The 57,671-nt window shown below is 41.5% G+C and carries 52 protein-coding genes, 1 tRNA gene and 1 pseudogene (1 of these 54 running past the window's edge); 35 read left to right on the top strand and 19 right to left on the bottom strand.

What is annotated here, in order from left to right:
• Together proB and V7783_RS10965 are read left to right on the top strand one after the other, a co-directional pair.
• Positions 1–1,095, top strand: partial view of a glutamate 5-kinase gene (gene proB, locus V7783_RS10970; RefSeq protein ID WP_335678747.1) — the 3' portion only. It extends 12 nt beyond the left edge of the window; only the last 1,095 of its 1,107 coding nucleotides appear in the window; its start codon lies off the left edge, out of view; its stop codon occupies positions 1,093–1,095.
• Positions 1,092–2,339: a glutamate-5-semialdehyde dehydrogenase gene (locus V7783_RS10965; RefSeq protein WP_335678746.1), complete on the top strand. Its 1,248-nt coding sequence runs from the start codon at positions 1,092–1,094 to the stop codon at positions 2,337–2,339. Before proB ends, V7783_RS10965 begins: the two co-directional genes overlap by 4 nt.
• 277 nt (positions 2,340–2,616) lie before the next feature.
• Here V7783_RS10965 and V7783_RS10960 read toward each other — a convergent pair.
• Positions 2,617–2,692, bottom strand: a tRNA-Ala gene (locus tag V7783_RS10960).
• Positions 2,693–2,866: 174 nt separating this feature from the next.
• Here V7783_RS10960 and V7783_RS10955 point away from each other — a divergent pair.
• Positions 2,867–3,253, top strand: a complete 387-nt coding sequence (locus V7783_RS10955; protein ID WP_335678745.1) for a hypothetical protein — start codon at positions 2,867–2,869, stop codon at positions 3,251–3,253.
• Entirely contained in the window at positions 3,254–3,754 is a 501-nt protein-coding gene (locus V7783_RS10950) for a prolyl-tRNA synthetase associated domain-containing protein (RefSeq protein WP_335678744.1), read from the top strand.
• Here V7783_RS10950 and V7783_RS10945 read toward each other — a convergent pair.
• Positions 3,721–4,863: an MFS transporter gene (locus tag V7783_RS10945; protein ID WP_335678743.1), complete on the bottom strand. Its 1,143-nt coding sequence runs from the start codon at positions 4,861–4,863 to the stop codon at positions 3,721–3,723. The genes V7783_RS10950 and V7783_RS10945 overlap by 34 nt on opposite strands.
• 214 nt (positions 4,864–5,077) lie before the next feature.
• Here V7783_RS10945 and V7783_RS10940 point away from each other — a divergent pair, with 214 nt between their 5' ends.
• The 4 genes from V7783_RS10940 to V7783_RS10925 all read left to right on the top strand — a co-directional run bounded on the left by V7783_RS10940 (position 5,078) and on the right by V7783_RS10925 (position 8,207).
• Positions 5,078–5,617, top strand: coding sequence for a DUF2058 domain-containing protein (locus V7783_RS10940; RefSeq protein ID WP_335678742.1), 540 nt, complete (start codon positions 5,078–5,080; stop codon positions 5,615–5,617).
• Positions 5,618–5,759: 142 nt separating this feature from the next.
• Positions 5,760–6,083 carry a c-type cytochrome gene (locus V7783_RS10935; protein WP_335678741.1) on the top strand — a complete coding sequence of 108 codons (324 nt, stop codon included), beginning with the start codon at positions 5,760–5,762 and terminating at the stop codon, positions 6,081–6,083.
• Between the two features lie 154 nt (positions 6,084–6,237).
• On the top strand, positions 6,238–7,005 hold the full coding sequence (locus V7783_RS10930; RefSeq protein ID WP_335678740.1) for a class II aldolase/adducin family protein: 768 nt from the start codon (positions 6,238–6,240) through the stop codon (positions 7,003–7,005).
• Positions 7,006–7,031: 26 nt separating this feature from the next.
• Positions 7,032–8,207, top strand: a complete 1,176-nt coding sequence (locus V7783_RS10925) for a mandelate racemase/muconate lactonizing enzyme family protein (RefSeq protein ID WP_335678739.1) — start codon at positions 7,032–7,034, stop codon at positions 8,205–8,207.
• Positions 8,208–8,330: 123 nt separating this feature from the next.
• On the opposite strand, the gene V7783_RS10920 is transcribed toward V7783_RS10925, so the two are convergent.
• The 9 genes from V7783_RS10920 to zapB all read right to left on the bottom strand — a co-directional run bounded on the left by V7783_RS10920 (position 8,331) and on the right by zapB (position 15,677).
• Complete coding sequence (locus V7783_RS10920) at positions 8,331–8,711, bottom strand: hypothetical protein (RefSeq protein ID WP_335678738.1); 381 nt, start codon at positions 8,709–8,711, stop codon at positions 8,331–8,333.
• Between the two features lie 21 nt (positions 8,712–8,732).
• A complete protein-coding gene (locus V7783_RS10915; protein WP_335678737.1) occupies positions 8,733–10,289 on the bottom strand; it encodes a S41 family peptidase in 1,557 nt (518 codons plus the stop codon).
• Positions 10,290–10,338: 49 nt separating this feature from the next.
• Positions 10,339–11,181, bottom strand: coding sequence for an amidohydrolase family protein (locus V7783_RS10910; protein WP_335678736.1), 843 nt, complete (start codon positions 11,179–11,181; stop codon positions 10,339–10,341).
• Entirely contained in the window at positions 11,178–11,906 is a 729-nt protein-coding gene (locus tag V7783_RS10905; protein WP_335678735.1) for an SDR family NAD(P)-dependent oxidoreductase, read from the bottom strand. Before V7783_RS10905 ends, V7783_RS10910 begins: the two co-directional genes overlap by 4 nt.
• Before the next feature lie 9 nt (positions 11,907–11,915).
• A complete protein-coding gene (locus V7783_RS10900) occupies positions 11,916–12,404 on the bottom strand; it encodes an FKBP-type peptidyl-prolyl cis-trans isomerase (protein WP_335678734.1) in 489 nt (162 codons plus the stop codon).
• A gap of 71 nt (positions 12,405–12,475) precedes the next feature.
• A complete protein-coding gene (locus V7783_RS10895) occupies positions 12,476–13,966 on the bottom strand; it encodes a LysM peptidoglycan-binding domain-containing protein (RefSeq protein ID WP_335678733.1) in 1,491 nt (496 codons plus the stop codon).
• 54 nt (positions 13,967–14,020) lie between these two features.
• Positions 14,021–15,040 (bottom strand): MBL fold metallo-hydrolase, encoded by a 1,020-nt coding sequence (locus V7783_RS10890; protein WP_335678732.1) that lies wholly within the window; start codon positions 15,038–15,040, stop codon positions 14,021–14,023.
• Positions 15,041–15,147: 107 nt separating this feature from the next.
• Positions 15,148–15,447: a cell division protein ZapA gene (locus V7783_RS10885; protein ID WP_335678731.1), complete on the bottom strand. Its 300-nt coding sequence runs from the start codon at positions 15,445–15,447 to the stop codon at positions 15,148–15,150.
• A complete protein-coding gene (gene zapB / locus V7783_RS10880; protein WP_064668174.1) occupies positions 15,447–15,677 on the bottom strand; it encodes a cell division protein ZapB in 231 nt (76 codons plus the stop codon). The genes V7783_RS10885 and zapB overlap by 1 nt, the downstream gene beginning before the upstream one ends.
• Before the next feature lie 261 nt (positions 15,678–15,938).
• On the opposite strand from zapB, the gene V7783_RS10875 reads away from it, so the two are divergent.
• On the top strand, positions 15,939–16,778 hold the full coding sequence (locus V7783_RS10875) for a 23S rRNA (adenine(2030)-N(6))-methyltransferase RlmJ (protein ID WP_335678730.1): 840 nt from the start codon (positions 15,939–15,941) through the stop codon (positions 16,776–16,778).
• Between the two features lie 57 nt (positions 16,779–16,835).
• On the opposite strand, the gene V7783_RS10870 is transcribed toward V7783_RS10875, so the two are convergent.
• Positions 16,836–17,648 (bottom strand): META domain-containing protein, encoded by an 813-nt coding sequence (locus V7783_RS10870; protein WP_335678729.1) that lies wholly within the window; start codon positions 17,646–17,648, stop codon positions 16,836–16,838.
• 144 nt (positions 17,649–17,792) lie between these two features.
• The gene (locus V7783_RS10865) at positions 17,793–18,359 is read right to left on the bottom strand and encodes a PhnA domain-containing protein (RefSeq protein WP_192541662.1); all 567 of its coding nucleotides are present in this window, start codon (positions 18,357–18,359) and stop codon (positions 17,793–17,795) included.
• A 259-nt stretch (positions 18,360–18,618) separates the two neighbouring features.
• Here V7783_RS10865 and V7783_RS10860 point away from each other — a divergent pair.
• The 7 genes and pseudogenes from V7783_RS10860 to V7783_RS10830 all read left to right on the top strand — a co-directional run bounded on the left by V7783_RS10860 (position 18,619) and on the right by V7783_RS10830 (position 27,948).
• Positions 18,619–19,890, top strand: a pseudogene (locus V7783_RS10860) (EAL and HDOD domain-containing protein).
• A 48-nt stretch (positions 19,891–19,938) separates the two neighbouring features.
• Positions 19,939–20,547, top strand: coding sequence for a paraquat-inducible protein A (locus V7783_RS10855; RefSeq protein WP_335678728.1), 609 nt, complete (start codon positions 19,939–19,941; stop codon positions 20,545–20,547).
• A gap of 135 nt (positions 20,548–20,682) precedes the next feature.
• Entirely contained in the window at positions 20,683–21,051 is a 369-nt protein-coding gene (locus tag V7783_RS10850) for a hypothetical protein (protein ID WP_335678727.1), read from the top strand.
• A 99-nt stretch (positions 21,052–21,150) separates the two neighbouring features.
• A complete protein-coding gene (locus V7783_RS10845) occupies positions 21,151–22,476 on the top strand; it encodes a TolC family protein (protein ID WP_192542348.1) in 1,326 nt (441 codons plus the stop codon).
• Entirely contained in the window at positions 22,466–24,187 is a 1,722-nt protein-coding gene (locus V7783_RS10840) for an efflux RND transporter periplasmic adaptor subunit (RefSeq protein WP_335678726.1), read from the top strand. Before V7783_RS10845 ends, V7783_RS10840 begins: the two co-directional genes overlap by 11 nt.
• Before the next feature lie 8 nt (positions 24,188–24,195).
• On the top strand, positions 24,196–27,315 hold the full coding sequence (locus V7783_RS10835) for an efflux RND transporter permease subunit (RefSeq protein WP_335678725.1): 3,120 nt from the start codon (positions 24,196–24,198) through the stop codon (positions 27,313–27,315).
• 177 nt (positions 27,316–27,492) lie between these two features.
• Positions 27,493–27,948, top strand: coding sequence for a hypothetical protein (locus V7783_RS10830; RefSeq protein ID WP_335678724.1), 456 nt, complete (start codon positions 27,493–27,495; stop codon positions 27,946–27,948).
• 60 nt (positions 27,949–28,008) lie between these two features.
• On the opposite strand, the gene V7783_RS10825 is transcribed toward V7783_RS10830, so the two are convergent.
• The 3 genes from V7783_RS10825 to V7783_RS10815 form a co-directional block, all read right to left on the bottom strand.
• The gene (locus tag V7783_RS10825; RefSeq protein WP_335678723.1) at positions 28,009–29,496 is read right to left on the bottom strand and encodes a Ppx/GppA phosphatase family protein; all 1,488 of its coding nucleotides are present in this window, start codon (positions 29,494–29,496) and stop codon (positions 28,009–28,011) included.
• Positions 29,489–31,576, bottom strand: a complete 2,088-nt coding sequence (gene ppk1 / locus V7783_RS10820; RefSeq protein WP_335678722.1) for a polyphosphate kinase 1 — start codon at positions 31,574–31,576, stop codon at positions 29,489–29,491. The genes V7783_RS10825 and ppk1 overlap by 8 nt, the downstream gene beginning before the upstream one ends.
• Positions 31,577–31,694: 118 nt before the next feature.
• The gene (locus V7783_RS10815) at positions 31,695–32,201 is read right to left on the bottom strand and encodes a glycine cleavage system protein R (protein WP_335678721.1); all 507 of its coding nucleotides are present in this window, start codon (positions 32,199–32,201) and stop codon (positions 31,695–31,697) included.
• A gap of 383 nt (positions 32,202–32,584) precedes the next feature.
• Between V7783_RS10815 and V7783_RS10810 the strand changes: the two genes are divergently transcribed.
• The 10 genes from V7783_RS10810 (at position 32,585) to V7783_RS10765 (ending at position 43,436) form a co-directional block, all read left to right on the top strand.
• Positions 32,585–34,822, top strand: a complete 2,238-nt coding sequence (locus V7783_RS10810) for an ABC transporter permease subunit (RefSeq protein ID WP_335678720.1) — start codon at positions 32,585–32,587, stop codon at positions 34,820–34,822.
• 14 nt (positions 34,823–34,836) lie between these two features.
• A complete protein-coding gene (gene pstA / locus V7783_RS10805; protein ID WP_335678719.1) occupies positions 34,837–36,486 on the top strand; it encodes a phosphate ABC transporter permease PstA in 1,650 nt (549 codons plus the stop codon).
• A gap of 27 nt (positions 36,487–36,513) precedes the next feature.
• Positions 36,514–37,341 carry a phosphate ABC transporter ATP-binding protein PstB gene (gene pstB / locus V7783_RS10800; protein ID WP_064668158.1) on the top strand — a complete coding sequence of 276 codons (828 nt, stop codon included), beginning with the start codon at positions 36,514–36,516 and terminating at the stop codon, positions 37,339–37,341.
• 54 nt (positions 37,342–37,395) lie between these two features.
• Positions 37,396–38,097 carry a phosphate signaling complex protein PhoU gene (phoU, locus tag V7783_RS10795; RefSeq protein WP_335678718.1) on the top strand — a complete coding sequence of 234 codons (702 nt, stop codon included), beginning with the start codon at positions 37,396–37,398 and terminating at the stop codon, positions 38,095–38,097.
• Between the two features lie 171 nt (positions 38,098–38,268).
• Positions 38,269–38,946 carry a TIGR00153 family protein gene (locus V7783_RS10790; RefSeq protein ID WP_335678717.1) on the top strand — a complete coding sequence of 226 codons (678 nt, stop codon included), beginning with the start codon at positions 38,269–38,271 and terminating at the stop codon, positions 38,944–38,946.
• A 39-nt stretch (positions 38,947–38,985) separates the two neighbouring features.
• A complete protein-coding gene (locus V7783_RS10785; RefSeq protein ID WP_335678716.1) occupies positions 38,986–40,254 on the top strand; it encodes an inorganic phosphate transporter in 1,269 nt (422 codons plus the stop codon).
• A 92-nt stretch (positions 40,255–40,346) separates the two neighbouring features.
• Positions 40,347–41,267, top strand: coding sequence for a hydrogen peroxide-inducible genes activator (locus V7783_RS10780; protein ID WP_335678715.1), 921 nt, complete (start codon positions 40,347–40,349; stop codon positions 41,265–41,267).
• A gap of 111 nt (positions 41,268–41,378) precedes the next feature.
• Positions 41,379–41,921, top strand: coding sequence for an RNA polymerase sigma factor (locus V7783_RS10775; RefSeq protein WP_335678714.1), 543 nt, complete (start codon positions 41,379–41,381; stop codon positions 41,919–41,921).
• Positions 41,914–42,504: a hypothetical protein gene (locus tag V7783_RS10770; protein WP_335678713.1), complete on the top strand. Its 591-nt coding sequence runs from the start codon at positions 41,914–41,916 to the stop codon at positions 42,502–42,504. The genes V7783_RS10775 and V7783_RS10770 overlap by 8 nt, the downstream gene beginning before the upstream one ends.
• 11 nt (positions 42,505–42,515) lie before the next feature.
• Positions 42,516–43,436, top strand: a complete 921-nt coding sequence (locus tag V7783_RS10765; RefSeq protein WP_335678712.1) for a hypothetical protein — start codon at positions 42,516–42,518, stop codon at positions 43,434–43,436.
• A gap of 38 nt (positions 43,437–43,474) precedes the next feature.
• On the opposite strand, the gene V7783_RS10760 is transcribed toward V7783_RS10765, so the two are convergent.
• Complete coding sequence (locus V7783_RS10760; RefSeq protein WP_335678711.1) at positions 43,475–43,699, bottom strand: hypothetical protein; 225 nt, start codon at positions 43,697–43,699, stop codon at positions 43,475–43,477.
• Between the two features lie 203 nt (positions 43,700–43,902).
• Positions 43,903–46,428 (bottom strand): EAL domain-containing protein, encoded by a 2,526-nt coding sequence (locus V7783_RS10755; RefSeq protein ID WP_335678710.1) that lies wholly within the window; start codon positions 46,426–46,428, stop codon positions 43,903–43,905.
• A 168-nt stretch (positions 46,429–46,596) separates the two neighbouring features.
• Here V7783_RS10755 and queA point away from each other — a divergent pair, with 168 nt between their 5' ends.
• The 8 genes from queA to V7783_RS10715 all read left to right on the top strand — a co-directional run bounded on the left by queA (position 46,597) and on the right by V7783_RS10715 (position 56,166).
• A complete protein-coding gene (gene queA / locus V7783_RS10750) occupies positions 46,597–47,628 on the top strand; it encodes a tRNA preQ1(34) S-adenosylmethionine ribosyltransferase-isomerase QueA (protein WP_335678709.1) in 1,032 nt (343 codons plus the stop codon).
• A gap of 159 nt (positions 47,629–47,787) precedes the next feature.
• Positions 47,788–48,915: a tRNA guanosine(34) transglycosylase Tgt gene (gene tgt / locus V7783_RS10745; RefSeq protein ID WP_335678708.1), complete on the top strand. Its 1,128-nt coding sequence runs from the start codon at positions 47,788–47,790 to the stop codon at positions 48,913–48,915.
• Positions 48,916–48,941: 26 nt separating this feature from the next.
• A complete protein-coding gene (gene yajC, locus V7783_RS10740; RefSeq protein ID WP_016709184.1) occupies positions 48,942–49,280 on the top strand; it encodes a preprotein translocase subunit YajC in 339 nt (112 codons plus the stop codon).
• 22 nt (positions 49,281–49,302) lie between these two features.
• Positions 49,303–51,162, top strand: coding sequence for a protein translocase subunit SecD (gene secD, locus V7783_RS10735; protein WP_335678707.1), 1,860 nt, complete (start codon positions 49,303–49,305; stop codon positions 51,160–51,162).
• Positions 51,163–51,171: 9 nt separating this feature from the next.
• Positions 51,172–52,119, top strand: coding sequence for a protein translocase subunit SecF (secF, locus tag V7783_RS10730; RefSeq protein WP_335678706.1), 948 nt, complete (start codon positions 51,172–51,174; stop codon positions 52,117–52,119).
• Between the two features lie 703 nt (positions 52,120–52,822).
• Positions 52,823–53,353 carry a hypothetical protein gene (locus V7783_RS10725; protein ID WP_335678705.1) on the top strand — a complete coding sequence of 177 codons (531 nt, stop codon included), beginning with the start codon at positions 52,823–52,825 and terminating at the stop codon, positions 53,351–53,353.
• A 91-nt stretch (positions 53,354–53,444) separates the two neighbouring features.
• Positions 53,445–55,235 carry a GGDEF domain-containing protein gene (locus tag V7783_RS10720; protein WP_442961364.1) on the top strand — a complete coding sequence of 597 codons (1,791 nt, stop codon included), beginning with the start codon at positions 53,445–53,447 and terminating at the stop codon, positions 55,233–55,235.
• 103 nt (positions 55,236–55,338) lie between these two features.
• Positions 55,339–56,166, top strand: coding sequence for a substrate-binding periplasmic protein (locus V7783_RS10715; RefSeq protein ID WP_335678703.1), 828 nt, complete (start codon positions 55,339–55,341; stop codon positions 56,164–56,166).
• A 44-nt stretch (positions 56,167–56,210) separates the two neighbouring features.
• Here the strand turns inward: V7783_RS10715 and suhB are convergent, their stop codons facing one another.
• Positions 56,211–57,014, bottom strand: a complete 804-nt coding sequence (gene suhB / locus V7783_RS10710; protein WP_210798474.1) for an inositol-1-monophosphatase — start codon at positions 57,012–57,014, stop codon at positions 56,211–56,213.
• Between the two features lie 275 nt (positions 57,015–57,289).
• Here suhB and V7783_RS10705 point away from each other — a divergent pair, with 275 nt between their 5' ends.
• Positions 57,290–57,637, top strand: coding sequence for a four helix bundle protein (locus V7783_RS10705; RefSeq protein ID WP_335678702.1), 348 nt, complete (start codon positions 57,290–57,292; stop codon positions 57,635–57,637).
• Positions 57,638–57,671 lie beyond the last annotated feature (34 nt).

Genomic DNA, 57,671 nt, shown 5'->3' with positions numbered 1-57,671 from the left:
AATTGGCGACGTATCGTATTAAAAGTAGGTAGCGCATTAATTGCACCCGATCAAGATGGCTGCCGCTCACGCTATTTATTAACCATCGCTCAGTTTATTGTTCGTTGTCGTAGTCAAGGCATTGAAGTGATTTTAGTTTCGTCAGGTTCAGTGGCTGCTGGCGCGCATTTATTTCCGAAGACACAGGAACGAACTGTGACAATGAAAAAAGCCATGGCTGCGGCAGGCCAAACAGAAATGATGGCAATGTGGGACCGCTTTTTTGATTTCCCATCGGCACAAATTTTATTAACTCATGGTGATTTACGTGACCGTGAGCGTTACGAAAGTATTCGAGAAACCGTATTTACCTTACTTGACCATGGTGTGCTACCTATCATGAACGAAAATGATACGGTGACCACTGATGATTTAAAAGTGGGTGATAACGATAATTTATCAGCAATGGTGGCAGCGGCTGCAGATGCTGATGCATTAATGATTTTTTCAGACGTAGATGGGCTTTATGATAAGAACCCTAATCTACATGATGATGCCGTGTTACTGCCTGAAATTAAATCAATTGATGATTCAATCTATGCTATGGCAGGATGTGCTACCAGTGCAGTTGGCACCGGTGGTATGAAAACGAAAATAGAAGCGGCAGAAAAAGCCACTTCACATGGTATCACTACTTATATTATTAATGGTTTTAAAGAGCAGACGTTTACAAAACTGCTCGAGGGTGAAAACCCAGGTACTATTTTCTTACCGTATGAAAAACCAATGCAAGAAGCTGTTCATTGGATGACACATACTGCAAGTGAGCAAGGTGAAGTCGTTGTAGCTGGTTCATACGATGAATCTTTAGAGGGCGAAACGGGTTGTATCCGTGGTGATGAAATTGTTGCCGTACATGGTGAATTTGCCGTTGGTGATACTATTTTAGTCCGCAGCAACGACGGCACTCGATTAGCCAAAGCAACGGCAAATTACAGTAGCTGTTTATTGAATTTTATAGCTGATAACGAACAAAGCGAATTTAGCGACAAAATGCAAGATTCGATCGGTCCCGTTATTTCAGAGAAAGATATCGCATTATTGGAGAAGTCATGAGTTTAATTACAGATATTTCACGTCAAGCAGCCAAAGCTGCACACCAGTTAGCCTTACTCGATACCGAGACCAAAAATCAGGTGCTACTGGATATGGCGGCAGCATTACGCCAGCAAAAAGCATTTATTATTAAAGAAAACGAAAGTGACTTAGCTGCTGCACGCGATAATAATTTAGCAGCGTCGATGATAGACCGTTTAACGCTAAATGATGAGCGTATTGAAGCGATGGCCGAAGGCATTGAAGTGATTGTCAGTCTTGACGATCCAGTGGGTCAATTACGTGACATCACAGAGCGCCCAAATGGTATTAAAATTCGTAAAATGCGCGTACCGCTAGGTGTGGTGTGCATGATTTATGAAGCGCGTCCAAATGTAACCGCTGACGCTGGCGCCTTGTGTTTTAAATCAGGTAACGGTGTGATTTTACGTGGCGGTAAAGAAGCATTAAAAAGCTCACAAGCCATCGCAAGTGTCATGCATCAAGTGTTAGAGCAGCATAATCTACCAGCAGCGCTTATTTCAGTGATCCCAGATCCTGACCGTGCATTGTTAATGGAGCTAATGCAGCAACGCGACAGTATTGATTTAATCATTCCACGTGGTGGCGAAGGTTTAATTAATTTTGTAACGGACAACAGTACCATACCTGTGATCCAACACTTTAAAGGCGTGTGCCATTTGTATGTGGATAAAGACGCTGATTTAGAAGTAGCGATTAATTTATTACTCAATGGTAAAACTCAGCGTACTGGCGTTTGTAATGCACTAGAAGGTTTAGTAGTACACCAAGATATTGCAGATGAGTTTTTAAACTTGTGTGCCGTTGTATTACGCCAAGAAGGTGTAAAAATTAACGCCGATAGCCAAGCCGCACAATATTTTGATGAAGCAACAGTGCTTACACCAGAGCAGTTTGGTGAAGAGTACCTTGATTTAGAAATTGCCATTCGTGTAGTGCCAGACTTTGCTGGTGCCATTGAGCATATCGCACAATTTGGTTCAAATCATACCGAAGTTATTTGTACTAAAAATGACGCAGCGGCAAAGTTGTTCCAACGCAGTGTAGATGCCTCAGTAGTGATGGTTAATGCGTCATCACGCTTCTCAGATGGCTCGCAGTTGGGCTTAGGTGCAGAGATTGGTATCGCAACATCAAAATTACACGCTTACGGTCCAATGGGCTTAGAGTCACTAACAACTGAAAAGTACTTAGTGAACGGCGAAGGTCAAATTCGCGAATAATACTCTGTAATACTAATCGTGTTAAGTTACTGACCATTTTAGCTCGCTAGAATGGTTAAATATTTAAGCCGATTGGTATAAAGCGTTGAAATATAAGATTTATAAAATTAGTCGGTTCTAGCATATGTTAGAGCCGATTTTTTATGTCTGGCTATAAGTAGAGTAAGCTTTCACTTAGCTAACTAACAAGCTGCAAATAAAAAGATATTAATAAAGATTTAAGTTATTTTATCAGAGTAGATAATAGAGGGTATGTTTGTGTGAAAAGTTAGGAAAGTGGTGGAGCTAAGCAGGATCGAACTGCTGACCTCCTGCGTGCAAGGCAGGCGCTCTCCCAGCTGAGCTATAGCCCCACATTCCTAAAGTTACGAATTTCGTAACCCACTTGAGATTCCCTTTCAAGCGGGACGAACTTTAATGAGATTTCTAAATTTGGTCAAGCATTTTTTATATATTTTGCGAATTTTTACGCAAGTAACGTATTTTTGATAGACTAGCTGTCACTGGATAGCAAAAAGACCTTAAAAATGAAAAAATACGCATTGATCCTGCTCGTTATGCTTTGCGGATGCGCAAGTCAAAATGATGAGCCGCCTTTTGAAATTAATAACAAGCAATTACATACTAAGTTAGATGACCAAGGTAATAAAATTTTTGCCTATGTAGTGTCGGTTAAAGCGAATAGTCGAAAAAGTTTAAACCTAGATCGACCACTCACTCGCAGTGAGTTTAAAAACTTTGCAGAACAAGAGTATTTTGAAGAATCGAATAGCTTAAAGCTAGAGTTAGAAGACCAAGCCGTAGAATTATTGCAACAAGAGCTAAAAACAACGCAATACTGTAACGACAAGTACGAAATAAACGATGTTGTATGGCGAGATCTAAGCGTGCAATTAAGGGGGCATTGCTTATAAATGTTGGCGGATAAAACTAAGTTAACAGCGTTGTTAGCGCATTTACAGATTAGCTATGATGTGATTGAGCACCCTGCATTACATGGCAGTCTTACTGCTGATGAATTAATGATAGAGCGCCCAGGTACGCGGCTGAAAAATTTATTTCTGCGTGACAACGAAGGAAAAAACCATTTTTTAGTGATCACAGCCCATGACAAGCAGTTAGATTTAAAAGCATTGGCAAAATACCAAGGGTTATCACGATTAGGCTTTGCCTCAAATGAGCGTTTAGCGCGATTTTTAAAAGTCGCGCCTGGGTGTGTCTCGATGCTGGCATTAATGAACGACAAGCAAAACAATGTCACCCTATGGTTAGATCAAGATATTTGGTTTGGGGATTTATTCCATTGTCACCCGTTCGAAAACACTGCAACCTGGCTATTACAAAAAGCGGATTTAGAGCGCTTTTTTATAGCAACAGGGCATCAGCCTAAGGTCGTTTTTTTACCCGCTAAATAACCCGCAGTAACTAAAACTAAGCCACATAAACACACCAATAACAATGAGGCCATAAATGCGACATGGCCATATTGTTGGTAAACCAAGCCCGGTATAAACGAACCTAACGCGCCGCCACTGTAATAAAACGACACATAAGCGCCATTGGTCACGCTGGCCGGGGCGATACTGATTTTATTAACCAGCGGTGCCGCTGTTGAATGAATGATAAACATCGCTCCACAAAAGCCCGTGAACGCCAGTAGAAATATTATCAATTGCGAACTCATTAAAAATACCAGTGTAGTGCTATAAAAAATAAATATCGCTGACAATAAATGCCATGGCGAAATACTTTTTCTTAATAACCAAGGGGTGGCAATAGAGGCGAGCGCGCCGATTAAATAGCCACTATAAACTAAGCCGATATCGCGAGTATTAGTAATTAAAAAGGTATCGCGCAAAATAAATGGCAAATAATTTAATAACGCAGCAAAGCAAAAAAACATACAAAACACAGCGCCATATAATTTCAACACCGTAGCATTTGCAAGTTGCTTTAAATAATTGAGCGGTGAAAGCGTATTACTAACAATAGCGACTTGGTGGCGTGGAATACATACAGCAGAGCTTATCAAACCAGCAGCAATCAAGAAATAAAAGCTTTGCCAGGTCCATAAATCTGCAAATATTGCGGCGAGTACACGGCCAAAGTAACCCCCAGCTATGGTGCTACCTATGTAGAAAGTCATATTTTTTTGCAATTGATCAGCTTGATAAGTACTGCCAATATAAGTGGTCATCGCGGTAAGTGCCGCAGGTAAGGTTAAACCTTGTAAAAACCGCAGTAACAGTAATAACTCAAAACTGGGTGCATAGGCAAAAGCATTGCAGGTAACAGCAAGTAATATCATGGCGTAACGAAGAATACTCAGTGGATTGCGTTTCGCTAGTAATAAACCATATACCAAAGGAGCCACGGCTAATGGGATCATCGTTGCCGTCATCAAGCTACCTGCGGTGGCAGGACTGACCGAAAATTGCTCCGCAAATAAGCCAAGCAATGGCTGTGGTGCATACAGCACAAAAAAAATAAACAGTGAGCAAACTAATAAATGACCCAAGCGCATACTATTGGCCCTACTACAAAAACCACAGCTTAACCTGATTGCTAGTAAATTCAATCAAGTTAAATTTTTTCTTTGTAAATCATCATTTATTGCGCTAAATCAGCTTTGTAATCACAACACTTTGCTAGATTAATGGCCACAGCACTATGATTTGTTTTAATTGGTGGTTTGGGTATAAAATAAAGCTAATATCAGTTTTTAATGGAACAAAGCCATGGGTTCATTACAAGACCAATTGCTACAAGCAGGATTAACCACATCACATAAAGCTAAAGTTGCTAAAAGTGAAAAACGCAAGCAACAAAAAAAGCCAAAGAAAGGGGCAACGAGTAACCCTAGTGATCTGCAAAAGCATATCCAGCAAACAAAGCTTGAGCAGCAGAAAAAAGCTGAAGAGTTAAACCAAACACGCCAAGCTGAGTTAAAACAGCGTGAACAGGTCGCTCGTGTTAAGCAAATATTAGAGCATCATAATCAAGATTCTATTCGTGGGGAGCGTACTTTTAATTTTACTTATGAAAATAAAGTAAAAGAGTTAGACGTAAACGAAAAAACCCAAAAGGCTTTATCAGGTGGCCGGCTCGCTATTTGTGTTTTAGAAGGGCAGTTTTTTGTACTTGAAGATGAACCCGCACGTAAAGTGGCAGAAGTTGATGAAAAGTACATAGTGTTTCATGTTGAACCTGAAGATAAAGGCAAAGATGACGATGATCCTTATGCCGATTTTGAAGTACCAGATGATTTAGTTTGGTAGCCTAACAGCTAATTTGAACAGTGTGTTTGGTGATCTACCCGGTGTATAAATAACGTACATTAGTTATGTGCAAAGATCTGTCATTATGGTCTACAATTAGAGCAATAATTTTTATAAACCGTCAAAAAGAAGAGAGAATACAATGAGCAAGATAACAAAATTACTCTTAGGTGCAAGTCTCACTATGGCTGCAAGTGTGTCATTTAATAGCTTAGCTGCTGATGGCGCTGCGCTTTACACTGCAAAACTATGCCAGACTTGTCACGGTCCTGAAGGTAAAGCACCGATCATGGCAATGTATCCAAAATTAAACGGTCAGAACAAAGACTACTTAGTAGCGCAAATGAAAGACATTAAGTCAGGCGCGCGCAGTAATGGTATGGCAGCTGCGATGAAAGCGATGGTTGCGAATGTAACTGAAGAAGAAATGGTCGCAATTGCAGATTATTTAGCAAACGTAAAATAATTTTGCTAAACGCGAGTTACCTACTTAACTCGCAGTAAACAGCCACACCATTTGGTGTGGCTGTTTTATTTTAAAGATTGATCATCCTCGCACACTACTTTAGACTTCTATCCATCTATTTCGTGTTAATGGCACGTATGTAAAAGGCATTGCAATGTTTGAATTACCACAGCTTGATTTAAAAAATAAAGTATCAGCCCAAGAATGGCAGTTGCGGGTTGATTTAGCCGCCTGCTATCGGTTGGTTGAGCATTTTCGTTGGGGTGATTTGATATACACACATTTATCAGCGCGTTTACCGGGTACGGATCATTATTTAGTTAATGCGTTTGGTCTCACTTTTGATGAAGTAACCGCCTCTAATTTAGTGAAAGTGGATTTAGACGGTAATATTTTAGATGACACGCCATTTGCGATTAACCCCGCGGGGTTCACAATTCATAGTGCAATTCATGAAGTGCGTGAAGACGCCCATTGCGTCATCCATTTGCATACTAAAGAAACCATAGCCGTTGCGACGCAGCAAAATGGTTTGCTGCCATTGAGCCAATATTCAATGTTCTCGCTACCGTCGTTGTCTTATCATGGCTATGAGGGTTTAGCGGTCAATAATGATGAAAAAAAACGTCTGCAAGATGACTTAGCTAATACCAATCATATGTTATTGGTCAATCATGGTGGCTTAACTGTTGGGCCCACGGTTGGCGATGCGTTTATGCGTTTTTATGATTTGCAGCGTGCCTGTGAAATTCAGCTTGCTCTGCAAGCCAGTGGCCAAGCAGTTACACCGGTACCACAAGCGATAATAGATAATATTTATAATCAAGCGAACGTAGTGCACAGTGGCAGCACCGGCGGGCAACTAGCCTGGCCTGCAATGCTGCGTAAAGCGTATCGACTTGATGCTAATTTTGCAAAATAACCAAGCTCTGGTTAATAAGGAATTTTATGAAAGTTAATCGCGTTGAAGTGTTTGATATCCATTGTCCAGACAGACCAGCTTGGACACCGGTATTTGTTCGTATTCATACTGACGAAGGTATTAGCGGCGTTGGCGAAGCAGGCCTTGCGTATGATTTAGGTCACAGCGCAGCAGCTGCTATGATCAAAGAAATGGCTGACGCTTTTTTAATTGGTCACGACCCATTCCAAACAGAAAAGTTATGGTCGCGTATGCTACGTGAAAGCTTTTGGGGCTTAGGCGGCGGTCCGGTGGTTTATGCTGCAATGAGTGCGATTGATACTGCTCTGTGGGATATTAAAGGTAAATCATTGGGTTTACCGGTGTATCAGTTACTTGGTGGTAAAGTAAACGACAAGCTACGTACTTATGCATCACAACTACAGTTTGACTGGGACAGTGAGTTCAAAGCGCTTGTTCATCCACAAGAGTACGCAGAAGCGGCATTAAAAGCCGTGGCTGAAGGCTACGATGCCGTTAAAGTTGATCCGATCCAGTACGATAAAGATGGCAATACTTATTACGACCGCACAAATATTATTTCTCGCGCGGAAATGAAATTATACCGTGCGCGCATGCAAGCTATTCGTGAGGCGGTGGGTGATGAAGTCGATATTATTTTCGAATGTCACAGCTTACCGGGTGTGACATCAGCAATTCAAATTGGTGAAATTGCCAAAGAGTTCGATTGCATGTTCTATGAAGAGCCAGTGAACTATTTAAATCATTCACTGCATGCCAAAGTAGCTGACAAAGTAGCAGTGCCTATTGCTGGTGGTGAGCGTTTATATAATCGTTGGGGTGTACGCCCTTATTTAGAAGATCAAAGCATTAATGTGCTACAACCAGATATTGGTTTATGTGGTGGCTTTACTGAAACCAAAAAAGTCTGTGATTATGCCGATATTTTTGACGTGCGTATTCAGGCTCACGTATGTGGTGGTCCAGTGGCAACGGCAGCGTCATTACATTTAGAAACCGCTATTCCTAACTTCTTAATTCATGAGCATCACACTTATGCGATTAAAAAGTGGAACCGTGAGTTATGCCTGCAAGATCCACAACCTAAAAATGGCTTCTTTGAAGTATCAGAAGAGCCAGGTATTGGTATTGAGCTGAACGACGAAATAGTGATGCGCTCGCAACGTGTAGAAATAAAATAAACGAGTCGCGAGCTATGAGTAGCGAGCTAAATTTAGCTCGCTACTCATAGCGATGATTTACTTTGACCTTTAACAAGCTTAAAGTTTTCCTAGAACCTAGAACCTAGAACCTAAAACTAGAACCTAGTTATAATTCACCTTACATTTCACATCCGGTAATGGCTCTGTGGCCTTACTGTCTAAATGCCTAACAAAACATAGATCATTTTTAATAAGTAGTTCATAACGGTCTGGCATATTGAGTTGCTTGCCCATAATTGGGTTACCAAGTTCATCAGTTTTAGTTACGTTATCGACCACCATTAAACTACGTTGCATAAATACGTCATCAGCGACTGCAATATTCTCAGTACGCATCAGGCGAACAATGCCCTGTGCAATAAGTTCACTTTGCGGTTTTGTAAGCAGCGCATGTTGTAACTTTGGGGTTGCCGTTTCTGCTGTTGTACAGCCATATAGCAGCAATAATGATGCGACCATAAAGAATACTTTTTTGTTTAGCATTGTAGTGACCATAATAGCTTATTACCTTGGTAATATTTTGTTCTGTTCAGCCAATGCAGCTGCACGCGTATCTTGTACGGCTGGCGTGTCGCTAAAGCGGGCGGGTGCAAAACCTTGCTTACTCGCAATTGAGCTGGCAACAGGGCAGCTACCGCTTTGACGATAATCTAATGCCGCTTTAAGCATGGCTTCTTCAGGGTCACCTAGCTGGTGGCTAAAGTCATCAGCTACCGCACAGCCATCAATGAGCACTGGTTGACGAGGAGTATTATTAGTGTTTTGTGGTGCGAAACCATCTGCATATTCGCCAAAACCCTTATTGTTTTCGCCAGTAAATTGAATGCTAAAGTACGTGGTATCACAGTTATCTGTGGCGTAAAATCCATAAGGTTTGCCACAAGTGCCAGCGCCAATTTGAATAACTTCAATATCAGCGCCGCGTAGGCCGTTCATAATCGCTTCACTGGCTGAGCAGGTACTAGCAGTGGTTAATAAATAAACGCGCTCTAAATTAAGGCTTGGTAATGGTGTACCTGGTATTAATGCCGGGTTATCGGCAAAGCCAACAAATTCATCAGTGAACATCACAGGCTCCAAACGCTGCCCAGTAACAGGGTTAAAGGTTGGGTGTTGGTCGTTGAAAATAGTTTTTTCAAAAATTTTGCCATTGGTATTCGCAGACCCTGCGATCATGTAAGCAACTTGGCTTGCCATTTGTAAAAAACCACCGCCGTTGTAACGAATATCAATAATTAAATCAGTGACATTACTGGCTTTTAGATTATTGAAGGCATCAAAAAGTGGCTTTTCAGCAATCGCATTGTGGCTGTTAAATTGAAAATAACCCACAGCCCCATCGGCCAGTGTTTTTACGTTTGTGACAGGCTGTGAGGTGATTGTTTGCGAGTTTAAGGTTACCTCACGGGTTTCATCGGTATTAATGTCTTTGAACAAAAAAGTGGTGCTTTTACCCGTTTGACTTGGAAATAAACCTGCGTTGAGGGTATCGACTTCTGCTTGGGTTGACGCATTGATAAAATCAACGCCGTCGACTTCTAAAATCTCAAAGCCACGAGCAAGGTTTTGGTTGCTAGCTGGGGAGTTCGGCTCTGTGTAACTGATCACCCCTTGACGTGGCGCTGATGCGCTTATCAATTTTATTTTAAAGCCATAACCAAAGGTCACTCCTGATTGGCTTTGTGCTTCCCATTCTGCAGTAGGTAGGCTGGAATGAAAGTTATCTTTTTTTGCACCAGAATCGGTAATTTGTTCTGTTTTTAGTAAAGCAAAGTATTCACTAACAGTCGGTGTGAGTGCTGGATCGCGATCAATAATTTCGTCATACCAAAGATACGTTTCGTTACTCCAAGAACGCAGCCAATGTTTTTCGTTTAATGCTTGGCATTGTTGATCAAAGTTGCCTGATGGTTGAAATACACCTTGAGTCCAGCTGATGCTAGTTCCTGTATCCGTGTTGTTATCTGTCATCGAGCTACCGCCACCACAGCCGACGAGCAGTGCTAGTAATGAGAGATTAACAACTCCTAACGCAAATTTATTTGTTGATGAAATAGCCATATTGATACTTTATTTTTATACAACATGGCTTAAATATAGCGGGTTTTAATTAAACTTGATAGCAGTACAATGCGTTTTTGTAGCTTAGTTGTGACCACATGTTATCGCTCGTGCAACGTTTGAAATGGCTTTGCCAACATTGTTGGTAACGTGTATTGATTTGGCACACTGGGAAGTTACTGGCAAACATTACTCGCTGTATTCCAAAGTGTTTAATAATAAAATCAAAGCACTGTTGTTGCTGGGTTTGAGTCAGTGCTGGGAATAATTCAAATCCTGAAAATTTGATCCTGCAATTGGCTATTTGTGCTAGTTGGCTAATGCCTTGTTGCCAAAGCTGTAAGTCACTCGGCAAGCCCGCATGGTTGATCACAATCTGCAGATGTGGAAGTTGGCGGCAATAATTCACAATTTGCTGTGTAATTACGAGGTTTTCAATTGCAAATTGTGCTTCAAAAATTAATTGATGAGCGCTTAATTGCGCTAAATTTTCTAGGCAATAAGAATTACTTAAGCGCATGGCATCAGTGCCTTCGGTTATGTCTCTAATGCCTACTAAACTTGGATGCGATAATGCAATAATTGCATTATTAAAATCGTTGGGATGGCTGTCAATATTGGCATAGCTGACGGCTTTATAATTTTGCCCAGCTAAGTGTTCAGCTAACCAATGCAATTCATTGACTGGCTGTTGATTATCATAGCCCGCCTCAATATGTACCAGGCCTGCAAGCTCAAACTGAGTTTGTTGCTGGAGCTGAGCTGGAGTTATGGGGGCTTTAATTGTCGCTAAGTTTGGCCAGCTGACCGGGTTGCTCCCTTGTAACCAATCATATTGCCCCTGTGCTAAATTAAAAAAGTGTACATGGGGGTCTATAATTCGTGCACTCATTGCGCTGTGTAGCCACCGTCAATAGTTTGCAAACTGCCGGTGATAAAACTGGCATCGTCACTGGCTAAAAAGTTAACAAGGGCAGCTACTTCATCAGCTTGGCCGAGTCGACCTAACGGTTGTAAAGCACCTTCTTCGGCTACGATGCTTGCTTTATCTGCGCCACTGCGTGCGCAATATGCGTCTATCGCATTATGAAATAGCGGTGTTTCTATGGTGCCTGGGCAAACAGCATTAGCACGAATATTGTATTGCGCGTAATCAAGTGCGGTGGTTTTTGCCATTGATGCGAGGGCATGTTTGGTTAAGTTGTAGGCAAAGGAATTGGTTTTGCCAATAATGGCTTGATCAGAGGCAATTAAAATAATCGCCCCATGTTGTTGCGCTTTCATGCTCGGTAATACGCTTTGGATTGCTGCGTAAGCACCTTTTACATTAAGTGCAAATAAGCTATCAAAGGTTGCTTCATCGGTATTCTCAATGGTAGCGCTTAAATGACGACCGGCATTCGATACCAACACATCGATGCGTTTTGAATGACTGGCAATGTCGGCAATAACTTGCTTTACAGCATTAACATTACTGACATCACAGTGGTGCCAAATGCCTAAATCAGCAGCTTCAAGATCCAGATTATGCACTTGATAGCCGTTATTTAAAAAACGCTCAACAACAGCACGGCCGATGCCTTTACTGCCGCCTGTTACGATTGCAACCTTTGACATGCTAATTCCTTAGTGGTTGTGGCCACAGCCGCCTTCGCTATGTACATGACCATGAGATAGTTCTTCGCTGGTTGCTTCACGTACGCTGAGTACTTGCACATCAAAAGTCAGAGTTCGACCAGCAAATGGGTGATTTAAATCACAATCAGCATTAAAACGACCTACTTTTACAATCGTTACTTGATGGCGACCTTGGTTAGAGCTCACCATCGCAGTCATGCCTGGTTTCCACACTTTAGTGTCACCTTGGAGGTGTTTAAGTGGAATGCGTTGGATTAGATCATCAACTCGTTCACCGTAAGATTCACTTGGCTCAAGCGTAACGCTGAAACTATCGCCTGGGGCTTTACCTTCAAGCGCAGTTTCAAGGCCAGGAAGCATGCCTGCTAGGCCATGAATGTAGGTTAGTGGCTCGCTGCCTGTACTTGTTTCTAGTTGCTCGCCTGCTTCACTTAATGTGTAGTGAAATTCAACCGCCGAGTTTTTGCTAATTTGCATGCTGATCTCTTTAATTTAACTAAAATGAAAAGCTAATTTTACGCTAAATACAGATGATGTGAAACTGCTGGTTAGTGTGGTTGCTTTAAGGTTTTTTCAAGTTCAGAAAGTAAACCGTCATTGTGTATTTGGGAAACTGCTTTTGTTGCTTGTGGTAAATGTAATACCAGTTGCGTACCAGGTGTTAAAATACTTGAGGCAGTGAGTTTATTCCACTGCGCTAAATCACTGTGTGGCACATCATAAAGCTGGCTAATTCCCCAGATAGTATCCCCTGGTTTTACTTGATATTGAATCGCAACAGTGGGGATCGCCACTTCGTTTTGTTCCAGATAAGGACTGATCCGATAATCAACCGTTAATGAATCTGGCATGGTGCGAGGTTGCCCAACCAGCAGAGTTTCGCCAATGCCGATTAGATTGGAGCGTTTATTATTAATAGTTTTAAGCTTTTTGACCGATAAACCAAAGCGTCGAGCTATCGAATATAAGGTATCATTTTTTTTCACTGTATATTCGCCAGTAAAATTATTCTTAAAAAATTGGCTACTCAATAAACTTTTCTGCTGTAGTGGTAATAATAAAGTGTGTGGACCATTGGGAGAGCTTTGGTTTTTTAAATAACCAGGGTTTAGTTTATGCAAATAGCTGCGACCAATCCCAGATAAGTTTGCGATCACTGAAAAATCAAATTGTTGGCCAACATTAAGCTCTGTGGTAAGGGCTTTATTTGCTAATTTAGGACGGATCAATCCACGCTTTGGGTGTTGTACTAAATAGCTTAACGCCATTAATTTTGGTACATATTCAGAGGTTTCTTTAGGTAATTTTAACGACCAGTAATCGGTGCTTTTACCGCGTTTTTTGTTTTCGGCAATGGCGCGTTTTACTCGTCCTTCACCGCTATTGTATGCCGCTAATGCATGTAACCAATTACCATCAAAACGTTTATGTAAGTATGCTAAATAGTCCAGTGCGGCATCGGTTGATGCTAAAACATCTCTGCGACCGTCATACCATTGATCTGATTTAATACCAAAGTGATGGGCTGTAGCTCCAACGAGTTGCCACACACCAACTGCTTGCTCTGATGAGCTGATAGTTGGCCGAAAATCACTTTCCACAAAAGGTAGCAAGGCCAATTCCATAGGTAACTTACGTTGCTCAATTTTACTAACAATATGATAAAGATAAGGGGCGGCCCGAGTACTGACAATCTGCAAGTATTTAGGTTGCTTGGTATACCATGCAATCCGCTTATTGAGGGCTTTATTGAGGTAGACCTCAATCGTTAAGTTATTAGCAATGTGTTGCCATAGATCTTGGCTGCGATTGTTTGCTTGCGATGCTTTTGTCGTTTGTTGCGATGGTGCTAATAATTGTATTTTTTGTTTTTTCTGTTCGGTGTCAGTGATTGCTATTGAGGTATTCGCAGTTGGCTTAAAGTGATTAAAAATAATTGGAGCTTGCGCTGTATCACTTGGCTCTTTTGGTTGCTCAGTTGTCTGGCAACCAGATAGGAAAACTAATGTCATTAATAGGACTAAGAGATAACTGCGCATAAAAATCACTAAATAAATATCCTTGTAAAAGTTTAGCACATCCGCGTGCGGCCGCTATTTTGACTGTTTCGCTTGTTTAAGTCCAGCCTGTAGGAACAGCGGATAAGCTTTTTGACTGATCGCATCGATTTGATAGTCTTTCGCAAACTGCGGATTAAAACTTTGTTCTAATTGCAATAAATCTTGTTGCGGGTGAGCCTTTACATGAGCCTGAATCGCCTGTAAGAAACTTAAAGGTTGGCGTAAATCATTGCTTTTAAGGGGGCTGCCGTGGCCAGGTAGGATGACTTTAACACGTTGATCATTGTGTAATTGCGTGAGTACTTTTAACCAATTATCAAAGTTACCATGACCAGGATATGGCAGCCAATCAACGATATCTGCGCCAACTAAAATAGTATTGTTTTCGGCGCTGAGAGTTAGGTCACCATTGGTATGGGCTTGATAGGCGTTAATGGTGACAGGGTAATTACCAAGCTCCAGCGTGAGTGGCTGTAAGACAAGTATATTAGGGTCTTGCAGTTGGTATTGGCGCCAACGTAGTAGCCTTTGTTTCGCTAAGTTTAGTTTGTCGCGCCATTGTTGCTGTTGCGCTTCAGGTTGTTGTGATAAACGTTGAAAGCTCAGTTCAATGCTTTTCTCATAACTATCAAGCTTACCTGTATAGGTTTTTTGCAGTGTTTTAAACTCAGTAGCAAGCTGTTGGTGGACAATCAATTGAGCGTCAGGGTAGTGATGCTGCAAAATAGCCATCCCCAGTAAATGATCATCATGAGAGTGACTAGCAACTAAGTAGCATAAAGGGGTTTTTAAGGTGCTCTTTAGCTGTTCAATGGTGGCTTCAACTGCGGCAAAATCGCCACTGGCATCAAACATTAATGCGCATTTATCGCCTTGAACAAGCACTTGGTTTGAATCATAAAAGCGCAGTGCGCTCGATTGCTCTAAAAATTTTACGTGAGGAGAAATACTGTGCCATTGTGTTGCGGCAACACTGGTTTTGGCTGCAATAGCAAAATAACTTAACAGTAAAAACGCAGTTAACTTTACGGGAGTATAAAAATAATGGGTCATAGTTACAGAGCCTAAGTTGCCAACAATAAAAGAGGCAAGTTAGCTGATTTTGTTTGTAATTGATACCGCAATTAAATAGATAATAAAAAAGCGCAACGTGCGCTTTTTTATTTAGTTGATGATTGTCCTAAGTAAGCACTTAGTTTATCAATGAGCTGGTCTTGTTGTTGTTGTTCAACATTTTGCTGGGTTTTTGCTTCAAGTAACTCGTGGCTAATGTTCAAAGCTGCCATTAGTAAGGCTTTTTGATCATTGCGCACTGTTGAGCGTTGCTTCATTTGTTCAACCAAATCGTTTAGGTATTTGGCCGATGCAATGAGGGCATCTTCTTGTCCAGCAGGGCAAGCAAATTGCTGCTCTTTACCAAGCAACTCAACGGTGACTCGCTGGTTTTGCAGCTCAGACATTAGCTAGCCTGTTGGACGCTTTGTAGCTTCTCAAGTAAACCAGTTAGAGTTGTGCTGGTGTCTTTTTGTTTTTCTTCACTTTCAAGCACTTCAAGTTGAAGAATTTCATTTTCATCGATTAGCTTACTATTTTTATCTTTAAGCTCACTAACCTGAGTTTGTAGCTGTGAATTTTGACCAATTAATTGGTCGATCAATTGTTCTAGTTGAGAAAGGGTATCGTTATTCATTAAGGCGCTCATAAAACTGTGATTATTGTCATGCAAATGTAAAGCAAAGTTGCTTTATATGCCAGCATTTACGTGTGTTTTAGCTGATTTTTATTTAATGTTAATGGGCTGTTCAGGCTGGCGGCTGATTTGTTCATAAGTGATTCACTTAATACTTGAATTCAAGGACCAGCAATTTATGACCCTTGGTGTTTTATGTTGTAGAATATAGCTAACTTCAATGGGTTTATTTAAATAAACCATTAATAGCGAAATAACATTATGCTTAGTTATAGACACTCATTTCATGCTGGAAACCCAGCCGATGTGGTTAAACATTTGGTACTGGCTCAGGTATTAAGCTACCAGACACTCAAAGATAAGCCATTGGATTATATCGATACTCATTCAGGGGCTGGCTTTTTCGAGTTAGCAGGCGCAGATGCGCAAAAGACCCAGGAATATCTTGATGGTATTGCTAAGCTTTATCACCACAATAGTGAACATCAAGAACTAAACGATTATATCGCGCTGATTAAGTCATTTAATGACACCGAGCAATTGGCTTTTTACCCTGGTTCGCCAAAAATTGCCGAGCACTTTTTACGTCGCCAAGACAAGGGTTGGTTTTTTGAATTACATCCGCGAGATTTAGCGTTATTGCAAGAAAACATGAGTGGAAAACGCTCTATTCGTGTTCGTGGTGAAAATGGCTTTGCAGGTTTAGTTGGTTTATTGCCCCCAGCTTCGCGCCGTGCCTGTGTATTAATTGATCCTCCTTATGAAATTAAAGACGACTACGATACCGTTGTTAAAACGCTAACCAAGGCTTATCAGCGTTTTGCTACTGGCACTTATATGATTTGGTACCCAGTGGTTGATAGAGAGCGAATTGAGCGGATGGAAGAGGGCTTAATAGCTTCAGGAATGCGTAATATTCAACTATTTGAACTGGCAACTGCAGCGGATACTGACGTGCACGGTATGACTGCATCGGGAATGATTGTAATTAACCCGCCGTGGAAGTTAAAACAGACCATGGATAAAATATTACCTGAACTGGTAAGCCTGTTAAGTGACTCGTCTGGTTTTTATCGTAGTGAACAGCTAGTAGAAGAGTAAAAATAAACTAAAACGCCCAGCAGCGCTGGGCGTTTTATTAATACCTAAGAGCTTTATTTAAAAGTATGTTGCTTTAAAAGTAGCCAGTTCGTTGCCTTGCTGATCTTTTAAGCTGAGTGATTCACCTTTAATTTCCCACTTGGCAGTATTTTGTAATACTGCTGACATTGCCGCTTCTTGTTCCATACCTTTAAAACACATTTTCTTTGTACTGGCTTGCGGGCTAAATGTAAGTGATTGCTGATTTACCTGATAGCTGCCAGTAAAGTTATTGCAGCCTAAAAAGCCATGGCTTTTGTTGTCAGCGCTAAACTGAATAAATGGTTCTTTAGTTGCTACCGTTACTTTCTCGCCATTTAAAGTAATGGCTTTAAAATATGTATTTACTAAATCAACATCTGGTTTTTGCGGTGCAACCTTTGACACGACTACTTCATAAGGGGCTGCTTGTGTTGATTGTTCAAATGGATTGTTATAAGTAGTGCTCACATAGAGTAACTGGTCTTGATTGGTGATGCGTGCCATTACACTGTATCGATGGCGTTTATCCATTTTACTCGCGTCATAACTCAGTTCTACTGTGTATGGTGGTGCACCATTAATATCGACAGTTTGCTGGCTGATCACTTCAGCTTTAGCATCCATTTTTGATACATCAGCAAGAGTCACTGTAAGTTGTGAACCTGGGCGTAGCATACTGCGATCAAGGTAGGTAACTTGTGTTGTTAAAGTGGCCATAGCTGCATCTTCAGTAGTTTGTTCAGTTGCTTCAGGTTGAGTTTGGCATCCTGAAAGCACAACAGCACTGCTGGCTAATAGACTAATACCAACAATCGATTTTAACATTGTATGTGGTTTATGTAATAGCATGGCCTATTCCTTGATGTGAATTAAATCGGTGGACTTTTAATTGCTACAAGTTTACGGCGTAGTTACTTAATCATAGCTTAATTAGCTTAGCTATTAGAACAGTATAAAAGGTGCTTTTAGGCACCTTTCAATACAAATATTCGCTTATTTCTTTACAAACTTTGTTAAAATAACAATGCGCTGACCATCAACACGCCCTTCGATATGTTCAGGGTTGCTGGTTAAACCAATGTTACGAACAGCAGTACCTCGTTTAGCGGTTAAGCTACTACCTTTAACATCTAAATCTTTAATTAGCGTGACGGTATCGCCAGCTTGTAGCACTACGCCATTGCTATCAATATGTTTGATATCATCATTTTCAGCAAGTGCTTTTTTAGCCCATGCTAATGTATCTTCTTCAAGATAGATCATATCAAGAGCATCTTGTGCCCAGCCATTATCAACAGCTAAACGGGTTAGCATTCTATAAGCAACCACTTGCACAGCAGGTGTTTGACTCCACATGCTGTCGTTTAAACAATGCCAATGAGTTGGCGTAATATCCGTGTTGCTTTCAACTTGGTCTTTACAGATTTGGCAGGTATAAATGCATTTATCTGAATGAGCTTCAGTGACCGGTGGCACTTCGTATACAGAAAGGTTTTCAGTAGCAGCGCATAACTCACATTGGTTATTACTGCGTTCAACTAAGGCTTGTTCTATGCTCATATCTGGCTCTATTTGGGAGGTAAACTCAAAGGTAAGCCGCTATTATACTCAATTGTAGAGCAAATTAGAACATATCCATTATTTATGTGTGGGTATATCGGTTATTTTAGATGAAGGTGATTTTACTCGATTTAGAAAAATGGGCTTTATTGCTTCAAGTTTAAGTTTAGGCAAGCTGAAAAAATTTAACTATACTGAGTCGATATAATAACAACCATTTAGCTGGCATGAGTCGCTAAAATTATTAGCAGGATATAATATGCTAAATACGCAGGTTACAGCCAATGTGCCAGACCTTGTAACTCAATATATAGCAAGGCAGCCTATTTTTAATGCTGAAACAGGCGTTTATGCGTACGAATTGCTTTATCGAGATTCGATTAATAACGTATTCCCTGTTGGCACAACGGATGGTCAAGCTACAGGGCGATTGTTTTTAACGCTTTAATGCTTATTGGTATCGATAAACTTACCGCTAATCAATGTGCCTTTATCAATCTTTCTTCAGATGCGTTATTAGAAGATTTTCCTAAATTATTGCAACCAAACAGTGCCGTAATTGAAATTGTGGAAAGAGCCGATAACATAGAGGAAGTAACAAGGCGTGTACGCGCATTAAAAAGAGGGCTACATTTTTGCTCTTGATGATTACGATGGCGATGAAAAGTGGGAGCCATTATTAAGCCTAGTTGACTATATTAAGCTTGAAGTTGAAGAGCCAATCATTAAAACCAATATGCTATTAAAAAAGCTAAAGCGTCGTTTTCCTGATGTAAAAATTATAGTTGAACGTATTGAAACCCATGAACAATTCATGATTTTAAAAAACGCAAGCTGCGATTACTTTCAAGGCTTCTTTTTTGCACGACCTGAAATGCTCAGCTATCACAATGTTGAACCATCAAAATTAGCTGTTTTTGATCTATTACGTTGTACATCTCGCCCGGATTTGAATTTTGACGAAGTACATCAACGTGTTGCAAAGGATGTAGGATTAACTGCTCGTATTCTTAAGCTGGTTAATGCTCGTTCTAAAAACCCAGACTTCGTTATTAGCTCTATTTCCCAAGCAGTTATTTACTTAGGTGAAAATACCATCCGTCAATTTGTGCGAGTACTCGCGTTGAGTGAGCTAGGTGTTGATAAACCCAGTGAATTGACTAAATTAGGTTTAATTCGTGCGCAATTTATGCTGTTGATGCTAGAACCTGGTGGTAAGGAAATGGCTGAGCGAGGCTATTTAGTTGGTTTAATGTCGGTGCTCGATGCCATTTTAAATATGGGGCTTGATGTTATCGCAAAAGAGTTTTGCTTAGGGGATGATTTATCCAGCGCACTGCTTAACTTTAACGGCATGCTAGGTGCTACGTTACAACTAGCTCGAGCAGTGGAAGAAGATAACTGGCCGTTAGCGATTAAATTATTAGAGACCATTCGTCCTGCTTCTGAAATTGATATCGTCTATAACGCTATGTTTGCAGCGCGTCAGTATGGAGATGACGTTTTAGCCTCAATTATTGAACAAGCGTAATAGCTTGAGTATGATGCGCCATCAGCCATATTATTTTAAAGATTTATTATGCGTTTAGTACTGCCTATCATCACAATTTTAATTGCGCTTGCGCTATTGTTACCTGGGGTTACCCAGCCAGTGTTAACTTTAGAAGGTAAAATAGATAAATCAAAACTAGCACAAACAGGCATTGAAATGCTGGCAGATGAAGGTGACCGTAATACCCGCAATATGCTGATGATGGCATCTAGTATGTTGGGGCTTGATAAATTGGAAGGTGAAATTAGCGCTTACGAAAAAACGAGGAGTATTTGGGGTACGGTTAATGAACTGGCTGATAACAAAAATTACTTAGTCGCAGCATTAGTGGCATTTTTCTCGATCGTGATACCAACCTTAAAACTATTGATGCAATTGCTCTATATTTTTTTACCGGTGAATAAATTTAAGCACATGCTCGGTCAAGTAATACAAGGTGTAACTAAGTGGAGCATGGTAGATGTATTTGTGATTGCCTTAATTGTGGTTTATCTTGCGGGTAATGCCGATGGCCAAATGGGGGAATTGATCAACATGCACGCTGAACTGGGTGTTGGTTTTTGGTATTTCACCGGCTATTGTTTATTTGCCATCGCCGCCAGCAGCTTAATAAAAACAGATATAAAAAGTAGCTAAACGTTTGTATTAGCGTGTAAGTTACCATAAACTTCGCTAGAACCTAGAACCTAGAACCTAGAACCTAGAACCTAGAACCTAGAACCTAGAACCTAGAACCTAGAACCTAGAACCTAATTTACAAAAGGCATTTTTTTGCAACGTATTTACCTTAGTTTATTGACCGTCGTGTTGTTACTCACTTTAGTGGGTCAAGCTGTCGCGTCTGTAACTATGTCGTGCGAAATGCCTCATATGAGCCAATCTCAGTCACAACCAACTGACATTGATGATATGCATCATGGCATGTCGGCAGGTATGATGAATATGGATTGTTGCGATGACGACGCAACAAACAACCAAGAGTGCGCTTGCCCAATGAGCGCCTGTAGTACGCACTCTATGTTGAGTATGGGCAGTTTATTTACAGCAGTGCTACTCAGTGCCGAAAAAGTACAACTCTATACCCCACAAAATCAAATCTACATAGCCAACTCGTTATATCGCCCTCCTATGTCTGCCTAATTGCAGCATAGGTGCGTCTGAAATTTACTAAACTTTATTAAAAATCGCCTATTGCTGCCTCTAAATTAATCATTTTTTTAATTTTTAGTGGAGTAAGTGATGAATCACTTCGTAGTACTTAAAAGCAGTTTTTTAGCGCTAATGCTAACAACAGCAAGCTCAGTATACAGTAACGAATTAAGCCTTGCACAAGCGCTCGATTATGCTCTTGATAATGAACCTTGGCTCACAGCGAATAAATATCAGCAAGCTGCTGTGCAAGCACAAAGCTTAGCCGCAGGTACATTACCTGATCCGGTATTAAGCTTAGGGCTGATGAATTTACCTACCGATGGCTTTGCTTTCGATCAAGAGGGTATGACCCAATTAAAAGTGGGTGTAAGCCAGATGTTTAGCCGTGGCGACAGCCTAGAACTCAAACAGCAAGCTTTAGCGCAATCAGCGCAGCAATACCCATGGCTGCGTGCCGATAGGCTTGCTCAGGTTAAAACCATTGTTATTGAATCTTGGCTCAACGCTTATCGTGCGCAGCAGAGTATTGCGCTGATTGAGCAGGATAAAGCCTTGTTCACGCAATTAATTGATATTACTGAGTCAAGTTATGCCAGCTCTGTTGGTAAAACTCGCCAGCAAGATATTATTCGCGCCCAGTTAGAATTAACCCGCCTTGAAGACAAACTGGTGATGCTAGAACAGCAGTTTGAAAGTGCTAAAAAACGCATGTCACAATGGCTACCGATGAGTATGTTAACTCAACCTGTCAGCGCTAAGCGCAATGATATTAGCCCATTAGTTGACTTTGCGGCGCTTAAATTTGAACAGCTAATGCCGCTGTTAATAGCGCATCCTGCAATCGTTGCCATAGAGCAAAGCGTTGCTGCCAAGCAAACCGAAATTGCCGTGGCTAAACAAAGCTACAAACCGCAATTTGGTGTGAATATGGGATATGGCTACCGTGATGACACGCTGATGGGTGACTCTCGTGCCGATTTATTTTCAGTCGGGATTAGTATCGATTTACCGCTGTTTACCGACAATCGCCAAGACCAACAAGTCAATGCTGCTATTGCCATGGCGGAGTCAGCGAAAACAGAGAAGTTGATCGCACTGCAAAAGCTAAAAGGCATGTATTTTAAAGAGTTTAGCCAGCTTTCACGACTGCAACAACGTGACGCCTTGTATCAAACAAAGTTACTGCCACAAATGGCCGAACAAGCGCAAGCTACCCTAAATGCTTATACCCGCGATGATGGTGATTTTTCAGAAGTAATGCGTGCTCGTATCAGCGAACTGAACGCCAAAATTGATGCGTTAAATATAGAGATTGATCAACAAATTATTATTGCTCGCTTGAATTATTACGCCAGTAGCAAAGATGCTGCTGTGATGGCTGAGCTAGTAGCAGGAGAGCACAATGAACACTAATTTAAAATTGCTTATCGCAGCATTAGTAGGCGCAGGAATTGCGGCAACTGGCTTTACTTTAATGAATGAACCAGCTGAATCGGCACATGCTAGTACAGAGCAAAAGCCACTGTACTGGGTTGCGCCTATGGATAGTAATTATCGCCGCGATGAACCAGGGCTTTCACCAATGGGCATGGATTTAGTGCCTGTGTATGCAGAGGATGAAGGCAATAATCAAGATGGCCCCGGTGCGGTTACAATCTCCCCTGCAGTCGTTAATAACTTAGGGGTTAGAACGGCTAAAGTGCAGCTCAAGGCACTGCAAAGTGAAGTAAAAACCGTTGGCTACGTGCAATACAATCAAGATCAGTTAGTGCACATACACCCGCGTGTAGAAGGCTGGATAGAAACGTTGTACGTTAAAGCCGCCGGAGATCAGGTAAAACAAGGGGAGCCGCTATATACCTTATATTCACCACAATTGGTGAATGCACAGGAAGAGTTTGTACTGGCTGTAAACCGTAATAACCCCGTGCTTATTCGTGCGGCAAAAGCCCGCTTAAAGGCGTTAAATGTCTCGGATGGTTTTGTCGAGCGCTTACAAGCTAATAAAAAGGTGATGCAAAACATTACTTTTTACGCGCGCCAAAGTGGGGTGGTGGATGAGCTTAATGTGCGCGAAGGTTTTTATGTCAAACCGGGCACCTCGATGATGAGTATCGCTCAATTGGATGAAGTGTGGGTAGAAGCCGAAGTGTTTGAACGCCAAGTCGAACTTATTAAAGTGGGCTTACCAGTTACCATGACGCTTGATTACATTACCGGGCAAAGCTGGCGCGGTAAGGTTGATTATATTTACCCAACACTGGATGCAAAAAACCGTACTTTGCGGGTGCGCCTACGCTTTAATAACCAAGACCATCAGTTAAAACCGAATATGTTCGCACAAGTGAGCATTCATGCCAAAGCAGCTGAGCAACAACTTATAGTACCAAAAGAAGCGGTGATCCGCACAGGCAGCCAAGATCGCGTTGTAGTTGCGTTAGGTGAAGGTCGATTTAAATCGGTGGCAGTCGAGCTTGGCCGTAGCGATAGTCAGGATGCCGTTATTTTAGCGGGCGTTAAAGCCGATGATGAAGTGGTGACGTCAGCACAATTCTTATTGGATTCTGAATCCAGCAAAAGCTCTGATTTTAAGCGCATGCAAACACCAGCTGCGGTCACTAGTGTGTGGGGTAAAGGGGTGGTTAATAGTGTAATGGCAGATCAGCGTAAGGTGAATATCAGCCACGACCCTATTGAAGAGCTGGATTGGCCCAGCATGACCATGGACTTTACGGTTGCCGAGAGCGTTGATTTTAAAGCGCTACAAGCCGAGCAAACACTGCATTTTGAGCTAACTAAAAATGCTGATGGCAGTTACACGATAAGCGGCATTCATATAATGGATTCCACCCATATGATGAATGAAGCTGACAACATGGCGACCGTAATAGGCACTATTAATAGTATTGATAAAGCCCAGCGCACAGCCAATATTAGTCGTGGTGCAATTGAAAAATGGAACCGAGATCCGGCCACTATGGACTTTATGTTTGCTGAAAATGTTGATTTAAGCCCTCTTGCGGCGCAGCAACAGCTGACATTTACCTTTAGTGTGCAAAACGGTGAATTCGTGATCCAGCGTATTGATGCTGCATCAAGCATGCAATCACACAGTGGTCACTAGGGGGCATTATGATAGCAGCAGTTATTCGATGGTCCGTTACTAATCGCTTTTTTGTATTATTGCTCACTGCAATACTCATTGGCAGTGGTTTATTTGCGGTAAAAAATACCCCAGTTGATGCTTTACCTGATTTATCCGATGTACAAGTGATTGTAAAAACCTCATACCCAGGGCAAGCGCCACAGGTGGTGCAAGATCAGGTGACCTTCCCGCTTACCACCGCGATGCTCTCAGTACCAGGGGCACAAACGGTACGCGGTTTTTCATTTTTTGGTGATTCCTACGTATATATCATTTTTGATGAGAACACTGATCTCTACTGGGCGCGTAGTCGAGTGCAAGAGTATTTAAGCCAAGTAGCGAGTCGCTTGCCCGACACCGCAACCGCAGAGCTTGGCCCAGATGCCACTGGTGTGGGTTGGATTTATTTATATGCGCTGGTGGATAAAACCAATCAACACGACATTAGCCAATTACGCAGCTTGCAAGACTGGTTTTTAAAGTTTGAATTGCAAACCGTACCAGGGGTGTCAGAAGTGGCCTCAGTGGGCGGGATGGTGAAGCAATATCAAGTCAATGTAGAGCCAGATAAACTGCGTGCCTATGGCATTCCGCTGAGTTTAATTCAAACCGCGATTAAACAAGGCAACCAAGAAATGGGGGCCTCGGTGGTCGAAATGGCCGAAGCCGAATACATGGTCACCAGTACCGGTTATATAAAAAGTGTCGCCGATTTAGAGGCAATTTCACTGGGGGTGAACGCCAATGGCACAGCACTGCAATTACGTGATGTAGCCGATATTCGCCTTGGTCCACAAATGCGCCGTGGCATTGCCGAACTCAATGGTGAAGGTGAAGTAGCTGGTGGTGTGGTGGTGATGCGCTTTGGCGAAAACGCACAAAAAACCATTGAGTTGGTGAAGGAAAAACTCGAATCACTGAAAAAAGGCCTGCCTGATGGCGTTGAAATAGTGCCTGTGTATGACCGCTCTAATTTGATCAAAAACGCAGTTGATAACCTCACCAGTAAACTGCTCGAAGAGTTAGCGGTGGTGGCGCTGATCTGCGTGGTATTTTTGTTCCATGTGCGCTCATCACTGGTGGCTATTATCACTCTACCGCTGGGAATTTTAACGGCGTTTATTATCATGTATTGGCAAGGCATTAACGCTAATATTATGTCGCTTGGTGGCATAGCCATTGCCATTGGCGCGATGACCGATGGTGCGATTGTAATGATCGAAAATATGCATAAACACATGGAAAAAACCCCATTAACCGATGAAAACCGTTGGCAAATTGTCATCGATGCCGCCAGTGAAGTAGGCCCTGCATTATTCTTTAGCTTAATGATTATTACCGTGAGCTTTATGCCGGTGTTTATTCTAGAGGCGCAAGAGGGCCGTATGTTTGCCCCACTGGCGTACACCAAAACCTATGCTATGGCGGCATCTGCAGGCTTAGCAATCACCTTAGTGCCAGTGTTAATGGGTTACTTTATTCGCGGTAAAGTTATTTCAGAGCAGAAAAACCCCGTTAACCGTTTACTAGTCAACGCATATAAACCTTTACTTAATCTAGTTCTGCGCTTCCCTAAAATGACCTTAGTGTTAGCACTGGTAGTCGCAATTATTGGTTTCTATCCGGTGAATAAAATTGGCAGTGAATTTATTCCACCGTTGGATGAAGGCGATTTAATGTATATGCCAACCACTTACCCAGGCTTGTCGATAGGTAAAGCGCGAGAGATTTTACAACAAACCGATAAGCTCATCGCCACAGTACCCGAGGTGTTAACCGTGTTTGGTAAAGTAGGCCGTGCAGAAACTGCCACCGATCCTGCGCCACTGACCATGATCGAGACCTTTATTCAGCTCAAGCCAAAAGATCAATGGCGCGCAGGCATGACCTTAGACAAGTTGAAAAAAGAGCTCGATGGCTTAGTGAAGTTTCCAGGCCTGACCAATGCGTGGGTGATGCCAATAAAAACTCGGATTGATATGCTAGCAACGGGAATTAAAACCCCTGTCGGCATTAAGGTTGCGGGGCCTAATTTGAGCGAAATTCAAAAAATTGGTCAGCAGATTGAAGTGTTACTTAAAGATGTGCCCGGTACTGCTTCCGTTTACTCTGAGCGGGTAGCGGGTGGGCGTTATATCAAGGTCGATATCAACCGTGAAAAAGCCGCCCGTTATAGTTTAAATATTGCCGATGTGCAGCAAGTGGTTGCCACTGCCATTGGCGGCATGAATGTCACGCAAACGGTCGAAGGGCAAGAGCGTTATCCGGTGAACTTGCGTTACCCGCAAGATTACCGCGATTCGCCCGAAGAACTGATGCTATTGCCAATAGTCACCCCTGCAGGACAACGCATTGCTCTTGCCGATGTGGCTGACGTATATATTGAAGATGGCCCGCCGGGAATAAAAAGCGAAAATGCCCGCTTAAACGGCTGGAGCTTTATTGATATTGATGGCATTGATATTGGCAGTTATGTAGACAATGCGCGCCAAGTGCTTGACGAAAAGCTAGTGCTTCCCGCTGGCTATTCAATAACCTGGGCTGGGCAATATGAATACATGGAGCGTGCTAAAGATAAGCTTGCCTATGTATTACCACTGACCTTAGCGATTATAATTGTGTTGTTGTACCTCAACTTTCGAAGCTTTGTTGAAGTAGCCATAATAATGGCCACCTTACCGCTGGCAATGATAGGTGGTATCTGGCTTATGTATTTAGAAGGTTTTAACTTCTCAGTTGCCGTGGGAGTGGGCTTTATTGCCCTTGCTGGGGTCGCGGTTGAAATTGGGGTGATCATGCTGGTGTACTTAAACCAAGCCTACAATGAAAAATGCGCGCAAGCACAACAAGCAGGTACAGCGCTAAGCTTTGTCGAACTTAAGCAAGCCATAGTCGAAGGCGCAGGCCTGCGAGTACGCCCAGTGATGATGACAGTCGCCACTATTATTATCGGCTTACTCCCTGTGCTATACGGCACCGGCACCGGCAGTGAAGTAATGAGCCGCATCGCCGCGCCGATGGTCGGCGGTATGTTCAGCGCGATTGTATTAACCTTGCTCGTATTACCCGCGGTGTATTTGCTATGGCGCAAGCGGGGTATTAATTAGTGAATATCACCCTATAAAAATTACCCTGTTACTTGTAACTTATACGAGTTTAAGTAACAGGTTTTTAATACTCACTTGTTTTTACTTAACTTTTTAATGGCACGTTTTTAGCTTTATTCTTATAACACGTCTTTAGCTATAGCCTTATCTCTAGGCATAATTAAGTAAGGAACACACATGCAAGTTAAAACAATACAAGAAGTGTACGATTGGACTGTACTATTTCATACGCAAATGGCTGCAAACTTTTTTAGTCTTCGAGATGGTTTAGCTGAGCATAATAGAATGCTTGCGGACTATTTTGTTGAGTACGAAAAAAAGCTGGCTGAGGATATGGTTGGTTTTAAAGCCATCACCGAAATAAATACATTAGATACGTATTGCTATGAGTACTTCGCTGAAAATCCAGAGTTGATCAACTTCACCGATTTAGATCGTGATATCCGTGTTGATGAGCAAGTGATGCAGGGTTACTTATCTGAGCAGCATAAAAAAGTGATTAACCTTTATGAATACTTACTTAGTCGTGCAGAAACCCCTGCTGGAAAAGAGAAGTTATCGCAGTTGCTAGAGCTTGAGCAGCAAGGCTTAAAGCAGATGATACAAAGTGCTAATCGCCATATGGATATGTAATAGATAAAATAAATCGAATTTGGATAGCCAGCGCTATCCAAATTTAGTTATGTTTATAAATCACACAAAGTCGATTAAAAAACCCACCTTTTTTAAGTACTTTTGCTCTTGCTGTAAGTCTGCATGCAGTAGGGTTTGCTCGCTGAGCCATCCTAGTGGAAACTGCAACAGCATACTGTTACCTTTAACAGAAACGGCTAACTCTTGATGTTGATCGTTAAGGCGCTTTTGATTTAATAATACCGCTAACCTGAGCAATACAATTAATTGCAGAATTTGAAAGTGCGGCACGGATAATAGCGTTGGAAACTCTTCTAAGCGAACTTTTTTACGGTAAAAACGTATCATACAGCTTAGCAGCGTTTGCTGCTGTTGCGTAAACCCCGGTAACTGGCTATTTTCAACCACATAAGCACTGTGCTTATGTAAGCCCGATGAGTTAATACCTAAACCAATTTCATGCAACTGTGCGGCCCATACTAGAAGCTGGTGATTATCTAACGAGTCGAGCTGCCATTCTTTTTGTACTTGTAAAAATAGCCAATCTGCGGTGTTCGCAACACGCTGAGCATGAATTTTATCAATCGTGTTTCTTTCACTTAAGTTCGCTATGGTATTGCTGCGTATATCTTTAAGTGCCAGTTTTTGCTGCATTTCATGCAGTAAGCCTTCGCGTAGTGAAAAGTCACTGTAATCCATTTCGGTAATATTAAACAGCTGAAAAATCGCGAGTAAAATAGCTAAGCCACCGCAAATACTTACTTGACGCTCAGGGCTTAAACCTTCAATTAATAAGTTATCAATGGTTTTTGCAGCAATAAATTGGGTTTTTAGCTCAAGTAACCGCTCTAGTGTGATATTTTTTTGCTCAGGATCATTTGCGCTGATCATCGCTAAAACTGACTTTATCGTACCTGAAGTGCCAACCACAGATTGCCAGCCAGCACTAATGTAATTGGCAAAAATAACTTCAAGTTCTTGCTCGGCTTTTATTTGTGCTTTGTTAAAACGTTTGTCGTTAATAATACCATCGGCAAAAAATTGCTTGGTATAGCTTACGCAGCCCATATTGCGACTTGAGAGCAGCTTATGTTTAAAATGCTTGCCAATAATTAGCTCGGTACTACCGCCGCCAATATCAATCACTAAACGGTTGTCATCATGGTGAATGTAATGAGCTACACCTTGATAAATTAAACGCGCTTCTTCTTGACCTGAAATCACATCAATATGATAGGGGAAAACGTTACTTGCTTGAGTTAAAAATGAATTAATATTTTTTGCGCGTCTAAGTGTATAAGTTGCGGCTATTTTTACATTGCTTGCTGGGAAGTCTTGCAGTGTGGTGGCAAATTGCTTCAAAATCGCAAGCGCTCTATCCATGGCAACCTGACTTAATTGGTTTTTGTCGTCTAAACCATCCGCCAAGAAAACCCGTTGCTTTTCTTTGTGGAGAATTTGCAGCGAGCCATCAACCTCTCTTGCGACCACTAAATGAAAGCTGTTTGAGCCTAAGTCAACCGCAGCTATTGAGGGATAATCATTCATTATTGTAATTGCCTTCCCATTTTTTTAAGTGATCGTAAATCGCGATTTGCGAACGTATTTTTTTGCGATTGCCGCGTCTTACATAATGATTTTTTTGTTCACTATCAATAATCCGCGCTTTAGTGCGATCTTTAAATTGTAGCTCAAGTACATCGATGATCAGTTGCTTAAGCTTCTCATCATAAATAGGCACACCCACTTCAACCCGATGATCAAGGTTACGAGTCATCCAATCAGCAGATGAAATATAGACCTTTTCGTCACCATTATTAGCAAACACCATCACTCGCGGGTGCTCTAAAAAGCGGTCAACAATACTAATAACGCGAATGTTGTCGCTAAAATTATTGAGCCCTGGGACCAGTGAGCACATGCCCCGTACAATTATGCGAATTTTAACCCCGCTACGAGCGGCTAAATACAAGCTATCAACCAGCTCTTTATCGACTAAGTTATTTATTTTTAGTGTTATTTTACCTGTTTTACCATTTTCAACGTGTGCAATTTCCTGCTCAATCAAACCAAGTAGCAGTTGTCGCGCATTGACTGGGGATATCATTAAGTGATCGAACACGAAGGGCTTATAACTACTTTCAATAAACTTAAATACGCTATCGCTTTCATCACAAATACCTTGATGTTTAGTGAACAAACTAAAGTCAGTGTAAATTTTAGCAGTTTTTTCGTGGAAATTACCGGTGCCGATATGCGCGTATTTAACAATGTGGCCTTTCTCTTTGCGATGCACAATACATAATTTACTGTGTACTTTAAGTGCAGGAATACCAAAAATAACTTTAATCCCAGCAGCGCTCAGAACTTTAGCCCAGCCAATATTATTTTGCTCGTCAAAGCGGGCTTTTAGCTCAACCATTACCGTCACTTTTTTGCCATTTTTAGCCGCATTAATAAGTGATGAAATTAGCCGAGACTTACTCGCAACACGATATATATTGACCTTAATTTGCGTAACATTAGGGTCAAATGCTGCTTGGCGAACATATTCCAATAAGTGATTAAAGGTATGATAAGGATAGTAAAGTAGAATATCTTGCTGGCTAATTGCTGCAAAGACACTGGCGTGATTGTTAAAGGCGGTGCTTTGCAAGGCAGGGAGCGGTTTGTTTTCTAAATATTGACGACCAACATTTGGAAAACCAATAAAGTCTCTAAAATTACGGTAACGGCCGCCGGGGATCAATGCATCATGATGGGTAACACCTAAGCGTTTTTTCATTACTTTAAGCATCGGTTCTGGCATGGCTTGATCGTAAACTAACCGTACGGGTTCCGCATAAATACGTTGCTTGAGGCCTTTTGACATTTTATCAAGAATGCCTTCTTCTAGTTCATCATCAAGGTTATATTCGGCGTCCCGAGTTAATTTTATGGCGTAACCTTGGATGTTATCAAAGTCAAAAAAGCTACTAAAAACATCACTTAAAAAGAAAGTAATGACATCATCTAGCATCACAATAGTTTTATGACGACGAGTTTTTTCTGGGGGTAAAATAATGAACCTAGGCACTCGATCGGTCGGTACTTCTAGCATGGCGTAATGGCTTTTTTCATTATTCATTTCAACAAACATATAGGTCATAGTGTCGTTGATTTGATCTGAGTAATCTTTGTTTTCATCTAATAAAATAGGGGATATATGCTGTAATACATTATCGTGAAAGAAGTTTTTTAACCAGTTTATGTGAAACTCGTTAAGCTGCTCAGGACGGTCGACATGAATATTATGGTCAATCAGATCTTTTAGAATTTGCTCATGGATCAGGTTAAACTTTTTGCCAAGCTGAAGCACTTTTTGCTGAATTTGGGTAAATAAAATTTCGTCTTCATCAAAGTTGGTATCGGGGAGCTTGTTTAATAAAATACGCCGTTTCACGTCGGCAACCCGCACCCTGAAAAACTCATCCATGTTATTTGAAAAAATCCCCAAAAAACGAATGCGCTCAATAATTGGGTTATTCTTGTCTTTCGCTTCTTGTAAAACACGGTCGTTAAAAGATAGCCAACTCAACTCTGGGGCAAAATAATTTATCGTTTGAGACACATCAGCGCAGGCGTTCATTTTCTATTCCTTGGATAGCAACTGAACAAAATATAAAGTACTTAGATGACACAAAAATGACAAGCGTGTCACTTTTATGACACGCTTGTTGGTACTGGAGGTTGAAGCCTTGAGTGGTTTAAGCGTCTTCGATATCAACAATTAAATCAGAGGTAATTGCTTCAAGTGCCGCGACTACTTCATCTTTATTCATGCCTGAAGGTAGCGCAACCGTAGCAACAGCACTAAAAATAGGCACTCCCCAGTTCGGTGCACTTTGCTGCTTGGAGTTCAGGTGAGTGATGTTTGCACCTTTATGGCGTAATACGCCGGCAAGCTCTTGAATAATTCCAGGGCGGTCATTACCGGTGATCACAAAGTTAAGCTGTTCAGCTGGCGCGTCAGGAAGTTCATCGCTACCCGTTTCAATGCGTACTTCTAGTTGCGGTAGACTATGTAATGAATCTTGCAATTCTTGCAAGTGTTCAGCTGGTACTGCAACTTCAATAATGCCGGCAAAATGACCCGCTAAATGGCTTAAATTACTGGTCAGCCAGTTGCCATGATGATTCAAAATAGCAGAGGAAATATCCTCCACAAGTCCAGGACGATCTTGTCCCAAAATAGTTATAACTAATTGCTTCATAAAGTAAACCCTTTAAGTGCCATGATTGAATAATAAATGCCCAGGCATGAAATTGTTGAATGATTATTATATTTAGTAATGAACCGCATTGAGTATTGACTCAGTCCCCAAATTTGTCCAATTTTTTTGCCATTAGTTCAATAGAAAAACCGTAATATAGTGTGGGTTTAGCCGTTAAACTCTCTAAACTGATGTTATTCAATAATAAATTACTAAATTGAAAGATTTTCAATATGTTGTTTTTTTAACTCATTGAATATAAACACAGTTTAACTAGTTGTTATGGATATAACCACAAAGCCTAAGCAATTATGACGGTTGTAACAATACTGTCATCTTGGTGAAATATAATCTACTCAACGTTAAGATTTATAGGTGTTTTGATGACTTCCAATCCGAATAAACCGTCTTTTAATACGGATAGAAGCCGTCTATTTAAAGATCGGTTTGCCAAATTTAGCATTACCGCTGGCGGTATAATGGTATTAATAGCTTTGCTATTGATATTCTTCTATTTATTGTATGTTGTGCAACCTATTTTCGAATCAGCGAAAGTAGAAACTCGTGATAGCTTTGCCGTTAGTAATGCAGATCAAGTTGTTGGTTTAGGTGTTGAAGAACAAACCGAAGTGGCTTTTTTACTAAGTAAGCAAGGTAATGTTGATTTCTATAGTGTTGAAAAACAAGGTTTTGGCAAGAAACTTAAAAGCTTAGCAGTACCACTTGATAGCGACGTGAGTAGTTTTGCAGTCAGTGCGCCTTTTCAAGGGCAGTATGCATATGGACTTGAAAACGGCTCAGTGGTGTTGGTTGCGCCTAAATTCTTAGTTACCTTTCCTAATAACGAGCGTAAATTAACACCGCGCTTAGGTTATCCATTGGGCGAAGACTTACCATTACAAGTTGATGCACAAGGCGCAGCAATTAAACAATTTGCCTTTAGTCACTATGAAGATAAAACCGCGGTTGTGGCACAAACTGAAGATAAACGCGTTATTTTCAGCAGTTTTGTAGCAGAAGAGAATATGTTCAGCGGCGAAGTTGAATGGGTTGTTGAGCGTACTGAACTCGATATTGAGGGGCGTGTAGACCAGTTATTAATGTCACCAGATACCACCCGCACTTTTGTTCGTTCAGCCAATCAAATTTATGTTTATGATACGCGTTACCCAAGCGAAGTTGAATTAATTCAAATGCTAGCGGCTAACGAAGAAAATGCCAACCTAGTAGCTGCACAATTATTAGCTGGTGCGAACTCATTGATGCTGGCTAATGATAATGGCGAAGTCTCACAATGGTTTGAAGTAAACACTGATACAGGCCGTGAATATCAAAAAATTCGTGCCTTTGAAACGTCAAAGCAACCTAAGTTAGATATATTTACTGAGTTTTATCGTCGTACCTTCTTCACTACCAGCAGCAATGGCGAGCTTGGTGTGTATTACACCACCAGTGAAGCTAAATTATGGCAAGGTAAAATCAGTGACGGTCCGATTGAAAACTTTGCCATTGCGCCTCGCTCAAACGCAGCGCTTATCTTAGCCGATAATAAACTTACTGTGCTTGAAATCCACAATGAGCACCCGGAAGTAACTTGGTCAGCGTTATGGCAAGAAGTATGGTACGAAGGTTATCCAGAGCCGGGTTATATTTGGCAGTCAACATCTGCAGGCGATGACTTTGAATCGAAGTTCTCTTTAGTGCCAATTTCGTTCGGTACTATTAAAGCCGCTTTATATGCGATGTTATTTGCTGTGCCAATCGCACTTTCTGCGGCAATCTATACCGCTTATTTTATGTCTGGTTCATTACGTAAAGTTGTTAAACCCACTGTTGAAATCATGGAAGCTTTACCTACTGTAATCTTAGGGTTTTTAGCGGGTTTGTGGCTTGCACCATTAATTGAAGAACACTTACCGGCAATTGTAGGCTTACTGTTTATGCTACCGCTGGGTATTTTATTGACCGCATTTGCGTGGACTAAGCTACCTGAAAGCATTCGTCATCGCGTTCCTGACGGTGCTCATTCAATTTTACTTATTCCAGTGTTGTTGTTAATTGGCTGGTTGGCGTTTGCCATGAGTGGCGCCATCGAACTTTGGATGTTTGACGGTAATGTGCGTCAATATTTAACTAACGAATTAGGGATGACGTTCGATCAACGTAACTCTCTTGTGGTTGGTATTGCGATGGGGTTTGCGGTTATTCCAACTATTTTCTCAATCGCTGAAGATGCCGTATTTAGTGTTCCTAAACATTTATCAAACGGCTCATTAGCACTGGGTGCAACGCAGTGGCAAACATTGGTAAGTGTTGTGCTATTAACTGCCAGCCCAGGTATTTTCTCTGCCGTGATGATGGGACTCGGTCGCGCCGTAGGTGAAACCATGATCGTACTAATGGCAACTGGTAACACACCAATAATGGATTGGAGTATTTTCCAAGGTATGCGTACTTTAGCAGCTAATATCGCAGTAGAAATGCCAGAATCAGAAGTGGGTAGTTCGCACTATCGAATTCTGTTCTTAGCCGCATTTGTATTATTCATATTCACCTTTATTTTCAACACGATTGCTGAGTTTGTTCGTCAGCAGTTGCGTGATAAATACAGCTCGATGTAAGTAGGAGACACGACATGATGAAGCAGTGGTTTAAGTCAGGTTCTCCTTGGATATGGATGACAGGTGGTGCAGTTAGTATCAGTTTGATATCCGTATTAGGGTTATTAGCCATGATCGCCTGGAAAGGACTTAGTTTCTTCTGGCCATCACAGGTTGTGCAATTAGAGCTACAAGGCTCTGTTGCGCAGCAAACGGTAATCGGTGAAATTTACGACCGCGAAATGGTGCCTAAATCGCGCCTTGAAGCAACGGGTGTTGATCTATCTGGCTTTGGCAAAGAGCAGTTAGAGCGCTTTTTGATCAAAACCGGTAACCGTGAATATGTCGATTTAGATTTTCGTTGGGTGCTTGAAACCGACATAAAATCAAATACAAAACCTGCCGCTATCGCCGTATTTGAGCGTAGTAAAAACGGTAACTTTTATGGTTATGTAGAAAATGTAATACAAGACGGTCAAGTTATTACTGACAATAAAAATGCAGTGCTTGAAGATCTAGTTGACCGAGCTGTTGAGTTAAACGAGCAAGCGCTTGATTTACAAAACGGCGATATTGGTCATATTAACTATCAGTTAGAACGCCTGCGTTTAAAAGAAAAGGCATACTTGCTTGATGATGCCTTGACCGATGAGCGTGTTGCAGAACTTGCACAACAGCGTGCTGATTTAAGAGCTGAATACGGCGAGTTGGAAAAGCAATTATTTGCGCTGCGTAAACAGGCCAAGCGTGACCAAGTCACAGTCAAAGATATGCGCGGTGAAATTGTTACTTTACCGTTATACCAAGTACTGGATTTTTGGTTTCCAAATGACATGGGCTTTTTTGCAAAGCTAGGTCACTATTTTGTACAGTTAGGTAAATTTGTTGCGGATGACCCGCGTGAAGCAAATACCGAAGGTGGCGTATTTCCTGCTATATTCGGTACTGTGTTTATGGTTATGTTAATGGCCGTGATTGTTACCCCATTTGGTGTTGTTGCAGCGATTTACTTACATGAATACGCCGCTAAAAATGCGGTTACTAAGATGATCCGTATTGCGGTGATCAACTTAGCGGGTGTGCCATCAATTGTGTATGGCGTATTTGGCTTAGGGTTTTTTGTTTATGTGTTAGGTGGCAGCTTAGATCAGTTATTCTACCCTGAAGCATCACCTAGCCCAGTATTTGGCACGCCAGGGGTAATGTGGTCAGCATTGACGTTGGCAATTTTAACCTTACCGGTAGTGATTGTTTCAACCGAGGAAGGTTTATCACGTATTCCAAGTACGGTTCGTCATGGTTCTTTAGCGCTGGGCGCAACGCAAGCAGAAACGTTATGGCGTATTATTGTGCCAATGGCAAGCCCTGCGATTATGACTGGTTTAATATTAGCGGTTGCTCGTGCTGCCGGTGAAGTAGCGCCATTGATGTTAGTAGGTGTTGTTAAGATGGCACCAACACTGCCGCTAGATGGTAACTTCCCGTATTTTCACTTAGATCGCAAATTCATGCACTTAGGCTTTCATATATACGACGTAGGTTTTCAAAGCCCGAATGTTGAAGCGGCTCGTCCGTTGGTTTATGCCACCGCATTCTTGCTGGTATCAGTGATTATTACCCTGAATATTACCGCAATCGGCATACGTAACCATTTACGTGAAAAGTTTAGATCGCTTGATCAATAATTAGTAAAGATTTTATAGGTAACAAATATGATTACAGTCGCTCCACAAGTAAACCAAGCAAACGGCAGTTTGAAATTGGATTTAGAAAATTTAAGCACTGAACAAACAGCGCTCGAGATCAAAAACTTAGATCTTTACTATGGTGAAAAACAAGCGCTTAGCTCAGTGAGTATGAGTATCCCTAAAGGTCAAGTAACCGCGTTTATCGGGCCATCTGGTTGTGGTAAATCAACATTACTACGCTGCATTAATCGCATGAACGATTTAGTTGATAGCTGCCGTATTGAAGGTGAGATATTACTTCATGGGCAAAATATCTATGATAAAAGCGTAGATGTTGCAGCACTGCGCCGTAATGTCGGTATGGTGTTTCAGCGCCCAAATCCATTTCCTAAATCAATCTACGAAAATGTAGTTTATGGCCTACGCTTACAAGGCATCAAAGAAAAACGTAAATTAGATGAAGTTGTTGAACAATCGTTACGTGGTGCAGCATTATGGGATGAAGTAAAAGACCGTCTTCACGATAGTGCGTTTGGTTTATCTGGTGGTCAGCAGCAACGTTTAGTTATTGCTCGCTCTATTGCCATAGAGCCAGAAGTGTTATTACTTGATGAACCAACATCAGCATTGGATCCTATTTCAACACTGGTAATTGAAGAACTCATCAACGATTTAAAAAATAAGTTTACCGTTGTTATTGTTACCCACAACATGCAACAAGCTGCAAGGGTTTCTGATCAAACGGCCTTTATGTACATGGGTGAATTAATTGAGTACTCAAATACCAATACGTTATTTACCACCCCAGCGAAAAAGAAAACCGAAGACTATATTACCGGCCGCTACGGTTAGTGAGTAGTTATCGTATTTCGGGTGATGTGAACGATTTTGATAAGAAGGTAGACAATGGAACACAATATTAATAAGCATATTTCTGGCCGCTTTAACCAAGAGCTAGAAAACGTCCGTAATCATGTACTCAGCATGGGTGGTTTAGTTGAACAGCAACTAAATAGTGCGCTTGATGCAGTTAGCAATGGCGATGCTGAATTAGCGCGAAAAGTGCGTGAAAACGATTATAAAGTCAATGCCATGGAAGTGAGCATTGATGAAGAATGTACGCGTATTATTGCGCGTCGTCAGCCGGCAGCTAGCGATTTACGCTTAGTGGTAGCGATAGCTAAAACTATTGCCGATTTAGAGCGTATTGGTGATGAAGCAGAGCGCATTGCTAAAGTAGCGTTAGATTCATTTACTAAAGATCAGCAAGATTTATTGGTCAATATTGAAAATATGGGTCGCCAAGTTTCTAAAATGCTGCATGATGTACTGGATGCTTTCGCGCGTATGGATGTGCAAAAAGCATTTGAAGTGCATAAAGAAGATGCCAAGGTTGACCGCGAATACGAAGCAATTACTCGCCAAATTATGACCTATATGATGGAAGACCCACGTTCAATTCCAAAAATTATGGATTTAGTGTGGTCAGTACGTTCATTAGAGCGGATTGGTGATCGTTGTCAGAATATCTCTGAGTACATTATTTATTTTGTTAATGGCAAAGATATTCGCCATACATCTCAAGAAGATATCGAAAAATCGTTATAAATTATTCGTTATCCTCCTTTTTTATTAAAGCGGCTAATGGCCGCTTTTCATGTTAACACTATAATTAATATGCCGCTCAAGCGCGAGGGATGTAATAAAAGCATTCACAATCGCGGTGAATGCTGTAAAATTCACGCCGCAAAGCATACTAATTTGATTTAAGGGTCAGTTATGCCTACAAACGCATTTTTAGGGGTATTCGCAAAATCTCCTATAAAGCCAATGGAAGATCACATCAAGAAGGTACATCAAGCAAGTAAAGCTTTGATCCCTTTTTTCAATCATGTATTTAAAGAAGAGTGGCAACAAGCAGAAGAGATTCGCTTGAACATTCGTAATTTAGAACGTGAAGCCGACGACATGAAAAGAAATATACGTTTACAACTGCCGCGTGGTTTATTCATGCCAGTAGAGCGTACAGATCTGCTCGAGCTCGTCACCCAGCAAGACAAAATTGCTAATAAAGCAAAAGATATTGCTGGTCGTGTAATTGGTCGTGAGATGACCATACCAAAAGAAATTCAAGCTGATTTTCTAGCTTATGTAACTCGTTGTGTTGATGCCACTAAACAAGCATCAAATGCAATTAACGAGTTAGATGAGTTACTAGAGACTGGTTTTAAAGGTCGCGAAGTGACCTTAGTCGAAAAAATGCTCGTTGAATTGGATGCAATTGAACAAGACACGGATGATATGCAAATCATAATACGTCGCCAGTTACGCGCCGTAGAAGATGGACTAAACCCGGTAGATGTAATGTTTTTATACAAAATCATCGAATGGGTCGGCGAACTGGCAGATATTGCAGAGCGCGTAGGTTCACGTCTTGAGCTGATGTTAGCTCGTTAATTTATACTCAGTTCAATAACGAAAGATTAGGGTTACACAATGGATATCATTGCATCTTATGGCACGGTATTAATTTTAATTGCCGCAGCAGTCGGTTTTTTTATGGCTTATGGTATTGGCGCGAATGACGTTGCTAATGCGATGGGCACATCAGTAGGTTCAAAAGCACTCACCATTAAACAAGCAATTTTTATTGCGATGATTTTTGAATTTGCAGGCGCCTACTTAGCTGGCGGTGAAGTAACATCGACAATTCGTAAAGGTATTATCGATTCAACACCATTTTTACAGCTTCCCGAATTAATGGTCTTGGGTATGATCTCGGCATTATTTGCAGCCGGTAGTTGGTTGTTAATTGCATCCTTCTTAGGGTGGCCGGTATCAACAACACACTCAATTATTGGCGCTATTATTGGTTTTGCATTAGTTGCTGTTGGCAGCGAAGCAATCCAATGGGATAAAGTAGCGGGTATTGTTGGCAGTTGGATAGTTACCCCTGCAATTTCAGGCTTTATTGCGTATTTGATCTTCATGAGTGCGCAAAAACTAATTTTTGATACCGATGCACCACTTAAAAATGCCAAACGTTATGTGCCTATTTATATGGGTTTAGCGGGCTTTATTATGTCTTTGGTTACTATCAAAAAAGGCTTAAAGCACATTGGTGTTAATATCGGTGCTGTTGAAGGTTATTTATTAGCAGTCGGTATTGCTGTGATTGTGGCCATTATTGGTAAGATTGTTATCTCGCGCTTAAAGATTGATCCAAAAGCCGATAAGAAAATGCAATTTAATAACGTTGAGAAAGTATTCGCTATCTTAATGGTATTAACGGCATGTTGTATGGCCTTTGCGCATGGTTCGAATGACGTTGCTAACGCCATTGGTCCACTAGCGGCAGTTGTAAACATTGTTGAAAACAATGGTGAAATAGCTAAACAAGCGTCAATCGCATGGTGGATTCTACCACTAGGTGGCTTTGGTATTGTTGCCGGTCTGGCTATTTTAGGTAAAAAAGTAATCAAAACCATTGGTGAAGGCATTACGCATTTAACACCAAGTCGTGGTTTTGCCGCTGAATTAGCCGCAGCATCTACGGTTGTAATTGCATCAGGTACTGGCTTGCCAATTTCTACTACTCAAACCTTAGTTGGCGCGGTGTTAGGGGTAGGTATGGCTCGTGGTATTGCTGCACTTAACATGGGTGTGATCAGAAACATTGTAGTTTCTTGGGTAATTACATTGCCAGTTGGCGCTGCCCTTGCTATTGTTATTTTCTACATACTAAGAACTGCCTTTGGAGTTTAAATCCAGCAGCTTTTGAGTATCACAGACTTTTAGCTTGAAAAGATCTCAACGCCCTTGGTGTTGGGGTCTTTTTATTTGTGGGTAAAGAAAGTATGACGAACTTACCAAGTATTAAACAACTGCAGTATTTATTGGCAGTTCATCAGCATCAGCACTTTGGGCGCGCGGCAAGTGCGTGTTTCATCGGCCAGTCAACACTCAGTAGTGCCATTCAAACCCTTGAAGAAACACTCGGTTGCCAACTCATAGAACGTGAAAATCGCAGTTTGATGTTCACTGCCATCGGCGAGGAAGTAGTCGAGCGGGCACGCAAAATTATTGACGATACGTTAAGTGTCAGAGAGCTGACTAAAAGTCATTTAACCCCGCTAAGCGGTACGCTCACACTCGGTGTTATTCCAACCATTGCCAGTTTTATTGCGGCACCTTTATATCACCTTTGCCAGCAACAGTTTGCTGATTTAGAGCTGATTCTAGTGGAAGATACCAGTGATAGCTTGCTGGATAAGTTAGAGCATGGCCATATCGATATGGCCTTATTAGCATTACCTTACGACACCGATAAGTTCCATACTCAAATATTAGCTCAAGATCATTTTAGTCTAGTGCATCATAAAGACTATTTGCCAGCTAAGAATATTGAAGATTTTAACTTATTACCTGAAGCTAGCGTGTTCTTATTAGAGCGCGAACATTGTATGACAGGGCATGCGCTGAGCGCGTGTCACCTGAACCGTTCGAGTTGTATCAACCCATTTGAAGCGGCCAGTTTGCACACTTTACTGAGTATGGTTGAGCATCAGTTAGGGGTCACATTTTTACCGCAAATGGCAATTAACGCCGGTATTTTAGAGCACAAAAACATGCTAGCAACGCCTTCGCAAGGCGATGCATACCGCGATATTGGCATTTTATGGCGTAAAACAACCGGGCGCATTCGAGACTTTCGTTTATTTAGCCAAATGCTAGAGAGTTTTTTAAAGCAGCAATGCCGTTTAACTGCGATTGAATAGCTCATTAACGTGAGCTTTTTCATTTATTTTAATTTATTTTCATCTTTTCCAAACTATCTTCCCCACACTATCGACTAACCTAATAAGTAAAATAACTAAGCATCGAGAACCGTGTTTTTTCAATCACTAGAAACATTAATCGCCAAAGCACAGCAAGGAAATAAACGCGCCTGGCTTAAGCTGGTAAAACAGCATGAAAGCCAAGTTTATAACTATTGCTTACGGATGCTTAGTAACCCTGATGATGCCATGGATTTAATGCAAGAGGTGTTTATATCGGTGTATAAAAGTTTGCCAAGTTTTCGTGGTGAATCAAGTTTTAACACTTGGGTGTTCCAAATAGTGCACCGTCGTAGCGTTGAGTATTATCGTCGTCGTAAACACTTCGAGAGCCTTGATGAAGTGCCTGAGCAAGCATGTGAGCACAGTGAGCTGGAGCGTAATCAGTTAGTGAGAGTTGAGCATCAACAATTAAAAACGATGTTAAATAACTTACCGTGGGAGCAACGTTTAGTGGTCGAGTTAAAGTTTTTTCAGCATTGCACCTTTGAAGAGATTGCTGAGCAACTCGATATTTCCACAAATACCGCCAAGTCACGGCTATACAGTGCACTAGGCAAGTTAAAAGTTCATTTGGAGGCCGTTGATGGCTAATTTAGAGTCGCTTTTTGAGCAATGGTTAGAGGGCAATATTTTGAGTGATGCGCAATTGCAGCAGCTCGAAAATGACCCTGGATATAGTGCGCTGATGAGCCAAGCCCAAGTCTGGCAGCAGCATAGTAATGAATATAAAGCAGTACCAGTGCCTGATTGGGATCGCCAATCAACAATGCCACAGCTCGCTTCTGTGAGTGTATTTAGTACGGCTGGGATATGGGCTGTTGCGGCATCAGTGATGATTTGCTCGTTAATCTTTTTAGTTATGCCAAAGCAGCAGGCACCAGAGTTGCTGGAGCAGGTCGCGAAACAAACGCAGTTATTAGAGTCACAGCAAAAGCAAATTGACCAACTGCAAAAAATTATTACGGCGCAAAATGAATTACAGCAGCAACACATGTATCAACTCGCTAAAGAGGCTATTACCACTGGGCGCGTTGAACGCCAAGAAGACCTTAATAGCTTACTTACGTATATCAAAACCCAGCGAGCTCAAGATCAGGCGTATCTGCGGATGCAGCTAAATGACTTAGCCGAGCAAGTACAAGAGCAGCCAATGGCGGCCATTGCGAAAAATTAGGAGTAAAGAGCATGAATAAAAAACTTATCAGCAGCGCTATCATTGCGGTAATTGGTTGTACAGCTGGCAATCTACAGGCAAAAACCCCCGCAGAATTGGCTTCTATCCAGCGTGAAGTCGGAATTATGGAAAACATTTTAAGTAGCGCTTTAAAGCAGGATACTGATAAAAAGATCCGCGCAATTTCAGCTAACTACCTTGCGGATCAAGGGGTGGTATTTGAGTTAGATGTAAGAGGTGCAAGCCGTTGGCAGACTATTTTTAGTAACGCGCCAAATGCGCCGTTGCCACCGTTGCCACCGTTGCCCGATATTGATTTTTCAAATGTGAATGTTGAATTCATTAGCGAGCATGTAGAAGTATTAAGTGAGCAGGCTGTTGAATCATCTCGAGAGGCTTACCAACAAGCGATGGAAGTTATGCGTGAAGGTGCAGAGCGAGTACGTGAGATTGCAGAGCAAGAGCGCGATGTTAGCCGAGATTTACGCGAGTTGGAACGTGAAAAGCGTGATTTAGAATTTGCTAGCCGCCATGATAATAGCGCAGAAGCAAAAGAGCTTGAACAACGTAAAAAAGCGCTCGAAAAAGATATCGCTAAACTTGAAAAGCAACAAACAACACTCACAAAACAGCAACAGCAGTTACGCCAAGATATCAACGCAAAGCAAGCTGAGCGTGAAAAGCAACAACTTGCAGAGCAACAAAAGTTGCTCGCACAGGTTAATAACAGTATTAGTTTAACGCTTTGTGATTATGGAAGTGGTTTACGTAGCTTGCCAAACGATGAGCGTGTGAGTTTCGTACTTAAAGGGTTGGCTGATAAAAATAAAAGCTTGATCAAAGTTTTCACTAAGGCAGATATAAAAAAATGCGTAGTGGGTGACATTAAAGCCAGCGATTTAGCCCTCAAGGCAATTAGCTATCAGTTTTAATTGCCCAACGAACAATCCCTGACCAACAAAGCAGCCGATCATAAAGGCTGCTTTTCATTATGCCCTTCGTATTCAAACTGTTTATTGAATGGCGTAATATCTGGTAAAAACAATAAATATACCCACACCACTAAATTAAAATAGGGGACCAACCCTAAGCAAGTAAATGTTGTTACCGGGTAGCCTTTACGTTCAGCATAACGGTAGCATTGGTAAGTTATCCCTAAATTTACCACTAGTAATAGCACGATTAGTTGCGTCATAATTCACTCCATAAATTGACAATAATACTAATAACAATATGTTAGTTGCTAAGTAGTATGTTGTGGTCATTCGGTGATGTCATGTCATTTTTGGATAATCTATATAATAACAAGACATTTACCAAGCGATAGACAAAGTATAGATGAGTTATTCTAAGATGGAAGTAAAAAAATAGCTTGAATTGTTTAAAAATGTAACAGTTTTAGCTAGGTGATTGTTCGTAAAAAGTTTTGTTTTGTGAAATTTTTTGTAATTGATATTTTATTTTTTCTATCGGCACTGGGCGTGAAATAAAGTAGCCTTGTCCGAAATCTACGCCAATTTCCTTCAGCGCTAAAAAAATCTCTTTGTTTTCTACATACTCAGCGACAGAGCGCTTATCCAGCGAGCGACTAATATCATTAATTGCTTTAACGAGCGCTAAATCAATCGGATCATTGAGCATATCGCGAACAAACGAGCCATCTATTTTAACGTGCTGCGCAGGCAGTTGCTTAAGGTAATTAAAGGTACTAAAGCCGGTGCCAAAGTCATCTATTGAGAAGTGGCAGCCCAAGCGATTGAGTTTTTCAATCATCAGCCGCGTGGCTGTTAGGTTATTGATACTGGCCGATTCGGTGATTTCAAAAATAACCCGAGTCGGCACAACCTGACATTTTTCAAGAGTGGATTCAATATGCGGTAATAAGCGTTCATCTAAAAACGATTGCGCTGAGAGATTGATCGCAACTTGATTTAGCTCTGGGTTGGCAGCGATAGCAGCAATGGCATTACTGATCACACACTGATCCATCAAGTAAGTGTCGTTTAATAATTCAAGTGACGGGATAAATTGGTTTGGATAAACCAGTTCGCCGTCGAGCTTTAAGCGTAACAGTGCTTCAAAATAAGCCACACCACCTTGTTTAAAGTCCCAAATTGGCTGGTAATGTAATTCAATTTGGTTTTGTTGCAGTGCTTGGCGAATACTGTGTCCCCACTCTAAGCCTGCTTGTAAGGTATTATGGTTGGCATCTTCTTTTGAATAGCAATGAACGAGATTACGGCCCAAGCTCTTTGCGACATATAAGGCAATGTCGGCCTGTTTTAAGCATTCACTCGGATCGTGGTTTGCGGCAGTTATTTGCGTCAAACCAATCGAGCAGCTGATAGAATAAACTTGTTCTTCTGATTTAAACTGATGCCCTTCAATCGCCATACAGATGCTTTCTGCGATTAAGTGTGCATCAAGCAAGTTCATATTTTTTAAGATCACAGCAAACTCGTCACCACCAATACGACAAACTAAATGTTCGTCACTGATGTTATCGGTAAAGAGTTGCGCCACTTCTTTTAGAACGATATCGCCTTGTTGATGACCTTTACTGTCATTAATTATTTTAAAGTGGTCGAGGTCAATATAAATTAAGGCGTGCTCTATGTCGTCATAGGTGCGTTGTGGTTGGCAAATTCGATTCAGTTGTTGATCAAAATAATAGCGGTTATGTAAGCCGGTTAGCGTGTCATGCAAGGCCAAATGACGCAGTTGTAATTCAGCCTGTTTGCGCTCATGGATATTATCGATAGTGGCGGTGATGGTCGCCGCATTACTGCTGTTTTTGATCAGCTGTAAACGGCATTCAACCCAGATAGCTCGGCCATCTTTATGAATTATTTGCACTTCTACTTGTTGTTGCAAGGCGCCACCTTGCAAAATGCTGCTAATAGTATCAAGCAGCTTTTCTTTGCAGTCATTAATACAAAAATCAGAGAGCGCTTTGGTTAAGGTTTCTTTGATACCAAAACCACTGAGTGCTTCCCACGCTGGGTTGATAAAGCGAATTCGCCCTTGTTGATCAAACTCAAGCACTACAGTATTAAGGTGTAACAATATTCGCTGATGGGCAGAAAACAGCTCCTTATAACGATTTTGACTTTGACTTAGCTGCTCAACCTTTTGTGCAAATTCAGCATAACTGACCATAAAATCTTCGCGGCGTGCAGCATGGTCACACACTTTTGTAAGTAGTGAATGCTCGTAGGGGGCACGAATAAAGTCAGTCACACCAGAAAGTAATAGTTGCTCAGCATGATTAGCATCTTTTGTATCAATAATAGTTACAATGGCTTGCTTTGGATTATGCAGTAAAATTTCTTCAACTAATTGGCTTGCAGCTCCGGCATGCGCTGCGGTTGCATCGAGTAACACAATGGCAAATTTTTGTTGTAAATAGATAGACAGCGCTTGTTTAGAATTAGCCACATGGGTGCAGGCAAAATTTAGTTGTAGTTGCTGGGCGATTTTAGCCGCTTTAGTGCTGTCGGCTTCAATAAGTAATAAGTCTAAACGGCTACTTTTTTCTAAATGAGTAGATAGCACATTAGCTAAAACTTGCGGTAGCATGTCTTGTCGTTCACATGGCAGTACTGCATCTATGCCATAACTACGGGCAGTTGTTTCTGCTATGCGCTCGCAATAAATAGGTGGAATAAGAACAATTGGGGTATTTTTGGGCGTTTTTAATAGTCCTGAGCGGATCATTCGTGAAAAGCGCCAACCGTCAATTTTACCGACATTAAGCCCAGTAATAATGACATCAACAGCTTGAGATTTTAAAATTTCGAGGGCTTGCTGGCTGTCGGCTACTTCAAGAAAAGTAAACACATTGAGTCGACTTAAAGTTGACTTCACTGCCTGACGCTCAGCGACACTGGCATTTAAGATCAGCAAACTTAGCTGCTTAGCCATTGTAGTCATACCTCTTATTAACCCAACTTTAATTAAGTTGAGTAGAATAATGCCATTTGTCCTGAACCACAAGAGAACAATGCAGGGTATTTTTATTAAAGCCGTTGGTTGAGCTAATAGCGCGATACAGTTAAACTTGGCGCGACTTTTTTGATCTGGATATATCCTATGCGCGTGGCCGATTTTAGCTTTGACCTACCTGATGAATTAATTGCTCGTTTTCCTAAGCAGGACCGAACCAGCAGCCGTTTACTGACTTTAGATGGCCCAACTGGCACTGTAGAACATAAGGTATTTAGCGATGTTCTTGATTTAGTAAATGAAAATGACTTACTGGTTTTTAACAATACTAAAGTGATCCCAGCAAGAATGTATGGCCAAAAAGCATCTGGCGGTAAACTTGAAGTGCTGGTAGAGCGAGTGCTTGATGAGCATCGCGTACTTGCTCATGTACGCGCCAGTAAATCGCCAAAACCAGGCACAATGATTATTCTTGAAGGTAAAGCAGAAGCGACCATGGTTGGCCGTCATGGTGAACTGTTTGAATTGGAATTTGCAGCTGAGCAAAACGTCCTGGAAATTTTAAACGATATTGGCCATATGCCATTACCGCCGTATATTGATCGTCCAGATACCGACGAAGACCGTAAGCGTTATCAGACCGTTTATGGTGAAAAGCCAGGCGCCGTTGCAGCACCTACTGCAGGCTTACACTTTGATGACTCGCTAATGGCGGCACTGAAAGCGAAAGGCGTAAACATGGCCTTTGTCACTTTGCATGTGGGCGCGGGTACGTTTCAGCCTGTGCGCGTGGATTCGGTTGATGATCATATTATGCACTCAGAGTACATTGAAGTACCTGATGATGTTGTCGCAGCTGTTGCGGCAACTAAAGCCAAAGGCGGGCGTGTTATCGCCGTGGGAACAACGTCTGTGCGTTCATTAGAATCGGCGGCTAAAATACATGGTGGGCAATTAGCGAGCTACTTTGGCGATACCGACATCTTTATTTACCCGGGTTATCAATTTAATGTGGTTGATGCCATGGTGACTAACTTTCACTTATCGGAATCGACACTTATTATGCTGGTCAGTGCTTTTGCTGGGCAGGAAAATATTATGAGTGCTTATCAAACGGCAATCGAACAAAAGTATCGCTTTTTCAGTTACGGTGATGCGATGTTTTTGACTCGGAAATAATGCCTTCTTAAATCAGTTTAGAACCCAGCAAAATGCTGGGTTTTTTTACTTTTAATTTCAGCTTTTAGCCCAATTAATAGTAATGCCATAGTAACTAATGGTAGAATCGAGCGGTTAAATTATAGCTTGTTGGACTGTTTTTCTGACATTGAGGATGATATGAAATTTGAATTAGACCGTACAGACGGTAAAGCCCGCCGTGGCCGCTTGATTTTTGATAGAGGCGTAGTAGAAACTCCAGCATTTATGCCTGTGGGTACTTATGGCACGGTTAAAGGCATGACCCCAGATGAAGTAAAAGATACTGGCGCGCACATTTGTTTAGGTAATACGTTTCACTTAATGCTTCGCCCTGGTACTGAAATCATCAAACAACATGGTGGTTTACACGGCTTCATGAACTGGGATCGTCCGATCCTAACTGATTCAGGCGGCTTCCAAGTGTTCAGTTTAGGCGCCATGCGTAAGATTTCTGAAGAAGGTGTATTATTTAGTTCGCCAGTCAATGGTGAAAAAATCATGCTCTCGCCAGAAAAAGCCATGCAAGTGCAACGCGATTTAGGCTCAGATATCGTGATGATTTTTGACGAATGTACGCCTTATCCAGCCACTGAAAAAGAAGCAAAAGAGTCAATGGAGTTGTCACTTCGTTGGGCTAAACGTTCAAAAGAAGGTCATGGTGATAACCCATCAGCCTTGTTTGGTATTATCCAAGGCGGTATGTACCCTGAGTTACGTGCGCAATCACAAGCCGGATTAGAAGAAATTGGTTTTGATGGTTATGCGCTCGGTGGTTTATCTGTGGGTGAGCCTAAGAACGAGATGATTAACATTCTTGATCATTGTGCATACAAAATGCCAGAGAACAAACCGCGTTACCTTATGGGCGTAGGCAAACCAGAAGATTTAGTTGAAGCTGTGCGTCGCGGTATCGACATGTTTGACTGTGTAATGCCAACTCGTAATGCACGTAACGGCCATTTATTTATCACAGGTGGCATCGTTAAAATTCGTAACGCAGTACATAAAACAGACACCGGTCCACTGGATCCGGAGTGTGATTGCCATACTTGTAAGAATTATTCACGCGCGTACCTACATCATCTTGATAAATGTAACGAAATTTTAGGTGCACGACTAAACACCATTCATAACTTGCGTTATTATCAGCGTGTTATGGAAGGTTTACGTAATGCGATTAGTGACGGCAAGTTAGATGAATTCGTAAATGATTTTTATGCACGCCGCGGCCAAGATGTGCCAGAGCTTGCAGATACTACAAATTAAATTTTAAAAATTAAAGAGGAAGTGTTATGAGTTTATTTATTTCAAACGCCCACGCAAGTGCGGCAGGTGCAGCTCCAGCCGGTGGTGGTTATGAGATGTTGATTATGCTAGCTATTTTTGGTCTAGTATTTTACTTCTTAATTTACCGTCCACAAGCTAAGCGTGTAAAAGAGCATAAAGCGCTAATGAACGCGATGGCTAAAGGCGATGAAGTATTAACGCAAGGTGGTTTAGTGGGTAAAATCGCTAAAATCTCTGAAGATAAAGACTTCATTGTTATTTCACTTAACGACCAAGCTGAAGTAACTGTACAGAAATCAGCAGTTTCAGCAGTATTGCCGAAAGGCACAATGAAGTCGCTATAATAATAAAAAGAAGGACGCCCACGTGTTAAACAAGTTTCCATTATGGAAGTATTTACTTGTTCTAGCTGTGATTGCGATAGGTCTTTTATATGCCTCTCCTAATTTGTATGGTCGTGATCCGGCCATACAAATTTCAGGTACTAAAGGAACTGATGCCGATCTCAGTGTTGTAGACAAAGTAAACGCGACTCTCAAAGAACACAACGTTACTGCTAAGTCAGTAGTTTTAGAAAGTGGCCAAGTATTGATCCGCTTCAAAAACGTTGAAGAGCAACTTAAAGCGCAAGACTTATTGCGTAATTCATTAAGTGATGATTACATCTCAGCCATTAATATGGCCCCGGCGCAACCTCATTGGTTAAAAGCCCTTGGCGGCAATCCAATGAAATTGGGCTTGGATTTAAGTGGCGGTGTTCACTTTACGATGGAAATCGACATGGTGACGGCGGTTGATAACGCGCTTGAACAGATGGATCAAGATTATAAAAGTGACCTGCGTGAAGAAAAGCTGCGTTATCGCACCGTTCGCCGCGTAGCCGGTACTGAACGTCTTCGCGTTGAAATGCGCAGTGAAGAAGACAAAGACGCTGCAGAGCGCTTCTTACAGTCACGTTACCCATTGCATATTTTTATTGATGACAGCTCAAACGATAATGCATTTTACGCAAGCCTTAGTGACCAAAAGCTAAAGGAAATTCGTGATTATGCAATCAAGCAAAACGAAACCATTATTCGTAACCGTATCAACCAAATTGGTGTTGCTGAGCCGAACGTACAGCGCCAAGGTGCAGAGCGTATTATTGTGCAACTGCCTGGTGTGCAAGATACTGCTCGTGCAAAAGAAATTTTAGGGGCAACAGCCACTCTTGAGTTTCGTGAAGTAGACGAAAATGCAGATCCTTCAGCTGCGGCGCAGGGGCGTATTCCGCCAGGCACTGAAATGATCATGAGCCGTGATGGTTACCCTGTGGTACTGAAAAAACGTATCATTCTAGAAGGTAGTCATATTACTGGCGCGCAATCTGGCGCTGATGAATACCAACGTCCGCAAGTAAGCATTAGCCTTGATAGTAAAGGTGGCGCAAAAATGAATGCCTTTACTAAACGCGCGATTGGTAAGCGTATGGCAACGGTATTTATTGAATACAAGCCTTCTGGTAAAACAGACGCAAATGGCAAAGCGTTACCACCAATTAAAGTTGAAGAAGTTATCAACGTGGCAACTATTCAAGCGCGTCTTGATCGTTCATTCCGTATTACTGGCATTGATAACCCTGCTGAAGCACATAATCTAAGTTTATTACTACGTGCAGGTGCTTTGGTTGCGCCAATTCAAATTGTTGAAGAGCGTACGGTAGGACCAAGCTTAGGACAAGAAAACATTGAAGCGGGTATGACTGCGGTTGCATTAGGCTTCTTGTTTGTACTGATCTTTATGTTGGTTTATTACAAAGGCTTTGGCTTAGTCGCTAATATAGCTCTTGCTGCTAACTTGGTATTGATTGTGGGTGTAATGTCGCTGATCCCAGGTGCTGCATTAACACTGCCTGGTATTGCCGGTATTGTATTAACAGTCGGTATGGCCGTTGATGCTAACGTACTAATTTTTGAACGTATTCGTGAAGAACTTGCTGATGGTCGTAGCCCGCAACAGGCAGTTCATCATGGTTATGACAGCGCTTTTAGTACGATTTTTGATGCTAATATTACCACCTTAATTGCTGCAATTATCTTATTCGCAGTGGGCACAGGTCCGATTGCCGGTTTCGCAGTAACACTTGCGATTGGTATTATCACCTCAATGTTTACAGCCATTGTTGGTACCCGCGCGGTGATCAACTTATTTATCGGCGGTAAGCGCGTCGATAAGCTGTCAATTTAAGGAGCAGATATGCAAATTTTAAAATTAGGTGGCAGAACATTAGGTTTTATGTCGCTGCGCAAAGTTGCAATGACTATCTCAACGCTGCTTATTTTGGCCTCAATGGCGTCGATCTTTGTTAAAGGGTTAAACTTTGGCTTAGATTTTACAGGTGGCACGGCAGTTGAAGTGGGTTTTTCACAACCCGCTGATTTGAAGAAAGTCCGTGCAGCACTTGCTGAAAACGGCTTTGCTGATGCTTCAGTGCAATTATTTGGTTCAAGCCAAGAAATTTTGGTCCGTTTAGCCCCGCGCGGTGATGACGTAAAAGCTGAAGTTATAGGTAACCAAGTTATTGAAACACTAAAAAAGGCAGACGATAGTGTGGTAATGCGCCGCATTGAATTTGTTGGTCCAAGTGTAGGTGAAGACTTAAAAGAGCAGGGTGGCCTTGCCATGTTAACTGCACTTATTTGTATCTTGATCTACGTTGCATTTCGTTTTGAATGGCGTTTTGCGGTGGGCGCGGTGGCAGCTCTTGTGCACGATGTTGTGATTACTCTGGGTTTGTTCTCAGTGTTGGGCTTAGAGTTTGATCTAACCATTCTGGCAGCAATCTTGGCAGTAATAGGTTACTCACTGAACGATACCATTGTTGTATCTGATCGTATTCGTGAGAACTTTCGTAAAGTGCGTATCGACGATACCATTGAAATCATTGATATTTCATTAACGCAAACACTTAACCGTACCTTAGTAACTTCAATCACCACTATTTTAGTATTGATTGCCTTGTTTGCTTGGGGTGGCCAAACGATTCATGGTTTTGCTACTGCATTGTTATTTGGTGTGTTTATTGGTACTTATTCTTCAATTTATGTTGCAAGTGCCGTTGCGATTGCAATGGGCGTCAGCAAAGAAGATTTAATACCAGAAGTGATCGAAAAAGAAGGCGCAGACTTAGATCCTATGCCATAGGAATTACTCTAATTAGAGTAACTAAGTTTGTATTAAAAACCGCTCCATGAGCGGTTTTTGTTGTTAAGCATTACCGACAGAAACGGGTGCTTTATGCCACGCGGGTTAAAAAATCATGGCTAAAGCCATTTCCTACGTTTTGCTTTTAAGATTGGCTTAATGCTAAGAGCTGCGCGAGGTGCTATGGTTAATTAATTCCGCCTACGCAAATGTCTGCTCATTTTCTCCTCATTGTCTTCTCTTTGTGCAAAAGATGTTTAAGTAATTTATTCACAAAGAGGCTAAGAGGGCGCTGCGCTTAAGAGGTCAAAAGCGCTTGATTAGGAGCTAGGATTTATAGCCCGTTACCCGCGCCCGTAGCTAGCGAAGCGTCTCGGTGGTGAATAAACCTGCGCGAGGTAAACTCGCGCCTACGGGTTTGCACCGGTGTTTGCGTTTACTGTAGGCGCGGCTTTATGCCGCGCGGTTTAAAGACTCATGGCTAAAGCTATTTCCTACGTTCTAAAAACCTCTAACATCTAATATCTAATTGCGGCTAGGTTCTAGGAAAGAGACTAGGGGCTAGGATTCATAGCTCGTTACCCGCAGCCCGTGGCTTTTCTTCTCTTTTTACGAGTTGGCACTGGCGTTAATTATTGCTATTTATGAAATTAAAAATTCTCTATAATAGCCATTATTGATTAAGTATTGGTGTAACTAACTAATGTTAAAGCCACTTGTAGTCGCTAGTAGTCTAATTATTGTTAGCGGATGTGATAATAACTTAACAGCTCAACAAACTGAGCATGTTGTGAAACCTTCACAATTAAGTGCATTTGAACAATACCCAGATCAAGCTAATACCTTGCTTAATAATATTCGTGCGAGAAAGGATCCGGCCAGCTTAGAGGCAGAATCCGCAGAGCTAGTCACTTTATCGCAGGCCTTAATTAAAGAGCTTGTCGTTAAATATCCACAATGCACAGCATACTTAGATGCGTTAAGTGAAGTGGCAACTGTGATTGCTTCATTGCCGTTGGCTGAAATCGACAGCGGGTATCACCGTGATGCTAAGCTGCCTAAATTTGATGATCCTGTGTGTTATCACGCCAAAGACTTACTCGTTCACCCGGCAACAGTGCAAGCGAGTGCACGCTTGGGACTCGCTGATCAAAACGCTTATCAAAATGCGGAACTTGATATGATTGAAGTCATAGCGCATTTTGAGCAGGTTGCACGGGCATTAAATAACTAACTAATTATTCAATGCAACACACTGCGCTGCCATAAAATTGTCATACGCTCTTGCTACTTTAACCGCCTCTTAATGAAGTTATGGGTTAATAATAGTGAGTGATCGGCTTGGTATATTAGAAAATATCTTAAAAAACAGTGAAATTACCACGTTATTTCAACCCATCTTTGATATTGCCGAGCAGCAAATATTAGGTTATGAAGCGCTTAGTCGTGGCCCTAAAGGCTGTCCCCTTGAAATGCCTAATGCATTATTCAGTGCAGCAGTAACCTTTGATAAAATCTCAGAACTGGAGTTGTTGTGCCGCTCTAAAGCAATCGAAAACTTTGTAAAACTGAAGCTGCAGGGTAAGTTGTTTTTAAATGTCAGCCCGAAAACTTTACTTGATCCCTGCCACCCTAAAGGTGAAACATTACACCTTGTTGAACAATTTGGTCTAGCTGCTAATAAAGTGGTGATAGAGGTGACTGAGCAAGAAAAAGTGGATGATGGCTTTTTATTATTGAAAACCATTGCTCACTATCGCAAGCTGGGTTTTTCAATCGCGATTGACGACTTAGGTGCAGGTTATTCAGGGTTAAAGCAGTGGTCAGAATTGTGCCCTGATTATGTAAAAATTGATCGCTACTTTATTGATCATTGCGACGAAAGTGTAGTTAAAAAGGAATTTTTAAAATCCATTATTGAACTTGCTAAAGTCACTAAAACAGCGGTTATTGCAGAGGGAATAGAGCGCCCTGAAGAGCTTAGTCTACTTGAAGGTCTTGGTATTGTTCATGCGCAAGGGTTCTTGCTTGAACGGCCAAGCTTACGGCCAAGTTCAGAGTTTAACTCAGATCAATTGCAGCAGTTAAATTTTACCCCATTAGCGGACCAATTTGAGCAGTCAATGGCAATTGGTTGGCTGGCTGTTGAGCAAATGCCTATCGATAGCCATACCCGTTGTAAAGATGCCCATAATATTTTTGAAAAAGATAAAGCCATTGTTAGCATAGCTGTCATCAACCACGATTCGCAACCGATTGGACTATTACATAAAGATCAGCTGACAGAGGTTTTTGCAGCGCCTTATGGTCACGCTTTATATGATAAACAACCCGTCACAGCATTAATGCATAAGCAACCGTTGGTGGTTGATGAAAACCAGCTACTTGATACCGTGAGCCAGCAGATCACAGAAAATGATTTTGATATTCGTCGGCATATTATCATTACTCGCGCCGGGCAATATTTGGGCCTTGCGCCGCTTCGCGATATTTTAAAACATATTACCGAAGAGAAAATACGTCATGCCCAGCATGCTAATCCACTCACAATGCTACCTGGTAATGTGGCAATAAACGAAGCGATAGAACATAGGCTAAGAGTAAAACATGGCTTCGCACTCGCTTATATCGATTTAAATCACTTCAAACAGTTTAATGATTTATATGGTTACGCCAGTGGTGACAGCGTTATAAAATTACTCGCGGATGTGACTACGCAGGCATGTAGTAACATACCAAGCTTTGTTGGTCATATTGGCGGCGATGACTTTATGGTGGTGTTTGATGGTGATGATGCCGAGTCAGTTTGTAATCAAATCATTCGTGATTTTGAGCTAAAATCACGGGCCTTCTTTACCCCAGAGCATATTGCCAGTGGCGGCTATTGGGCCAGTAATCGAGAAGGTGAAAAACAATTTGTACCACTGCTAACATTATCAATTGGGGTTGTTGAGCCCGATTTAGAGCAATGCACTAACAGTCATCAAATTGCGGCGTTGGCAACCGATGCAAAAAAAGAAGCGAAACGTTATCGTCACAGTTATCTATTTTTATGTAAACGACGTGGCCCCGCGCTTGCGGTTGTTCGTTTAAGCCCGGAAAAGCAAGTAATATGAAATAAGTTTAAGGGGAGCTGTTTTACTTGAGTATTTACTCACCAGCGTGTAGCTTTATTTAAACCTAAAAGGTAAACACGCCTAAAACTAGAAAATAATAATTATGACTAGCTACTTTTCCTCATTTATTTCACTTTTAGCATTTGTTAGTTATGCACTGTACAGTGAAAAAGTTACCGCAACAGAAACTGTGACGATTGGCCAAGAACCTAGAGCCCTGTATCAGCGCGACGAATATTTAAAAGAATTATTGCAACAAGCACTTACTGCTGCTAATTACTCAGCCCAGTTAAAAACGGTTATTGTACATCCGCATCAACAGCGTGCACTTATCACGTTAGACGGTGATGGTGTAGATCTATACTGGAGCATGACCAGTCCTGAGCGCGAAACCTTAGCCATTGCGATTAAAGTGCCTTTATTCAAAGGCTACATAGGTAAGAGGGCACTTGTTACCAAGCAAGAGTCACTTAGTCGCTTTTCAACTGTTAGCACTCAAGAGCAACTTAAAGGATTCACAGCAATTCAGGGGCATGATTGGCCTGATACAAAAATATTGGCGCACAATGGTTTATCAGTACGGCCATTCGCTAATTATCAAGCAATGTTTAATATTGTGTTGACGGGGCGGGCTGATTACTTTCCACGCTCTTTTATTGAAGTCAGCTCGGAGTTAAAAGAAAAGAGTAATGAAGGGTTAGTGATTGTCCCCAACCTTTACATTAGTTACCCAAGTGCCTTTTATTACTTTGTCTCAAAGCGCAAACCAGAGCTTGCCAAAAGCCTAGCTGAGGGCTTGGCAATAATGCAGCAAAACGGCAACTTTGAGCAATTATTTGCACAGTACTTTGCTGAGGATTTAAAGGCATTGCCATTTGATACTGCTAATACTGTAGAGATCAAATTAGAGAACCCATATTTTGCACATTAAAAAAGGAGCCTAAGCTCCTTTTTACAATTTACTCGCGCTAATAATTAGCGAAGTAACGCTTCAGTTAAAACTGGGCGGATCTCACGAATGATTGCTTGAGTCAGTTTTGGTGCGCCACAGATAAGGTTACCGCTGTGGCTATAGTTATTACCGCCAGCGAAATCAACAACCATACCGCCAGCTTCTTTAACCATTAGCTCACCAGCAGCGCTGTGCCAAGGTTTTAAACCAATCTCAAAGAAACCGTCAGCACGACCCGCAGCAACATACGCCATATCTAATGCTGTACAACCTGCACGGCGAATATCGGCAGTATGAACAAACAATGCTTTAAATGCTTCAGTGTAAGCATCCATGTGGTGTTTGTTTTTATACGGGAAACCTGTAGCAAGTACAGTACCTGATAAAACAGTTGTTTTACTTACGCGAAGACGTTTGCTGTTTAGCTGTGCGCCTTGACCACGAGAAGCAGTGAAAAGCTCACCACGAATTGGATCGTAGATAACTGCTTGGTCTAAACGACCTTTAACTTTAAGTGCGATAGAAACCGCATAATGAGGAATGCCTTTGATGAAATTTGTAGTGCCATCAATAGGATCAACAATCCATTGGTAATCTGCATCCTTGCCTACGTGCTCACCTAGTTCTTCACCAACAATAGAGTGAGTAGGGTAAGACTGTAAAATTGTGTCGCGAATTACGGCTTCGGCTTCTTTATCAATATTAGTTACTAAGTCGTTAGTGCCTTTTTGTTGCACTTCAACTTTTGATAAATCTTCGCCAGCGCGAAGTAAAATTTTGCCTGCGTTACGCGCAGCGCGAACCGCAATGTTTAACATTGGATGCATGGTGTTACCTTTGGGTTGTAAAAGAACGTTTATATATTTCTATATATTTCAGCCGGCGTATTCTAGCGATTTTTGACACAAAGTAAACAATAAACCCCAAAAAGTTTTGAGTGTTTTTTGTACGTAGCTGTTTGAGAAGAGGTTTATTAGTATTGTTTTCCGTCAGCCGTCAGCCGTCAGCCGTCAGCCGTCAGCCGTCAGCGTCAAAGTTGGGCATTTGCATTTTAAAGTTATTGTTCCTATATATTAACCATGCTTGTGAAGTGGATAATACAATGAACTTTGAGAATCTTGAAGTATGGAAACGCTCAGCAAGATTAAGTGCTGATATTTATAAACTTACAATCGACCTAAATGACTTTGGCTTTAGAAATCAGTTAACGCGATCTGGTCTATCAGTACCTAGTAACATAGCTGAAGGCATGACTCGCGAAAGTGATAAAGAGAAGTTACGGTTTCTAGATATATCAAGATCTTCGTTAGCGGAAGCGAGAACACAAATTTATATTGGGATAGACATTAATTATATCAATAAAAATATCGGCGTTCTGTGGATAAATGAAACAATAGAGCTGTCAAAAATGTTGACAGCCTTAAAGGAAAAAATCAAAGCTGATAGCTGATAGCTGATAGCTGATAGCTGATAGCTGATAGCTG

It is taken from the genome of Pseudoalteromonas sp., assembly GCF_036960685.1.
GTDB lineage: Bacteria > Pseudomonadota > Gammaproteobacteria > Enterobacterales > Alteromonadaceae > Pseudoalteromonas.
The sequence above is the reverse complement of the archived record's forward strand: the minus strand, read 5'-3'. Positions and strand labels throughout refer to the sequence as shown.

Coding starts and splice junctions, on each gene's coding strand:
- V7783_RS10965 (WP_335678746.1), top strand. CDS start 1,092: ATGAGTTTAATTACAGATATTTCACGTCAAGCAGCCAAAGCTGCACAC.
- V7783_RS10955 (WP_335678745.1), top strand. CDS start 2,867: ATGAAAAAATACGCATTGATCCTGCTCGTTATGCTTTGCGGATGCGCA.
- V7783_RS10950 (WP_335678744.1), top strand. CDS start 3,254: ATGTTGGCGGATAAAACTAAGTTAACAGCGTTGTTAGCGCATTTACAG.
- V7783_RS10945 (WP_335678743.1), bottom strand. CDS start 4,863: ATGCGCTTGGGTCATTTATTAGTTTGCTCACTGTTTATTTTTTTTGTG.
- V7783_RS10940 (WP_335678742.1), top strand. CDS start 5,078: ATGGGTTCATTACAAGACCAATTGCTACAAGCAGGATTAACCACATCA.
- V7783_RS10935 (WP_335678741.1), top strand. CDS start 5,760: ATGAGCAAGATAACAAAATTACTCTTAGGTGCAAGTCTCACTATGGCT.
- V7783_RS10930 (WP_335678740.1), top strand. CDS start 6,238: ATGTTTGAATTACCACAGCTTGATTTAAAAAATAAAGTATCAGCCCAA.
- V7783_RS10925 (WP_335678739.1), top strand. CDS start 7,032: ATGAAAGTTAATCGCGTTGAAGTGTTTGATATCCATTGTCCAGACAGA.
- V7783_RS10920 (WP_335678738.1), bottom strand. CDS start 8,711: ATGCTAAACAAAAAAGTATTCTTTATGGTCGCATCATTATTGCTGCTA.
- V7783_RS10915 (WP_335678737.1), bottom strand. CDS start 10,289: ATGGCTATTTCATCAACAAATAAATTTGCGTTAGGAGTTGTTAATCTC.
- V7783_RS10910 (WP_335678736.1), bottom strand. CDS start 11,181: ATGAGTGCACGAATTATAGACCCCCATGTACACTTTTTTAATTTAGCA.
- V7783_RS10905 (WP_335678735.1), bottom strand. CDS start 11,906: ATGTCAAAGGTTGCAATCGTAACAGGCGGCAGTAAAGGCATCGGCCGT.
- V7783_RS10900 (WP_335678734.1), bottom strand. CDS start 12,404: ATGCAAATTAGCAAAAACTCGGCGGTTGAATTTCACTACACATTAAGT.
- V7783_RS10895 (WP_335678733.1), bottom strand. CDS start 13,966: ATGCGCAGTTATCTCTTAGTCCTATTAATGACATTAGTTTTCCTATCT.
- V7783_RS10890 (WP_335678732.1), bottom strand. CDS start 15,040: ATGACCCATTATTTTTATACTCCCGTAAAGTTAACTGCGTTTTTACTG.
- V7783_RS10885 (WP_335678731.1), bottom strand. CDS start 15,447: ATGTCTGAGCTGCAAAACCAGCGAGTCACCGTTGAGTTGCTTGGTAAA.
- zapB (WP_064668174.1), bottom strand. CDS start 15,677: ATGAATAACGATACCCTTTCTCAACTAGAACAATTGATCGACCAATTA.
- V7783_RS10875 (WP_335678730.1), top strand. CDS start 15,939: ATGCTTAGTTATAGACACTCATTTCATGCTGGAAACCCAGCCGATGTG.
- V7783_RS10870 (WP_335678729.1), bottom strand. CDS start 17,648: ATGCTATTACATAAACCACATACAATGTTAAAATCGATTGTTGGTATT.
- V7783_RS10865 (WP_192541662.1), bottom strand. CDS start 18,359: ATGAGCATAGAACAAGCCTTAGTTGAACGCAGTAATAACCAATGTGAG.
- V7783_RS10855 (WP_335678728.1), top strand. CDS start 19,939: ATGCGTTTAGTACTGCCTATCATCACAATTTTAATTGCGCTTGCGCTA.
- V7783_RS10845 (WP_192542348.1), top strand. CDS start 21,151: ATGAATCACTTCGTAGTACTTAAAAGCAGTTTTTTAGCGCTAATGCTA.
- V7783_RS10840 (WP_335678726.1), top strand. CDS start 22,466: ATGAACACTAATTTAAAATTGCTTATCGCAGCATTAGTAGGCGCAGGA.
- V7783_RS10835 (WP_335678725.1), top strand. CDS start 24,196: ATGATAGCAGCAGTTATTCGATGGTCCGTTACTAATCGCTTTTTTGTA.
- V7783_RS10830 (WP_335678724.1), top strand. CDS start 27,493: ATGCAAGTTAAAACAATACAAGAAGTGTACGATTGGACTGTACTATTT.
- V7783_RS10825 (WP_335678723.1), bottom strand. CDS start 29,496: ATGAATGATTATCCCTCAATAGCTGCGGTTGACTTAGGCTCAAACAGC.
- ppk1 (WP_335678722.1), bottom strand. CDS start 31,576: ATGAACGCCTGCGCTGATGTGTCTCAAACGATAAATTATTTTGCCCCA.
- V7783_RS10815 (WP_335678721.1), bottom strand. CDS start 32,201: ATGAAGCAATTAGTTATAACTATTTTGGGACAAGATCGTCCTGGACTT.
- V7783_RS10810 (WP_335678720.1), top strand. CDS start 32,585: ATGACTTCCAATCCGAATAAACCGTCTTTTAATACGGATAGAAGCCGT.
- pstA (WP_335678719.1), top strand. CDS start 34,837: ATGATGAAGCAGTGGTTTAAGTCAGGTTCTCCTTGGATATGGATGACA.
- pstB (WP_064668158.1), top strand. CDS start 36,514: ATGATTACAGTCGCTCCACAAGTAAACCAAGCAAACGGCAGTTTGAAA.
- phoU (WP_335678718.1), top strand. CDS start 37,396: ATGGAACACAATATTAATAAGCATATTTCTGGCCGCTTTAACCAAGAG.
- V7783_RS10790 (WP_335678717.1), top strand. CDS start 38,269: ATGCCTACAAACGCATTTTTAGGGGTATTCGCAAAATCTCCTATAAAG.
- V7783_RS10785 (WP_335678716.1), top strand. CDS start 38,986: ATGGATATCATTGCATCTTATGGCACGGTATTAATTTTAATTGCCGCA.
- V7783_RS10780 (WP_335678715.1), top strand. CDS start 40,347: ATGACGAACTTACCAAGTATTAAACAACTGCAGTATTTATTGGCAGTT.
- V7783_RS10770 (WP_335678713.1), top strand. CDS start 41,914: ATGGCTAATTTAGAGTCGCTTTTTGAGCAATGGTTAGAGGGCAATATT.
- V7783_RS10765 (WP_335678712.1), top strand. CDS start 42,516: ATGAATAAAAAACTTATCAGCAGCGCTATCATTGCGGTAATTGGTTGT.
- V7783_RS10760 (WP_335678711.1), bottom strand. CDS start 43,699: ATGACGCAACTAATCGTGCTATTACTAGTGGTAAATTTAGGGATAACT.
- V7783_RS10755 (WP_335678710.1), bottom strand. CDS start 46,428: ATGGCTAAGCAGCTAAGTTTGCTGATCTTAAATGCCAGTGTCGCTGAG.
- queA (WP_335678709.1), top strand. CDS start 46,597: ATGCGCGTGGCCGATTTTAGCTTTGACCTACCTGATGAATTAATTGCT.
- tgt (WP_335678708.1), top strand. CDS start 47,788: ATGAAATTTGAATTAGACCGTACAGACGGTAAAGCCCGCCGTGGCCGC.
- yajC (WP_016709184.1), top strand. CDS start 48,942: ATGAGTTTATTTATTTCAAACGCCCACGCAAGTGCGGCAGGTGCAGCT.
- secF (WP_335678706.1), top strand. CDS start 51,172: ATGCAAATTTTAAAATTAGGTGGCAGAACATTAGGTTTTATGTCGCTG.
- V7783_RS10725 (WP_335678705.1), top strand. CDS start 52,823: ATGTTAAAGCCACTTGTAGTCGCTAGTAGTCTAATTATTGTTAGCGGA.
- V7783_RS10715 (WP_335678703.1), top strand. CDS start 55,339: ATGACTAGCTACTTTTCCTCATTTATTTCACTTTTAGCATTTGTTAGT.
- suhB (WP_210798474.1), bottom strand. CDS start 57,014: ATGCATCCAATGTTAAACATTGCGGTTCGCGCTGCGCGTAACGCAGGC.
- V7783_RS10705 (WP_335678702.1), top strand. CDS start 57,290: ATGAACTTTGAGAATCTTGAAGTATGGAAACGCTCAGCAAGATTAAGT.